The 57,671-nt window shown below is 44.6% G+C and carries 50 protein-coding genes and 1 tRNA gene (1 of these 51 running past the window's edge); 24 read left to right on the top strand and 27 right to left on the bottom strand.

Annotated features, from left to right (window positions below; translation table 11 throughout):
* Window positions 1-117: 117 nt before the first annotated feature.
* The 10 genes from HUU58_11130 (at window position 118) to HUU58_11175 (ending at window position 14,234) form a co-directional block, all read left to right on the top strand.
* Window positions 118-447, top strand: coding sequence for an AraC family transcriptional regulator (locus HUU58_11130; GenBank protein NUN46223.1), 330 nt, complete (start codon window positions 118-120; stop codon window positions 445-447).
* Window positions 448-635: 188 nt separating this feature from the next.
* Window positions 636-1,958: a hypothetical protein gene (locus HUU58_11135; GenBank protein ID NUN46224.1), complete on the top strand. Its 1,323-nt coding sequence runs from the start codon at window positions 636-638 to the stop codon at window positions 1,956-1,958.
* Between the two features lie 46 nt (window positions 1,959-2,004).
* Complete coding sequence (locus tag HUU58_11140) at window positions 2,005-2,148, top strand: hypothetical protein (GenBank protein ID NUN46225.1); 144 nt, start codon at window positions 2,005-2,007, stop codon at window positions 2,146-2,148.
* 50 nt (window positions 2,149-2,198) lie between these two features.
* Window positions 2,199-3,215 carry a grasp-with-spasm system ATP-grasp peptide maturase gene (gwsG, locus tag HUU58_11145; protein NUN46226.1) on the top strand — a complete coding sequence of 339 codons (1,017 nt, stop codon included), beginning with the start codon at window positions 2,199-2,201 and terminating at the stop codon, window positions 3,213-3,215.
* 212 nt (window positions 3,216-3,427) lie between these two features.
* On the top strand, window positions 3,428-4,423 hold the full coding sequence (gene gwsS / locus HUU58_11150; GenBank protein ID NUN46227.1) for a grasp-with-spasm system SPASM domain peptide maturase: 996 nt from the start codon (window positions 3,428-3,430) through the stop codon (window positions 4,421-4,423).
* A 29-nt stretch (window positions 4,424-4,452) separates the two neighbouring features.
* Complete coding sequence (locus tag HUU58_11155; protein NUN46228.1) at window positions 4,453-5,754, top strand: hypothetical protein; 1,302 nt, start codon at window positions 4,453-4,455, stop codon at window positions 5,752-5,754.
* A gap of 2 nt (window positions 5,755-5,756) precedes the next feature.
* Complete coding sequence (locus HUU58_11160) at window positions 5,757-7,958, top strand: peptidase domain-containing ABC transporter (GenBank protein ID NUN46229.1); 2,202 nt, start codon at window positions 5,757-5,759, stop codon at window positions 7,956-7,958.
* A 3-nt stretch (window positions 7,959-7,961) separates the two neighbouring features.
* Window positions 7,962-9,242, top strand: coding sequence for an HlyD family efflux transporter periplasmic adaptor subunit (locus HUU58_11165; GenBank protein NUN46230.1), 1,281 nt, complete (start codon window positions 7,962-7,964; stop codon window positions 9,240-9,242).
* 344 nt (window positions 9,243-9,586) lie between these two features.
* Complete coding sequence (gene nifJ / locus HUU58_11170; GenBank protein NUN46231.1) at window positions 9,587-13,168, top strand: pyruvate:ferredoxin (flavodoxin) oxidoreductase; 3,582 nt, start codon at window positions 9,587-9,589, stop codon at window positions 13,166-13,168.
* A 49-nt stretch (window positions 13,169-13,217) separates the two neighbouring features.
* Window positions 13,218-14,234 carry a dihydroorotate dehydrogenase-like protein gene (locus HUU58_11175; protein ID NUN46232.1) on the top strand — a complete coding sequence of 339 codons (1,017 nt, stop codon included), beginning with the start codon at window positions 13,218-13,220 and terminating at the stop codon, window positions 14,232-14,234.
* A 5-nt stretch (window positions 14,235-14,239) separates the two neighbouring features.
* Here HUU58_11175 and HUU58_11180 read toward each other — a convergent pair whose 3' ends face one another.
* The 3 genes from HUU58_11180 to HUU58_11190 are packed head-to-tail and all read right to left on the bottom strand — an operon-like array spanning window position 14,240 to window position 16,057.
* Complete coding sequence (locus HUU58_11180) at window positions 14,240-14,761, bottom strand: hypothetical protein (GenBank protein NUN46233.1); 522 nt, start codon at window positions 14,759-14,761, stop codon at window positions 14,240-14,242.
* Complete coding sequence (locus tag HUU58_11185) at window positions 14,761-15,456, bottom strand: hypothetical protein (protein ID NUN46234.1); 696 nt, start codon at window positions 15,454-15,456, stop codon at window positions 14,761-14,763. Before HUU58_11185 ends, HUU58_11180 begins: the two co-directional genes overlap by 1 nt.
* A gap of 19 nt (window positions 15,457-15,475) precedes the next feature.
* Complete coding sequence (locus tag HUU58_11190) at window positions 15,476-16,057, bottom strand: GNAT family N-acetyltransferase (protein NUN46235.1); 582 nt, start codon at window positions 16,055-16,057, stop codon at window positions 15,476-15,478.
* Between the two features lie 230 nt (window positions 16,058-16,287).
* On the opposite strand from HUU58_11190, the gene amrS reads away from it, so the two are divergent.
* From amrS to HUU58_11210, 4 genes are all read left to right on the top strand, one after another.
* A complete protein-coding gene (amrS, locus tag HUU58_11195; protein ID NUN46236.1) occupies window positions 16,288-17,271 on the top strand; it encodes an AmmeMemoRadiSam system radical SAM enzyme in 984 nt (327 codons plus the stop codon).
* Between the two features lie 299 nt (window positions 17,272-17,570).
* Window positions 17,571-18,650, top strand: a complete 1,080-nt coding sequence (locus HUU58_11200) for a DNRLRE domain-containing protein (GenBank protein ID NUN46237.1) — start codon at window positions 17,571-17,573, stop codon at window positions 18,648-18,650.
* Window positions 18,651-18,662: 12 nt separating this feature from the next.
* The gene (locus HUU58_11205) at window positions 18,663-19,880 is read left to right on the top strand and encodes a hypothetical protein (GenBank protein ID NUN46238.1); all 1,218 of its coding nucleotides are present in this window, start codon (window positions 18,663-18,665) and stop codon (window positions 19,878-19,880) included.
* A gap of 68 nt (window positions 19,881-19,948) precedes the next feature.
* Complete coding sequence (locus HUU58_11210; GenBank protein ID NUN46239.1) at window positions 19,949-20,719, top strand: hypothetical protein; 771 nt, start codon at window positions 19,949-19,951, stop codon at window positions 20,717-20,719.
* Window positions 20,720-20,807: 88 nt separating this feature from the next.
* Here the strand turns inward: HUU58_11210 and HUU58_11215 are convergent, their stop codons facing one another.
* On the bottom strand, window positions 20,808-21,254 hold the full coding sequence (locus tag HUU58_11215; protein NUN46240.1) for a DoxX family protein: 447 nt from the start codon (window positions 21,252-21,254) through the stop codon (window positions 20,808-20,810).
* Window positions 21,255-21,431: 177 nt separating this feature from the next.
* Between HUU58_11215 and purE the strand changes: the two genes are divergently transcribed.
* From purE to HUU58_11230, 3 genes are read left to right on the top strand one after another with little or no spacing between them, the layout of a single operon-like run.
* Entirely contained in the window at window positions 21,432-21,923 is a 492-nt protein-coding gene (gene purE, locus HUU58_11220) for a 5-(carboxyamino)imidazole ribonucleotide mutase (protein NUN46241.1), read from the top strand.
* Window positions 21,924-21,970: 47 nt separating this feature from the next.
* Window positions 21,971-23,107, top strand: coding sequence for a 5-(carboxyamino)imidazole ribonucleotide synthase (locus HUU58_11225; GenBank protein NUN46242.1), 1,137 nt, complete (start codon window positions 21,971-21,973; stop codon window positions 23,105-23,107).
* Complete coding sequence (locus HUU58_11230) at window positions 23,094-24,017, top strand: DUF1684 domain-containing protein (GenBank protein ID NUN46243.1); 924 nt, start codon at window positions 23,094-23,096, stop codon at window positions 24,015-24,017. Before HUU58_11225 ends, HUU58_11230 begins: the two co-directional genes overlap by 14 nt.
* Window positions 24,018-24,035: 18 nt before the next feature.
* Here the strand turns inward: HUU58_11230 and HUU58_11235 are convergent, their stop codons facing one another.
* Complete coding sequence (locus HUU58_11235) at window positions 24,036-24,737, bottom strand: GAF domain-containing protein (protein ID NUN46244.1); 702 nt, start codon at window positions 24,735-24,737, stop codon at window positions 24,036-24,038.
* A gap of 174 nt (window positions 24,738-24,911) precedes the next feature.
* Here HUU58_11235 and HUU58_11240 point away from each other — a divergent pair, with 174 nt between their 5' ends.
* Together HUU58_11240 and rfaD are read left to right on the top strand one after the other, a co-directional pair.
* Window positions 24,912-25,970 (top strand): 3-isopropylmalate dehydrogenase, encoded by a 1,059-nt coding sequence (locus HUU58_11240; GenBank protein ID NUN46245.1) that lies wholly within the window; start codon window positions 24,912-24,914, stop codon window positions 25,968-25,970.
* 271 nt (window positions 25,971-26,241) lie between these two features.
* Window positions 26,242-27,210: an ADP-glyceromanno-heptose 6-epimerase gene (gene rfaD / locus HUU58_11245; protein NUN46246.1), complete on the top strand. Its 969-nt coding sequence runs from the start codon at window positions 26,242-26,244 to the stop codon at window positions 27,208-27,210.
* Between the two features lie 30 nt (window positions 27,211-27,240).
* Here the strand turns inward: rfaD and HUU58_11250 are convergent, their stop codons facing one another.
* Window positions 27,241-27,621, bottom strand: coding sequence for a response regulator (locus HUU58_11250; protein NUN46247.1), 381 nt, complete (start codon window positions 27,619-27,621; stop codon window positions 27,241-27,243).
* Window positions 27,618-31,667: a response regulator gene (locus HUU58_11255; protein NUN46248.1), complete on the bottom strand. Its 4,050-nt coding sequence runs from the start codon at window positions 31,665-31,667 to the stop codon at window positions 27,618-27,620. The genes HUU58_11250 and HUU58_11255 overlap by 4 nt, the downstream gene beginning before the upstream one ends.
* 274 nt (window positions 31,668-31,941) lie before the next feature.
* Here HUU58_11255 and HUU58_11260 point away from each other — a divergent pair, with 274 nt between their 5' ends.
* Complete coding sequence (locus HUU58_11260) at window positions 31,942-32,808, top strand: TIGR02757 family protein (protein NUN46249.1); 867 nt, start codon at window positions 31,942-31,944, stop codon at window positions 32,806-32,808.
* Between the two features lie 65 nt (window positions 32,809-32,873).
* Here the strand turns inward: HUU58_11260 and HUU58_11265 are convergent, their stop codons facing one another.
* The 8 genes from HUU58_11265 to aroC all read right to left on the bottom strand — a co-directional run bounded on the left by HUU58_11265 (window position 32,874) and on the right by aroC (window position 41,193).
* Window positions 32,874-33,293: a hypothetical protein gene (locus tag HUU58_11265; protein ID NUN46250.1), complete on the bottom strand. Its 420-nt coding sequence runs from the start codon at window positions 33,291-33,293 to the stop codon at window positions 32,874-32,876.
* Between the two features lie 55 nt (window positions 33,294-33,348).
* Window positions 33,349-33,933 carry a pseudouridine synthase gene (locus HUU58_11270; protein ID NUN46251.1) on the bottom strand — a complete coding sequence of 195 codons (585 nt, stop codon included), beginning with the start codon at window positions 33,931-33,933 and terminating at the stop codon, window positions 33,349-33,351.
* 3 nt (window positions 33,934-33,936) lie between these two features.
* Window positions 33,937-35,388 carry a sigma-54-dependent Fis family transcriptional regulator gene (locus HUU58_11275; protein ID NUN46252.1) on the bottom strand — a complete coding sequence of 484 codons (1,452 nt, stop codon included), beginning with the start codon at window positions 35,386-35,388 and terminating at the stop codon, window positions 33,937-33,939.
* On the bottom strand, window positions 35,385-36,791 hold the full coding sequence (gene rlmD / locus HUU58_11280) for a 23S rRNA (uracil(1939)-C(5))-methyltransferase RlmD (GenBank protein NUN46253.1): 1,407 nt from the start codon (window positions 36,789-36,791) through the stop codon (window positions 35,385-35,387). Before rlmD ends, HUU58_11275 begins: the two co-directional genes overlap by 4 nt.
* Window positions 36,788-38,392 (bottom strand): serine/threonine protein kinase, encoded by a 1,605-nt coding sequence (locus HUU58_11285; GenBank protein NUN46254.1) that lies wholly within the window; start codon window positions 38,390-38,392, stop codon window positions 36,788-36,790. Before HUU58_11285 ends, rlmD begins: the two co-directional genes overlap by 4 nt.
* 113 nt (window positions 38,393-38,505) lie before the next feature.
* Window positions 38,506-38,841 (bottom strand): ribosome-associated translation inhibitor RaiA, encoded by a 336-nt coding sequence (gene raiA, locus HUU58_11290; protein ID NUN46255.1) that lies wholly within the window; start codon window positions 38,839-38,841, stop codon window positions 38,506-38,508.
* Window positions 38,842-38,934: 93 nt separating this feature from the next.
* Complete coding sequence (gene xerC / locus HUU58_11295; protein NUN46256.1) at window positions 38,935-39,831, bottom strand: tyrosine recombinase XerC; 897 nt, start codon at window positions 39,829-39,831, stop codon at window positions 38,935-38,937.
* Window positions 39,832-40,026: 195 nt separating this feature from the next.
* Complete coding sequence (aroC, locus tag HUU58_11300; GenBank protein ID NUN46257.1) at window positions 40,027-41,193, bottom strand: chorismate synthase; 1,167 nt, start codon at window positions 41,191-41,193, stop codon at window positions 40,027-40,029.
* Between the two features lie 120 nt (window positions 41,194-41,313).
* Between aroC and HUU58_11305 the strand changes: the two genes are divergently transcribed.
* The 3 genes from HUU58_11305 to HUU58_11315 all read left to right on the top strand — a co-directional run bounded on the left by HUU58_11305 (window position 41,314) and on the right by HUU58_11315 (window position 46,925).
* The gene (locus tag HUU58_11305; protein ID NUN46258.1) at window positions 41,314-44,472 is read left to right on the top strand and encodes a tetratricopeptide repeat protein; all 3,159 of its coding nucleotides are present in this window, start codon (window positions 41,314-41,316) and stop codon (window positions 44,470-44,472) included.
* A 303-nt stretch (window positions 44,473-44,775) separates the two neighbouring features.
* A complete protein-coding gene (locus tag HUU58_11310; protein ID NUN46259.1) occupies window positions 44,776-46,128 on the top strand; it encodes a DNA methyltransferase in 1,353 nt (450 codons plus the stop codon).
* Between the two features lie 2 nt (window positions 46,129-46,130).
* Window positions 46,131-46,925, top strand: coding sequence for an endonuclease (locus HUU58_11315; protein NUN46260.1), 795 nt, complete (start codon window positions 46,131-46,133; stop codon window positions 46,923-46,925).
* A gap of 171 nt (window positions 46,926-47,096) precedes the next feature.
* On the opposite strand, the gene HUU58_11320 is transcribed toward HUU58_11315, so the two are convergent.
* The 9 genes from HUU58_11320 to HUU58_11360 form a co-directional block, all read right to left on the bottom strand.
* A tRNA-Glu gene (locus tag HUU58_11320) sits at window positions 47,097-47,171 on the bottom strand.
* 76 nt (window positions 47,172-47,247) lie between these two features.
* The gene (locus HUU58_11325) at window positions 47,248-48,483 is read right to left on the bottom strand and encodes a class I SAM-dependent RNA methyltransferase (protein ID NUN46261.1); all 1,236 of its coding nucleotides are present in this window, start codon (window positions 48,481-48,483) and stop codon (window positions 47,248-47,250) included.
* A gap of 244 nt (window positions 48,484-48,727) precedes the next feature.
* Window positions 48,728-50,281, bottom strand: a complete 1,554-nt coding sequence (gene guaA, locus HUU58_11330; protein NUN46262.1) for a glutamine-hydrolyzing GMP synthase — start codon at window positions 50,279-50,281, stop codon at window positions 48,728-48,730.
* 28 nt (window positions 50,282-50,309) lie between these two features.
* The gene (locus tag HUU58_11335; GenBank protein NUN46263.1) at window positions 50,310-50,732 is read right to left on the bottom strand and encodes an NUDIX domain-containing protein; all 423 of its coding nucleotides are present in this window, start codon (window positions 50,730-50,732) and stop codon (window positions 50,310-50,312) included.
* Window positions 50,725-51,258 (bottom strand): inorganic diphosphatase, encoded by a 534-nt coding sequence (locus tag HUU58_11340; GenBank protein ID NUN46264.1) that lies wholly within the window; start codon window positions 51,256-51,258, stop codon window positions 50,725-50,727. The genes HUU58_11335 and HUU58_11340 overlap by 8 nt, the downstream gene beginning before the upstream one ends.
* The gene (locus HUU58_11345) at window positions 51,248-51,628 is read right to left on the bottom strand and encodes a YbaN family protein (GenBank protein NUN46265.1); all 381 of its coding nucleotides are present in this window, start codon (window positions 51,626-51,628) and stop codon (window positions 51,248-51,250) included. The genes HUU58_11340 and HUU58_11345 overlap by 11 nt, the downstream gene beginning before the upstream one ends.
* Before the next feature lie 71 nt (window positions 51,629-51,699).
* The gene (locus HUU58_11350; protein NUN46266.1) at window positions 51,700-53,061 is read right to left on the bottom strand and encodes an FAD-dependent oxidoreductase; all 1,362 of its coding nucleotides are present in this window, start codon (window positions 53,059-53,061) and stop codon (window positions 51,700-51,702) included.
* Entirely contained in the window at window positions 53,058-54,323 is a 1,266-nt protein-coding gene (locus HUU58_11355) for an asparagine synthetase B (GenBank protein ID NUN46267.1), read from the bottom strand. The genes HUU58_11350 and HUU58_11355 overlap by 4 nt, the downstream gene beginning before the upstream one ends.
* A complete protein-coding gene (locus tag HUU58_11360; GenBank protein NUN46268.1) occupies window positions 54,323-54,802 on the bottom strand; it encodes a PTS sugar transporter subunit IIA in 480 nt (159 codons plus the stop codon). Before HUU58_11360 ends, HUU58_11355 begins: the two co-directional genes overlap by 1 nt.
* 94 nt (window positions 54,803-54,896) lie before the next feature.
* Here HUU58_11360 and HUU58_11365 point away from each other — a divergent pair, with 94 nt between their 5' ends.
* Complete coding sequence (locus tag HUU58_11365) at window positions 54,897-55,892, top strand: ABC transporter ATP-binding protein (protein NUN46269.1); 996 nt, start codon at window positions 54,897-54,899, stop codon at window positions 55,890-55,892.
* Between the two features lie 58 nt (window positions 55,893-55,950).
* On the opposite strand, the gene HUU58_11370 is transcribed toward HUU58_11365, so the two are convergent.
* From HUU58_11370 to HUU58_11380, 3 genes are all read right to left on the bottom strand, one after another.
* A complete protein-coding gene (locus HUU58_11370; GenBank protein NUN46270.1) occupies window positions 55,951-56,706 on the bottom strand; it encodes a HEAT repeat domain-containing protein in 756 nt (251 codons plus the stop codon).
* 104 nt (window positions 56,707-56,810) lie between these two features.
* The gene (locus HUU58_11375; protein ID NUN46271.1) at window positions 56,811-57,410 is read right to left on the bottom strand and encodes a hypothetical protein; all 600 of its coding nucleotides are present in this window, start codon (window positions 57,408-57,410) and stop codon (window positions 56,811-56,813) included.
* Between the two features lie 18 nt (window positions 57,411-57,428).
* Window positions 57,429-57,671, bottom strand: the 3' end of a protein-coding gene (locus HUU58_11380; GenBank protein NUN46272.1) for a glucose 1-dehydrogenase. Its footprint extends 561 nt past the window's final position; 243 of the gene's 804 nt are visible here — the last part of the coding sequence; its start codon lies off the right edge, out of view; it ends in the stop codon at window positions 57,429-57,431.

Here is a 57,671-nt window from a genome sequence, read left to right on the forward strand (position 1 = left end):
TCTCGTCGAATGTTCTCGTCGAATGTTCTCGTCGAATGTTCTCGTCGAATGTTCTCGTCGAATGTTCTCGTCGAATGTTCTCGTCGAATGTTCTCGTCGTAACGGAGGAGGAAGGGATTGGAAAAAGAGGGAACGAGAGGTGTCACAGAATTGGCCGAGAGCGCATGTATGTGCGAACGCCACCTCCGCCGAAAAACGAAAGAAAAATTCGGCTTACCACCGCACCGGCTTTTAGAGAATATACGATTGGCCAAAGCTCTCGAAGCCATGCATGAACAACCTGAAGTCACGTTGCTTCAAATCAGTCAAATTGCCGGATATACATCATACAAAACATTTTATCAGGCTTTTACGCGGAGATTCAAAGTGGCACCGTCGGAAGCGATATGGCGTATAAAACAAAATCCAAGAATTATGGCAGATGCCTTTCAGAGAAAATTGATATAAGAAAGTCGACCAATTAATGAATGTCAAACAGGTTTTCATTTAAGGCAAAATAGCACATTTAGCGACTACCATTTAAATATATTGTTAAACAAAAATAAGCGATACAGCTTTAGCGAAAACAATTAAAAAACCATTTTTTTATTAATACAAAAGCTTATTTCAAATTCTATACTAAGGAAGGGGACAACATGAAAATGTTCAGCCTGTTACTAACATTGGTTTTTTTACTATTGAATTGTAAAGTTATAGCACAAAGTCAAACTATAGAACAAGGCGCCATGGTAGACCTGATAAATCCTAGATCATTGGATCATCCTATTTATTTATCGTTCAAAGATGGAGACTATCTTACATCAATTATTGAATGTGATAAATGGGATTCTGTTTATAGAGGCACAAATTCAGAAGATGCCTTTATGGAACAAGAAGCTTACTACAATTCTTTTGTAGGTAATTACAAAAAAGCACTTAACAATTTCGACAAAATTAATGCCAAATGGATTAAGCAGCTCGATACCACTAACTTTCTTGACAGATCTTTTTTGTCAGCAAAAAAGCTGGATGCTGTAAATGAGATTATAAGAGAAGCGCAAAACCGCCAAATTACGATTGTTAATGAAGCACATCATGTACCGCAGCATCGTGCCTTCATATCTTCACTACTTAAGCCTTTATATGAATCCGGCTATCGTTACTTTGCAACAGAAATGCTAACAGATAATATTGATACGGTAAAGAAGAACGGTTACGTCAGCTTTCAACAGAACGGATTTTATCCGAATGAACCCGTATATGCTAATTTAATTCGAAAGGCAATTGAAATTGGATATACTTTAGTCGGTTACGAAGATACTGTGAACTGTGATTTTGACCCAGTAAATCCATTTCGCTGTTTAAATCAGCGAGAACAAAACCAAGCTAAAAACATAGCCAATCTAATCTTAAAGAATAATTCAAATGCAAAAATCCTTATACATTGTGGATACCAACATGCAGATGAAGTTGAACATCAATCACCTAAGGTCAAAACAATGGCAGCGCATTTAAAAGAGTTAAGCAATACCGATCCCTTGACCATTGATCAAACGGTTATGAGTGAACACAGCTTAGTTAATTTTGAAAACTCATATTACAGATATGTTCAAGATAGTTTAAAAATAAATTCACCAGCAATATTTAAAACGATTAATGGTTATTGGGTTGATGACACTAAACGCGGGTTTGTCGACATGCAAGTTTTTCATCCAAGGACAAACTATATAAACGGTAGACCAAACTGGCTCATTAAAGAAAATTACATCCTCACTTTACCGGATTTTGATATTTCCTCTTTTCCTTTTTTGGTACAAGCATTTAAAAAGTCTGATAAAACTAATGCAATTCCAATGGATCAGTTTTTAGTTGATTCAAGGAAAGAAAAAATTGCCGTAGCAGTACCCAAAGGGTATTATCGAATACGCATGATTAACAGCAAAGGCACTATTCATGAATTCGAAGTGAAAAATCCTTAGATATTATCGCTTATTCTAAGTCTTCACAATTAAAACGGAGACAAACATGAAAAACGAAAAAAAAGAACAGAAATTAGAACAATTCGAAGACTATAAACTCCAAAAGGCAAACTCAATTTCTGGCGGAAAAGCAAACACACTCTTGACAACACACGTGTGCCAAGGCGGTTGGGATGATATTACCGACTAATTAACTTAATCATGTAAAACCAAACTCTCTTAGAATAAGCGATATTTTTTATGATTCTTATTTTCAGCATAGACGGAGGTGATGGGTCTACATCCCCAGTAATGGATTGGATAACTTATCTTGGCGCTGATAGAATTAGAGTGAACGTTGGAAATCTTAATAAAGATGTAAAATTTTCAATACATTTAGAACCAAACGGTATTACTACTGAATATCGAAATATGGATATAAATTTTTCATCCAAAGAAGTTAGTGCCGTATGGTTTAGACGAGAAGAGCGAATGTTCAGCGGGCTTGATACATCGTCAATATCCAACATTCGAATCAAAGAATCAGTTGATAGATTTTTGCAACGAGAAGTAGAGGTCATTAAACAAGCTCTCTACTTACAATTTGACGATAAAGTATGGCTGTGTGATCCATCGTCGGGCAACCTTAACAAGATTAATGCTCTACAAAAAGCATGTGACGCAGGCATACGAATCCCAACCACTTTAATTACCAATAAGAGAACTGAATTGGAACGTTTTAAAAATAAACATAGAAAAATTATATGCAAATGCTTTAGACAAGGAGGTGTTATTCAGTTAGACGGCTCAACATATGGAATGCATACTGAAATACTGTCTGATGATATTATCTCTAGTACCGATGATGTTTTGTTTCCTGCTTTTGTACAAGAATACATTCCTAAAAAATACGAATTGAGGATTTTTTTTATTGAAAGTAACTTTTTTCCCATGGCAATTTTTTCACAAAACGACCCTCAAACATCAGTTGATTTTAGAAAATATAATTATTTAAAACCCAATCGAAATACTCCTTACATCTTACCTCACGAGATCCAAGAAAAATTAAAAACTCTTATGTTAAGCCTGAAACTCAATACGGGTTCAATTGATATGATCAGGGCAACCGACGGAAGTTACGTGTTTCTAGAGGTCAATCCTGGTGGGCAGTTTGGGATGGTCTCTGAACCGTGTAACTATTATTTAGAGAAACGAGTCGCTGAATATTTAATAAATCAATCAAAAAAATATTATGAGTCAAAAGTTTTTAGAAATTGATAAATTCATCAATGAGCCAACACTCATTTCAAAACTTCCAATAACATTTAAGCTACTTGAACAATCTACTTATGATCAATTAAGTACTATCTCTCCGGTACGAAGTGATTTTCATCAAGAAAATAATTATGGAATAAAATTTTTTTATAAAACAATTTCAAAGCCATTTAACAATCCTTTTTAATTTTAAACTAATGAGCGTTTTTTTTAAAATGCATGGCAACTGTATTCCGGTCAAAGGGGCAGTTAAAAGCGTAATATGCGATCTACAGCGTCATGAGCTAAAACAAATTTCAAATGACGTTTTCGAATTATTGGAGTTACTAAAGAATCACCCTGTAGAATATCTAAAGAATATTTACACTACTGAATTTATAGATGAATCGTTAGAGTTTTGTGTTACAAACGAATTCGGCTTCTACACTGAAGAGCCTTGGCTATTTCCAGAAATAGATTTGTCGTGGGATTCACCGTATCAAATATCAAATGCAATTATTGATTCAAGCAAACAATCAAAACACAACTATAAAAAAATAATTGACGAGTTAGATGAACTTGGATGTGAAACAATACAGTTTAGATTTTACTTTTGCCCTCAATTATCTTTTCTAAACCACATACTTCTTCTTACGCAGGTAAGCAGGCTAAAGTCCATTCAACTTATATTAAAAGATGAAAATTTAATAACTCAAAAAGAACTCGAAGAAGTATGCAGAGCTAACCCAAGAATTGAAAGCATTTTCTTACATTCATCACATCTTTTTAGGATCATTGATAAAATTGAAGGAAGTCACGCCAACATAATCTATTTTACTGATAGAATTGAATCGCATGATTCATGCGGAAATATTAATAAAATGTATTTTTGTATTAATATCCCAATGTTTACTGAAGCTCACAAACTGAATACATGTCTGAATCGCAAAATATCAATTGACGTTAATGGCGACATAAAGAATTGTCCTTCTATGACGCGTCACTTTGGAAACATACACAACACTTCATTACATAGTGCAATTATTCAAAAAGAATTTAAAGATTTATGGCTTATAAATAAGGATCAAATTGAAGTTTGTAAGATTTGTGAATTTAGATATGTTTGCACCGATTGCCGTGCTTTCATTACAGAACCAAGCAACATTTATTCAAAACCTTCAAAATGCACTTACGACCCTACTATTGGAAAGTGGTTAGATGAGACCCAATAAATTTAAAATGGCTACATAAATGAGGAAAGATGAAATCGTTTGTATTACTTGTCTTGCTTTCATTAAACCAAATATATGCGCAGTATTATCTCCCACCGGCAATTATGGATTCGATTCGGGATATTGATAGGTCACTATCTTCTGATCGTAACTATATAGCCGCTTTGAATCGGTTAAACCGAATTCATGCAATGCCACAATATGCCGGGCAGCCTATATTGTTTAATCATTGGGGCTTGTATAATTCTTTAGTGTCCGATTATTCGACGGCAATTGCTTTTTTTGACTCCATTGAGCTTCTTCGTCAGAGTCAACGCCGTACCACATCATTGCCGCCAACCGGTTTAACCTTTGATACAAGCCAAATACGCCCTTATCCCGCGATGGAAACCATACTTCGCCTTGCAAAGAATAATTCCGTCGTAATGATCAATGAGCGTCATCACATGCCTATGCATCGGGCTTTTATTTTGGAACTTCTGATTCGCCTCAAAGCGCTCGGATATACCCACTATGCTGCCGAAGGATTGCAAAATCACGATACAATCACAAGCCCTACAACATACCCTGCGATAGGAAAGACAGGATATTATGTAAATGAGCCTGTTTTTGCTGAATTGATACGAACTGCCATTCTGTTGGGTTATAAGATAGTCGCCTATGAAACAACAAGCTCGGCATCTCCCGAATCCGATCCTATCAAAAACCAAAATAAAAGGGAAAAAGAACAGGCTGAAAATTTGTACAATAAAACTTTGCTCCAAGACCCTCATTGTAAAGTTTTAGTCCATGTCGGTTATGGTCACAACGATAAAATGGGAGTTGGCGGCTGGATACCTATGGCATCCTACTTCAAAACTATAAGCGGCGTCGAGCCTTTGTCCATTGATCAAATTGAAATGTTTGAACACCGTGTTTCGGATTTTGAAAACCCCTATTACCGGTTTATTTCCGGCATGATTTCGCAGCCTACAGTTTTTATTGAAAAATCTTCGAGCACATCTTGGGCGCACCTGCAACCCGGCAACTTCGATTTGGGAATATGCCACCCCAAAGAAACTTATGTTCATGGACGCCCGACATGGAGAAACATAGCTAACCGCTATCGGATGTATGATCTACCCAACGAAAAAAGAACAATTACAAAAGGTTTACTCCAGGCGTTTTATCATGATGAGCCTACGGATGCTGTTCCAGCAGATCAGATCGTTTTTAATACCGGCACTTGGCAGACGATCCCGTGTTTATTATTAAGACCGGGGAAATATCGCTTCCGATTAATAAGCGGGGAAAGCGATGCATCATCGGAATGGGTGGATACGGTCAAATAATCATGAGCCGCTTTCCGATATATCTTCAGCATGACAAAATGGACTGCGGCCCGGCTTGTATCCGTATGATAACAAGATTTTTTGGACGTACAGTCAGCCCGGAAAAATTACGCTGCATCACCTATGCCTCCAAGGGAGGCACCTCTCTTTTGAATTTGTCGGAGGCCGCAGAATCTTTGGGTTTTAGAACATTAGCGGTCAAGGTATCTCTTCAAAAGCTTCAGAAAGCGCCTCTGCCTTGTATTGTGTTTTGGCAGCAGCGTCACTTTATCGTAGTCTATAAGATCGGTCGAAGATATATCCATGTTGCCGATCCGGCGCACGGGATTCTAAAATACCGTCACGCAGACTTCGTATCCGGATGGTATAGTGACCGATCAAATGAAGGCGAGGGTCAGGGCATCGCCCTGCTCTTCGAACCAACGCCGGCATTTTACGAATCGGAGGATGATTTTGAAAAATCGTCGAATCCCAATAAAAAGGGCTTTGGCCTTTTATGGCCGTATTTGCGATCGCATCACAAGCTGATATTTCAGCTCGGTTTAGGTTTTTTATTGGGAAGCATATTACAGCTCATATTTCCGTTCCTCGCCCAATCTATGGTAGATATGGGTATTCACAATCAGAATATCGGCTTTGTATATACCATACTGTTAGCGCAACTGATGCTTTTTCTCAGCCGAATAACAGTCGAAAGTATCCGGCGCTGGATACTCCTACATATCAGCACACGACTACAGGTTTCCCTCATATCCGATTTTCTGAGGAAGCTGATGCGTCTGCCTGTGGCTTTTTTTGATGCCAAACAAACCGGCGACCTGATGCAGCGCATAAATGACAGCCATCGGATAGAAAACTTTCTCACGGTGACTTCGCTCAGTTTCGTTTTTTCTATATTCAATCTTTTTATCTTCGGTGCCATTATACTTTTATACAGCCCTTTCATATTTCTGATTTTTACAACTTTCAGCGCCGTTTCGATAACATGGATCATGTTTTTTATGAAAAAAAGGCGTGATCTGGACTACAAACGGTTTGACCGTATGTCCGAAAACCAGCAGGGCATACTTCAGATCATCATGGGTATGCAGGAAATCAAACTCAGCGGATCGGAAAAGCAGAAACGATGGAAATGGGAATCGCTACAGGCAAAACTTTTTACCATTAGCCGTAAAGCACTGGGTTTGGGGCAGGTGCAGGAGACCGGCACGCTTTTTATCAATGAATTTAAAAACATTATGATCACATTCATCGCGGCCAAAGAAACGATAGACGGACATATCACGCTCGGTGCGATGATGGCGATACAATATATGATCGGTCAACTGAATGCACCTATTGATCAGATGATCGTTTTTTTGCAACACGCCCAAGATGCCAAACTGAGTTTAGAACGGTTATCAGAAATACATACCCACGACGATGAAGATCATGAAAGTGATAACAGCGCTCAACTTCCTCAGGAAAGATCCATAATGCTGGATCAGGTTTCATTTCAGTATGAGGGCCCTCACTCGCCCTACGCGCTCAAAGATGTCCACCTCCCGATACACGAAGGAAAAATAACGGCTATTGTCGGTGAAAGCGGTAGCGGCAAAACAACTTTACTTAAACTTTTGCTCAAGTTTTATATCCCGACAGAGGGAAAAATAAGCGTCGGATCGGACGCACTATCGCAGATCAGCGCTTCTTTTTGGCGTCAGCAGTGCGGCGTCGTCATGCAAGACGGGTATATTTTTTCGGATACGATCGCTCACAATATCGCTCCTGCGGATGAAACCGTAGATCACCGAAGGTTGATACAAGCCGTCGAGGTTGCTAATATTCGGACATTCATTGAATCTTTACCTCTGCGATACAATACTAAAATCGGAAATGACGGACTCGGACTCAGTCAGGGTCAAAAGCAACGCATTCTCATCGCCCGCGCAGTTTATAAAAATCCGCAATATTTGTTTTTTGATGAAGCTACCAGTGCGCTGGACGCTACTAACGAACGGATCATTATGTACAATCTTCAGCGTGTCTTCCAAAACAAAACCGTCGTCATCATCGCGCACCGACTCAGTACCGTGCGTAACGCCGATCAGATCATCGTACTGGAAAAAGGGAGTGTGGTGGAATCCGGCTCACATATTGAACTGACCCAACAACGAGGCGTTTACTTCGAACTGGTACGCAACCAATTAGAACTCGGGAATTAGAAGATGCCCAACGATATTGAACCCCTTGAACGTATCCACAGCGACAGTTATGACGACGTGATGAATTACGAGCCCCATTGGTTGATACGGAGGGGTTCGTTCATATTGCTATTGGTCATTATTTTTTTGATTACCGTCAGCGGATATATACAATATCCGGATATATTACGCGGACAAATCACGCTGATCAGCGATCAGCCCACATTGGAGGTTGTCGCGCAATCCACAGGCCGCGTGAAATTGTTTGTCAAAGATCGCGACTCAGTCAAGGCCGGGCAACCTCTGGCTATGATCGAAAACCCTGCCGACTTTGCTTCCATTCAGAAATTGCGCTTATTTTTAGATTCTGCATCTTCTCAAAGCGATAGTTACGTAATGATAGATACAGCGTTACAACTCGGAGAACTGCAGACTTTTTATTCGGAAGTCATGCAGAATTATAAAGAATTAGCATCGTTTAAAGAGATCAATTATGAAGTAAAAAAAATCAACTCCATTCGGCAACAGATCAGCGCCTATTATAATTTGGGCGACCGACTGGATGATCAGATCAAACTTCTGAAATTAGATGTGATGAAAGCCGAAAAAGATTTTGAAGTTAATAAATCTTTACATGAACGCGGACTACTTTCGGATGTCGAGCTCTCCGGTTATCAGTTCCAGTTAAACCAGAAGAAACTTGCGATGGAAGAAGCGCAGAAAGAAACTATCCGTAATTCGATCGTAGTTTCTGAAAATCTCAAAAACATATTAGACATGGAATTTCAAAATCAGGACAAAACGGCCCGGTACCTGATTCGCATACAGGAGTCACTGAGCAAACTCAAGAGCGAATTTTCAGCATGGGAAAAAAAATACTGGATAACCAGTCCCATTAGCGGTGAAGCCATCTACAATGATGTATGGACAGACGACCGATTTGTAAAACTGGGCCAGGAGATCATGACGATCAATCCGAAAACAAATCGTATTCGCGGACGCATAAAATATGAAGGCCCCGGACTCGGAAAAGTTGTTCCCGGACAGGAAGTTAAAATCAAATTAGAAAATTATCCTTTTCAGGAATTCGGTATCGTATCGGGCGTCGTGGAAAATATTTCAGCCGTATCCAAAGATAAATCTGTAGTCATACAAATCACACTCCCTCAACAATTAAAAACATCTTTGGGTGCCTTATTGGAATACAAACAAGAAATGCAAGGAACATCCGAAATAATAACCGAAAACAGCACGTTGCTCGAAAGAGTTTTTCAACAACTGCGCCAAATCACCCAATATCAGTAAATTAATTTGTATTTACTCGTGGTTTTCCAATACATAACTTCTTAATCTTATAAATTTGAAAACTATTTGATCTCCCATTGGAAAATCTCTATGATAATATCATGCGTGGTTACTTGATATAATCTACTAATCTGAAAAACAATCACCCCCTCTTTTTTGTTATCCCTCGCTCGTCTTTCACCGATTCATAACGACATAACCCCAACGATTTCATCGTTTGATAACCGACAAAAGTCATTTTTTACGATGATACGAATCATTCCAAAGTATTCGGATTTATAATAGACTGCTCTTAGTCGGGTGCCTTGTGCACGGCCGGCTATTGTCCAACCAACGAGGCTGTTATGTCCAATACCAAACGTGCGATGGTTACGCTGGACGGCAATGAAGCCGCCGCTTACGTAGCCCACAAACTCAGCGAAGTCATAGCCATCTACCCCATCACGCCGTCTTCGGCGATGGGCGAATTTTCCGATGAATGGTCCAGTAAAGGAAAAACCAATCTTTGGGGAACCGTGCCGCTCGTCATGGAAATGCAGAGCGAAGGCGGTGCAGCGGGAACTGTGCACGGCGCATTGCAGACCGGCTCACTCACGACGACATTTACCTCATCGCAGGGACTTCTGCTAATGATTCCCAATATGTATAAAATCGCAGGCGAACTCACCGCGACAGTATTTCACGTCGCGGCGCGGGCAATAGCTTCACAAGCACTTTCGATATTCGGTGATCACTCCGACGTGATGTCCGTTCGCGCTACAGGGTGGGCCCAACTGAGTGCGCATTCCGTACAGGAAGTGATGGATATGGCGCTCATCGCGCATGCTGCCACGCTTCGTGCACGGGTACCGTTCATTCATTTTTTTGATGGATTTCGTACGTCGCACGAAGTCATGAAAGTAGAACAACTTACCGACGAAGACATGCTCGCCATGATCGATGATCATCTCATCCGTGCGCATCGCGAGCGCGGTCTTTCACCGGAACATCCCGTCATGCGGGGCACGGCGCAAAATCCGGACGTATTTTTTCAAGGGCGTGAAGCCGCCAATCCCTATTATCAAAAATGCCCCGCGATCGTTCAGGAAACTATGGATCGTTTTGCGAAACGCACGGGCCGCGCCTACAAATTATTTGATTATTTCGGCGCTCGGGATGCGGAACATATTATCGTCGCGATGGGTTCGGGCGCTTTGACGGCACAAGAAACTGCCGCATTCCTGATCGGACAAGGCCATAAAGTGGGCGTGGTCAAAGTTCACCTCTATCGCCCGTTTTCGATCGAACATCTTATCGCGGCTTTTCCCAAAACCGTTCGCACGATCGCCGTGCTGGATCGCACCAAAGAACCGGGCAGCGCGGGTGAACCGCTGTATCAGGATGTCATCACGGCGCTTACGGAAACTTTTATCGACGGCAAATTGCCCTTTGCTATGCCCCGTGTGATCGGTGGGCGCTACGGCTTATCATCCAAAGAGTTTACGCCGGCCATGGTCAAAGCCGTTTACGATGAATTGCAAAAAACTCTTCCTAAAAATCATTTTACCGTAGGCATTCATGATGACGTATCGCATTTGAGCCTGGATGTGAATCCCGATTTTTCGATTGAACCCCAAGATGTCGTGCGGGCATTATTTTACGGACTCGGCGCCGACGGCACTGTCGGTGCGAATAAGAACTCCATCAAAATCATCGGCGAGGATACCGATAATTTCGCCCAAGGTTATTTTGTGTACGATTCTAAAAAATCCGGTTCTATCACCGTTTCCCATTTGCGATTCGGCCCGAAACCTCTGTTTTCCTCGTATCTGGTGACCCGTGCTAATTTTATTGCGTGCCATCAGTTTAGTTTTCTTGAAAAATACGATATGCTCAAATATGCCGTCGAAGGCGGTACGTTTTTACTCAATAGCCCCTTTGACGAAAATGAAGTGTGGGATCAATTGCCGCTCATCGCACAAAAAGAAATTACGGAAAAAAAATTACGCTTTTTTGTGATCGACGGTTACCGCGTGGCCAAAGAAACCGGCATGGGTGGACGATTTAATACTATCATGCAAACTTGTTTTTTTGCCATATCCGGCATTCTCCCGCGCGATAAAGCGATCGAAGCGATCAAACACGCCATTCAAAAAACCTACGGTAAAAAAGGCGATGAAATCGTACGCATCAACTTTAACGCCGTAGATCAGACATTGGCCAATCTCAAAGAAGTCAACTATGCCGGAAGACCTTTAACCGATCGTGCGATGCGACCTCCGGTGGATCCTCTGGCGCCGGACTTCGTCAAAGACGTAACCGGACGTATAATACTAGGCGACGGCGACACATTGCCGGTAAGCGCCATGCCGGCCGACGGGACATTCCCGACCAATACCGCACGTTGGGAAAAAAGAAATATCGCCCTCGAAATCCCGGTCTGGGATCCCGCCGTGTGTATCCAATGCAACAAGTGTGCATTGGTATGCCCGCACGCAACGATCCGCGCCAAAGTGTTTCCAGAAGCTGCGCTCGATGGTAAGCCGGAACATTTCAAAGCCGTACCATATAAAGGCAAAGAATTTCCCAACAGTCTTTATACCATACAAGTGGCCCCCGAAGACTGCACCGGCTGTGGCTTGTGTGTTGATGTATGCCCGGCAAAAAACAAACAGGAAACCCGCCTCAAAGCGATCTATATGCAGCCGCAAAGCCCGATTCGCGATCAAGAACGCATCCATTGGGAATATTTTCTTCGCCTCCCGGAAGCCGACCGTACACAGGTGCCGCTCAATACCGTCAAAGGTTCTCAGTTTTTACAACCGCTATTCGAATTTTCCGGTGCATGCAGCGGCTGCGGCGAAACGCCATATCTCAAACTGATCAGTCAGCTTTTCGGCGATCGCGCAATGGTCGCCAATGCGACCGGCTGTTCCAGCATCTACGGCGGTAATCTGCCTACGACACCTTGGGCGCAAAATAAAGACGGGCGCGGCCCGGCGTGGAGCAATTCGCTTTTCGAAGATAATGCCGAATTTGGTCTCGGTTTCCGTCTCACGGTAGACAAACAAACAGCGTTTGCACAAGAACTGCTCTATCGCCTCGGCGATTCATTGGATAAAGAGCTTATCACATCATTGATCGCGTCACCCCAAAAAACCGAAGCCGATATGCAAGCGCAACGCGCACGCGTTCAAGTTCTTAAAAACCGTCTTACTTCATTATCACATCCCGATGCCAAACGCTTACTCGACGTTGCCGATTTTCTTGTCAAAAAAAGCGTCTGGATTGTCGGCGGCGACGGCTGGGCCTACGATATCGGTTACGGCGGTTTGGATCACGTACTCGCATCCGGACGCAATGTCAATATCATCGTACTGGACACCGAAGTTTATTCCAACACCGGCGGCCAGGCGTCTAAATCCACCAATCGCGGCGCGGTTGCTAAGTTTGCCGCCTCTGGAAAACGTTACTCCAAAAAAGATCTCGGCCTCATGGCGATGAGCACCGGTCATGTTTATGTCGCACAGATCGCGATGGGCGCCAACGACGCACAGACTGTCAAAGCGCTATTGGAAGCCGAAGCTTACGACGGACCTTCGCTCATCATCGCCTATAGCCACTGCATCGCGCACGGTATTAATATGGGTCAGGGTATGCGCCAGCAAAAATCTGCCGTCGATTGCGGTCATTGGTTATTGTACCGTTTCAATCCGGATCATGTGTCACTGGGTCAAAACCCTCTCACATTGGATTCCAAAGCACCTACGCTTGCATTCAAAGATTATGCCCTGAGCGAAACACGTTATAAAATGCTGGCCATGACGGATCCGTCGGCATCGGAGAGTTTGGTCAAACAAGCGCAACAGGACATACTTCAAAAATGGCACTTCTACGAACAAATGGCGAAACTGCATTACAACGGTCAAAACGAAGAGAAACATTAGAAGTGAATTCAGAGTTCCGCATTCTACAAAATTTTCTTGAGGACGCACTATGGACTTAACCACCAGTTATCTCGGAATGACGCTCAAAAATCCGATCGTTCCTTCCGCTTCGCCTTTCTCCAAAGACATCGTGCAAATCAAACGCATGGAAGAGGCCGGTGCCGCCGCGGTGGTTTTACATTCATTATTCGAAGAGCAAATCGCTCATGATGAAAGAGAAATGTTTTATCATCTGCACCACGGTTCGGAAAGTTCGCCCGAAGCGCAATCCTATTTTGTGGATATGGATCGCTACAACCGCGGACCCGAATGGTATCTGGAGCATATTCATCGCGCCAAAGCCGCCGTGGGCATTCCTATCATCGCCAGCCTCAACGGATCTTCGCATTCCGGCTGGCTGGATTATGCCAAAAAAATCGAACAAGCCGGAGCCGATGCGCTGGAACTCAATATGTACTACATTGCGGCCGATATTGCTGAATCGGCGACCTCTATCGAACATCGTTATCTGGAAATCGCGCGCACTTTACGCCAAAGTCTTCGCATACCCATCGCGATAAAACTCAGTCCGTTCTTCACTTCCTTTGCACATTTTGCTAAACACATGGATGATTGCAGCATCAACGGCCTTGTGCTTTTTAATCGGTTTTATCAACCGGATATCAATCTGGAAACGCTTGAAGTAATGCCGAATGTTATCCTGAGTCAATCATCGGAATTACGCTTAGCTCTGCGATGGATCGCCATTCTCCACGGGCGCGTTCGCGCCGACCTGGCGGCGACAGGCGGCATTCATACGCATGAAGACGTTATCAAAGCATTACTCGCCGGTGCGTCGGTCACCATGGTTTGTTCCACATTGCTCAAAAACGGAATCGCACGTATCACGGATATTGTAAAAGGCATGGAAACGTGGCTCATCGAAAGAGAATACGAGTCGGTCAAACAATTGCAAGGCAGCATGAGTCAAAAATCCGTTTCCGATCCCACAGCCTTTGAACGGGCTAACTACATGCGGGCATTAAGCGGCTATAATCTGCCCAACGATCTTTTGTATCACAATTGACCACATCAGATCGAATCGTTTTCCATCATGCGTTTGAAATTATAGAGGTATCTGCGCCATCGCAGCTTATCATCGGTATAACGCAAGGCCAATAGTGAACGCTGTATCCACGTGTAGCCGCGAGTGCGGTGACGCAACGTAACACGCGTCGAATCACCCATATATTCCAGTCTGTATTCTAATGACCCTTTTTTCTCGGCATCTTCATAACCATACGTAAGCAAAATGCCGGGCCACGCTATCCTGTCCGTAAGAACAAATTCGCTTTTTTCTTCATCGATGATTTCACGCATCACATGCGCAGAATCATTGATCGGGTCGCTTCCCGCCCAATCTGTCCACCAGCTTTTCAAACGAGACGAATCTTGTAAAGCTTCATATACAAATATAGAAGGTTTGTAAATCACGGCTTTTGCTTTGTAGTCATGGTTGGGTTGAAACCAACCGATCATCCAAAACGATAAGACACACAATCCTAAAAACAGAACCGATGAAATAATACGATCGGTCTTCGGCGAAAGAGGCATTATTTATCTAATCCTAATTTTTTGCGATGGCGAAGGATAGTTCTGCGGATAATCGCTTCTTGCTCGGCGTTAAAGCCGGTGTAATATTTCGCACGATATTTTTTTTGATCGGGGCATTCGCCGTTATGATGCATGATATTTTGCCCGCCGTCTTCCGTCAACGTCGAATCGCAAATATGACCTAAACCAAACGCATGTCCCATCTCATGCTCTTCCAGCGAACCTTTGTGGCCGAGCGCCTGATAATCAATAAACACTACCGGAACGCCGCCATAAGTTGCACCGCGGCTCCGTCGCGAACGCCAGCCTTGGGCATCCGTGTAAGAATCAAAAATAACAAAGTTAACCGCTCGCGGATCACGCAGTTTCGTATCGGCACATTCTTTATATAAATTGGCCCAGCGCCCGATATACATGCCTTCATTGGCGGAATCAACAAATGAGCACGCCGTGTTTTCGATGTCATCAAAAAAAGCCGCTGATTTAAAGCGAAAACGCACTAACGGACGTTTATCTTCGGTAACAAAATAAGTATTCAGTATCTCAATCTCGCGATGCATTTGCTCCAATGTTGCAACAGCGGCCACTTCTTCCGATCCGTCAATCACCACAAAATGAACAGGAAACTCCGGCAATGTATCTTGTGTTGCAGCAGGTTGAACTGCAAAAAAAATAAAAAAGAACAAAAATATCATATTCGTCATCTGTTTTATTTTATTTATTTGAGTCGGTCGTTTTTACAACGTAGCGCATGATAGGGCGCGTTTTGGACCGGCGTGCAACTTCCTTGAACCCGGCTTTGACAAAAGCCGAAGTCAACCCTGTCCATACAAATGGCGCGGGTACACCGGCATCATACGGATCACTGGGATACGCTTCTAAAATTTGAACCCCCATCTTTTTAGCCGATACGATGACTTGCCGGATGAGTTTTTCCGACAAACCTTGTTTACGATAATCTTTGTGAATAAAAAAACATGAAATTGACCACACGGGTTTTTCATCAACGGGTTTGAAAATGCGTGAAGCCGCAAGCCGTATATATTCCTCCCGCGGTGCAAATGCGCACCATCCCACCGGAATAACGTCTTTGTACATGATCAAACCGATTGGTAATTCTTTTTTAACCAATCGTTGCATGGCTTTGCGATTGCCTTCGCCTTTATTTTTTTGAAACTCCGCGTTAGACATGCGCCAAACCATACACCAGCATCCTCCGCATGCGCCGCGTTCACCAAACAGCGCGGCAAAATCATTCCATGTTTGTGGTGTGAGATGTTCGAATTTGTAGGACATAACCATCAACCGTTAACTTAAGTTTCCATGCATCAAGCGTTAGCTTGGAGGAAAAAATTGCGTTATTCGATTAAAATCAGGCATTAAACTTTTTTTTAGCGCAAACATCTAACCGTCGATACACGTACAAGCCTTATAAAAACAATAGGATTAAAAATTGCATTTTTAATTTAGTGTAAATATATTGTTTTTCAAAGTACTTACTTAATGGATTGAAGCGGAATTATACCATGATCGAAGCGAAATTTTACCGTAAAGAAGCCGATCATATCGTCTGTGAACTATGCCCTCGTATGTGTAAAATACAGGAGGGTGCGGAGGGCGACTGCTGGGGATATAAGAATATTGACGGTAAATTGTACTCTTTTAATTACGGTAAAATTGTTACAGCCGTTTACGATCCGATGGAGAAAAAACCATTTTTCCATTATTACCCCAATTCCACCATTTTATCGCTGGCACCTAACGGTTGCAACATGCGTTGCAAATTCTGCCAAAACCACGATGTGGCATTGAACAAAAAAGAAACAAAAGATATATCTCTGCAAACGATCTTGGATTATTCCGGAAAGAGTCATTCTATCGGCGTGGCTTATACGTTTACGGAACCTTTGATATGGTATGAATTTCTGATTGACTCCATGCGTAAGCTGAAAGGTATCGGACAGAAAAATATCTTGATTACCAACGGATATTTGAATCAAAAACCTATCGAAGACATTATTCCGTACATTGACGCGATGAACATCAGCGTCAAATCTATGAACCCGGAAACGCATGAACGATTAACGGAAAGTAAACTAGAAATTGTACTCAATTCCATCAAATCCGCATTCGGGAAAACGCATTTGGAATTGACGTACTTGTTGATCCCCGGTGAATCCGACAGCACGGAAGATGTCGGCAACTTTGTTGATTTCGTTGCGGGAATCAACAAAGACATACCTGTACATTTTAAACGTTTTTTTCCACACCACAAAATGACCTCACAACCCATGACGCCCAATGAAACGATGGTGCGAACATACAAACTGGCTACACAAAAGCTGAGTTACGTATATTTGACGGATACGGACATTGACGGTGTCTCGGATACATTCTGCCCCAACTGTAAACGTTTGATCATCAAGCGGCGCGATTACCAATCCAATCTCGGCGGTATGCGCGGTTCCAATTGTAAATTCTGCGGCCACCGCATTTTCATTAAATTTTAAAGTACGGGAGAAATTTCATTTTGCGCAGTTTCTTTATCGCTTCGTATTCAAAAAACATCTTTCATGGCTTCATAATTTTTCTTGTTTCACTTACATCATGCGATGACCATCTAAAAGATGTCGGCATGGAAGTTATTGACCGCGGTACCTCGACCGGTACTTTCAAAACGGATACATTATACGCCGATGACATAGAGCGAATCACTTCATTTGTTGATTCAATTCCCGTATCAGAAACCAATCGCCTATATCTTGGAACATACGGCTCATACGATTTTCGTATGCTAATGTATTTCGCTATGCCGTCCGAAGAAATTACTGATGAAAACGGCAATGTCATTCCGGTTGACAGCATGAATATTACCGAAAATTCACAGATCAGGCTTGTAGGTTCAAAATACTATGGATCTGCTGGAGCCATTACAGCACAACTCCATACTATTCAAAAAAACTGGTCATCCAGTGACTTGTATTGGAGTCGTTTTGAGAAAGGTACAGATTACAACACTACACCAGCTTCCACTCAAACATTCAGCGCTCTTAACGAATTTGACACCGTAAGAATTTCCGTACCCAAAGACACAGTTATTCAATGGCTTAAAACACGAAATGATACAAGTACTACCGTTCCTAAACGCAATCGTGGTGTTATCATTGATTTTGACGCCGCATCTAATTTTATTCAGCAATTTTACAGTGCACGCGTAACAACCGTTTCCGGAGGAATCGCAACTCTTGACTTCGAAAAAGCACCGAGATTGGAAATAAAATATTCATGGGCGATTGATCGAAATAAAAACGGAGTTTACGACGGCGACAACGAGTTCGGTTCTAGTGTTTTTTATGTTGCACCGGTTTTCATTAGCGGCGTATATAGTGGCGGTTATCATGGATTTGTATATAGAGATAGAAATCCTCAACCAGTTAACACAATTACCGTTGGCGGGGGGCTTCCTTATCACTCGGTTTTGAAGTTTAAGACGGATAGACTCCCTAAAAACTTAACCATAAATTCAGCTTTTCTTATTATGCACACCGATCCTGTTGGAAACTTATATCGTACTACAGGCGACTCGATTGTTATACGGAGTTATTTTTCGCTATCGGATACCAGTGATTGGAAAGCCGGTGAAATGAATGTTGATGAAGCTATATCTTCCAGCGATAATACCCGTGATGACACTTTACGGCTAAATATTTCTGATATGCTACAATCATGGGCGACTAACCCAAAAAGTAATTTGGGGCTTATGCTTACAAATCAATTCTCGTTGAACGGTAACTTTAATCCGTTATATCGCGTCCGTTTTTATAATAATCCGTCCGATCGCGATAATTCTCCAAAAATAATCATTTACTATACTCAGTCACCGCAATAAAAGAAATCCCTTATGCGATATACCGCTATTCTAGCATTAATGATTCTTGTAAATTTGGCGCCTCCGGCTGCTTATCCAGGTGGTTCTTCATATTCTGCGACCACTTATGGGCTTTACGAATACAAACCAAACCCCAGATCGCTCGGTATGGGCGGAGCGGGTTTAGCCATTCCAAGCTACTATACGCTTAATATGCAAAACCCGGCCACATTACTCGGGATTCCGATGACACGTTTTGAGCTAAACATGTTTGCCGAATGGAATCAAGCCAGTAACGGCGCTGCCAAAAATTTTTCCAATCGCGCTACCATCAACCATGTAGCATTTGCGTTTCCCTTTGGGAAAACTTTAGTCGCAGCGATTAATCTCTCGCGTGTAACAAATGTCAATTACGAATTTTCCACACCGAATTTGATCTTTGAAGGTGAAAAATATACCGAAACTTTAATCGGAACAGGTGGGCTTCAACAACTTGCCTTTACCGGAGCAGGCAAAATAAATCCCAAGTGGACCATTGGCGCATCGTTGCAGTATCTCTTCGGCACCATAAAAAGAGAATGGGGCATTAACTATAACTCGGATGAATTAGTTGATACGCGCGACGTAAGACATCAAAACATGAGCGGCGGTCGTTTGGTCATCGGAGGCCTTTATCAACATAATGAGCAATGGAATTTTGGCGGATTCCTGTCAATGGCCGGAAAAATATCCAGCGATGTACGTGTGGTCGGTACTTACCGCGATACGACTGTATCCTATGAACAAAGCTTGAATTACCCTACAGAAATCGGATTTGGCGCGTCTTATCGGTGGACGAAGCGCTATTTATTGGCGACTGATATTGTTTACGGAACATGGGGATCGGTTAAAGAATTTAGTCCCACGCAAAAAAACAGAAACACCGTTCGTTGGTCCGGCGGCGTCGAAAGACAACCATCGAATGCTTTTTCAGCTCCATGGTGGGATAAGAATTATTACCGCTTCGGCCTTATGATCAACAATTTGTATGCAACCAATACAACAGGAAACCACGCCAGCGAAATAATGTTTACTTTGGGTATTGGAATGCCGTTTAACCGCGAACGCAGCAGTTTTGATTTGAGTTTAGAAGCGGGACAGCGCGGACAAATCGCGGATAATAAAGTCCGTGACCGCGTTTATCGCCTGACATTATCTTTTACCGGTGGTGAGCGTTGGTTTTTGAATCGCCAAAAACGAAAACGTGATTAAAACTTTTTTGTACATTTACGTATAAACATTTGCACGAATGTACACAAAACAGAAACGGAGGAACTCACTTGAAAAAAATTATTTTGATCTTCATATGTGCTGCATCCGCTGCTTTTGCTCAAGAATCAAGCCCGGCTACGCCTTATCAGCATCGTCAGCTTGTTAACGTACCGACCGCAGGCATGCTCAACAAAGGTAATTACGAAATCGGAATGCGCCTTTTCGCTAATGGCGGCGTGCTTTCTAATATTGGTGTCGGTATAACGGATCGTTTTATGATCGGTATTTCGTATGGCGGAGAAAAAATTATCGGCTCCGGCAAAGTTAATTTTAACCCACTCCCGGGTGTCGATGTACGCTACCGTGCCGTTGACGAATCAACAGCCGGCCCCGCGGTAACACTTGGCTTTAACAACCAAGGTTTCGGTCCGTATTACAAATCGGTAGATACGGTCAAAGTAAACCGTTACACGCAAAAATCACGTGGTCTTTTTATCACGGCCAGTAAAAATTATGCCTTTGCCGGAAACTTAGGAATTCACGGAGGCATTTCGTGGTCGGTCACTGAAAAGAAAGATAAAGACAATCAACCGGCTTTTTTTGTCGGTGTTGATAAAAGTATCAATGACGAATTAACAGCCGTTTGGGAATACGACCTCGCGCTCAATGACAATAAAGACATCATAGGGCACGGACGCGGTTATATGAATGTTGGTGCAAAACTCAATTTTGGTCAAAAAGTAATGGTCGAATTTATAATGACCGACATTCTCAACAACAGTAAAGATATCGGTAAGTTCTCCCGTGAGTTACGATTATCGCTCATTCACGCATTCTAAAACTGTACTGGATAACAACTCTTCTATAAAAGCAGAGCTAATGGCTCTGCTTTTTTTATTGAAAAAAGATTAATTCTTGTTTTTTACTTTAGAGTTTTTTCATCAACCACCGATCTACCGACCATAAACCACCACCCCTCATAATGAGAACGATCATTATAACAATGACCAACAAGTGAAATTCAAATCCTTCCCCCCGCTTTTCACTATACCAATTCATATAAAACCCCCAACGACCGTGCACCAGTAGGATAGCTCCGATCATTACCGATAAAATGGACGCCGCCATGAAGCGTGTTGCAGCGCCGGCAATAAGGCATATCGCTCCTAACGAATCAGACAAAATAACCAACAAAGTTACGACGTACGGCATACCAAACCATGCTTCAAAAGCTTGCATTGTTGCTGTCACACCGTGCCCGCCAAACCAACCCAAAAGTTTTTGTAGGCCGTGCATCAGAATAACCGACCCGGAAACTATGCGCAAAACCGTCAGCGCCAAATCATCTGATGTTTCAATCATTTTTTTAAACATAATACGAGTCTTTCCGAATTAAAATGTATTGTCTTACGTAATTAATTTTACGAGATTTTGTTAAATGAGTTTCCTGTGCATTGACACATCACAATCATCAGAATTTGCTTTAAAACTTGAGGGTTATGCGCGAAACTCGTATCATCAGCACAAGTTTAATATCAGAAACTCAATATTATGGCTCAAAAAATTCTTATCGGCGTGGTTATGGGAAGTGATAGCGACTGGGAAGTGATGAAATATGCGGTAGAACAACTCAAGGCATTCAAAATCCCATATGAAGCGCGCGTGGTTTCAGCTCATCGTACACCGGAACTTCTCTTTTCTTATGCGACTTCCGCTCAAGAGCGTGGATTGCGTTGTATTATTGCCGGAGCCGGTGGAGCTGCCCATTTACCGGGCATGTTAGCTTCCAAAACTATTGTCCCGGTTTTAGGTGTGCCTGTACCTTCGCGATATTTAAAAGGCCTGGATTCGCTTCTTTCGATTGTACAGATGCCCAAAGGTATCCCCGTGGCTACGTTTGCGATCGGTGAATCCGGCGCCGCAAATGCGGCTTTACAGGCCATAGCCATCTTGGCAACGACGGACGACGCTTTAGCAAAAAAACTTTCTGCTTTTCGCGAATCCCAGACCCGAAAAGTTTTACAACTCAAGTTGCCAAAATAATTGTATAACACACATCCATTAAAAAAACTTCTCAAGATTCATAATACATGATTAAACCCGGCTCTACTCTTGGTATGCTCGGCGGCGGCCAGCTTGGACGCATGTTTACCATGGCCGCTCATGCGATGGGATATCGCGTCATCGTGCTTGACCCGGATCCGCAGAGTCCTGCGGGACATATCGCTGATCGCCATCTCACGGCCGATTATCACGAGGCTGAAGCCCTTCATATCTTACGTACGGAGTGCTCTGCCATTACTACGGAGTTTGAAAACGTACCGGCCGACACGCTTGAAATATTATCACATCATTGCTTTATCCGCCCATCCGCTAAAGCCGTTTCCGTTACACAAGACCGATTGCACGAGAAATCATTTTTACGTATTCATCAAATCCCGACGAACAAATTTGCTGCGATACGCACAGAGTCAGATATAGATGAAGCCGTACACTTTGTCGGTCTACCCGCAATTCTCAAACGTAATCGTTACGGTTATGACGGCAAAGGGCAATACCGTGTTCGTACGATCCAAGATGTCCGGGATGCTTTTCGTGCCATGCATGATGCACCGTGCATTCTTGAGGAAATGCTCAATTTTGAAAAAGAAGTATCCGTTGTACTTGCCCGCGCGGTAGATGGAAGCATCACAGAATATCCAACCGGCGAAAACATACACGAAAACGGGATATTAGATATGACGATCGTGCCGGCACGTATCACGGAGGCAACGGATACTCAGGCACGCACCATCGCGCGACAGGTCGCTGAAAAATTGGATTATCATGGCGTACTTGCCGTTGAAATGTTTGTCATGCCGGATGGACGCGTATTGGTCAACGAAATGGCACCCCGCCCTCATAATAGCGCGCACTATACGCTGGATGCATGCATTACGGATCAATTCGAACAGCAAGTACGCGTACTTTGCGGTTTACCGGCAGGTGATCCTACTTTATTAACTCCTGTTGTGATGGTGAACCTTCTCGGTGACCTTTGGGGAAGCCAACAACCGCACTGGGAAAAACTTTTTTCACATACACACGTAAAACTTCATTTGTACGGAAAATCCGAAGCCCGGCCAGGGCGAAAAATGGGGCACTTTAACATACTGGATCGCAACATCGAAAATGCCATCGCACTTGGACGCCAACTCAAAAAGGATATCGCTTATGAAACGAGGTAAGTTTTTTCTCTTTACCGGATTGTCCATACTGCTTCTCTTCATAAGCGCCTGTCAAAAAAAGAATGCACCGATCATAACCGATGCCGCTTACGTACAGGAGATCAACGCATGGCACGCGCTACGGGAAGCCAATCTGAAAAAAGAAAAAGGATGGCTCAATTTAGTCGGATTGCATTGGCTCAAAGAGGGCGATAACACGTTCGGAAGCGATTCCTCCAATCAGCTTATTTTTCCTCCGCAGGCACCTCCATTTGCCGGAATTTTTACTCTTCAAAAAGGAGTCATCACATTAACTGTAAAAAAAGATGTCATCATAACCGCTGACGGCAAAACAATTTCTTCTTCCGTTTTGAAAGATGACTCTGACTCACTAATGACGCGCCTGGCGATGGGTTCCTTTCGTTTTTATGTGATCAAACGAAACGGCGAATACGCCATTCGTCTCAAAGATTTAGAAAGCCCTTTGCTAAAATCGTTTCAAGGCATTGATCGTTACACCGTTGATAAGAACTGGCAAACGCATGCCACAATTAAAAAATACGATCCGATGAAAATAATCCTAATACCTACCATTTTGGGAACCGTGGATTCGATGAAATGCCCCGGGCTTTTGACGTTTACGATAGATGATCAAACCTATACACTCGAACCGGTATTGGAAGATGGTTCGGATGACTTATTCATTATTTTTGGTGACCGCACCAACGGATCGGAAACTTACGGCGGCGGTCGTTTTCTTTACTCCAAAATGCCGGCTCATGGCGATTCGGTCATCGTAGATTTTAATAAAGCCTATAACCCGCCCTGCGTATTTACGGATTATGCCACCTGCCCGTTGCCGCCTCTACAAAACAAACTGCCGATACCGATAAAAGCCGGCGAAAAAATGTGGGGCCATAAAAAACATTAAATATGCCACATACATTCGTTAAAGGTCAGGGTAGAGTTTGACCGAACATTCTGGGCAAATGCCGTGTGTAAATTGCGCACCCGAATGCCGCTCTACATATTCTTCGATCCTATTCCAGTAACCTTTATCATCGCGAATTTTTTTGCACGACGCACAAATCGGTAACATGCCTCGAAGAGTTTGAACAAGTTCGAGGCTTTCCTGCAATTCGTGAATCAATCGCTCTCTTTCACGTTTATCCTGTAAGCGTTCTAATTCGGCTTCGGCACGTGATGCAAAAATTTTCAAAATACTGGCTTTAATTTCCGCATCTAAAATAGGACGCGTATCCAAAAGCGCCAGATGGCCGACTATTTCTCCGTTTGATTTTTTCAAAGGAATGCCGATATAACTCGTCGCTCGTATTTCAGAAAGCTCTTTTTCGAGAGGAAATTGAGCCGGCAAATCCTCCGTATAACACTGCAATCCGCCATGAATGACCATCTGACAAGGTGTATGGGTAATATCATATTCGAAATTTTTTCCGTAATCCATCCCGATCCAATGTGCAATGGTACGCAGTCTGCTTTTTTCTGAGTTTGCGCATTCCGTAACCATCGCAAACTCCATTTGTAAAACGGAACTGAGGTTGCGAACCAACGATTTAAAAAAATCATCACCGATCTTTCCGTAAGTAGCTTCAGCGATGGCATGAAAATATTCCTGCAGCGATATAGACATGTTAAATTCCTATATTTGCTTGGTTGTTGATTGCTCTCTTCCAAAAATAACTTCCCATTGAGCAATTGGCAAGCAACTATATCGGTAGAATTAGATATAGGCCTTTGCTTGCTATTTTTGGGTCTATTGCTTATTTTTGCGCGCTAAAAAAATATCAATATTTGGATTAACAAAATGAAGCGCATAGCCGTAATTCCCGGAGATGGGATAGGAACTGATGTAATAAATGAAGCACTAAAAGTCATTGAAGCGGTCCAAACGCGTAAGCCGATGGATATCAAGTTGACCACGATGGATTATGGCGCCGAAAAGTATCTGAAAACCAAGGTAACGATGCCGGAAGAGCAATACGATGATTTCCGGAATAACTACCACGCCATTCTCATGGGCGCGTTCGGTGACCCGCGTGTTCCCGGTAACGAGCATGCAAAAGATATTCTTCTAGGTACGCGCTTTAAACTGGATCTCTATGTCAATTTCCGTCCTGTCAAATTGTTGGATGAGCGGTTTTGCCCTCTGAAAAATAAAACCGTTCACGATGTCAATTTTACGGTTTTCCGTGAGAATACGGAAGGTCTCTATGTCAGTGTTGGCGGTATTTTCAAGAAAAACACTCCCGATGAAATCGCCATTCAAGAGGAAGTCAATACACGCAAAGGCGTGGAGCGCATTATCCGTTATGCGTTTGAATTTGCCTCCAAAAACGGACATAAAAAAGTCGCCATGGCGGACAAAAGCAATGCGATGACATATGGTCATAACCTTTGGTATCGTTGCTTCTTTGAAGTGGCCAAAGAATATCCGCAAATCCAGGCCAAACATTTTTATATTGATGCCCTCGCCATGATGATGATCCGTGAACCGGAAATGTTTGAAGTCATTGTTACCAATAATTTATTTGGCGACATCATTACGGATATCGGAGCACAGCTTCAAGGCGGTATGGGCCTTGCAGCTTCAGGTAATATCAATCCGAATGGCGTTTCCATGTTCGAACCGGTACATGGTAGCGCACCGGACATTGCCGGTAAAGATATCGCCAACCCTGTGGCTTCTATTCTGACAGCCGAAATGATGCTTCGTCATCTCGGATTTACTACTCAGGCCGATATGATCGACCGCGCTGTACGCGTCGCCATACAAAAAAACAAGTTAACCAAAGAACTGGGCGGCACCGAAGGAACAAAAGCCTGCGGTAATTTTATTGCTGAAGTGATTCGCGCTGAAAATTAGAAGATTTACTTTCTCTTTCAATCGTGTATGTATCGTACACTTATGTAAAGTAATTAGGGGCAGTATGAAAAAGGAATTCAGGGAATTAATCCTGTGGTTACTCATCCTCGTGGTGGTAACCGGAGGATTTTACGCTTGCGGTTAACCCGCACTTACAAATTTTCATCAAAAAACAGGCTTCTCGTCCGGTAATAATCTGTTATAGTATTACCGTTGATAATGCATTGCTAATTTTAGATATTCCTCTGAAAATTTTCAGAGGAATTTTTTTATGATCCTTCTCACCGGCGGCGCGGGTTTTATCGGCAGCGCCATGTTACGTAAGCTCAACGATCTGGGACATGATAAAATCATCGTGGTGGATAATCTGGGAACCAGCGATAAATGGAAAAATCTTATCGGTAAACGCTTTACCGATTATCTTCACAAAGATGAATTCCTGCGATTGCTAGACAATAAAGCCTACTTTGATGATACGACAGCGGTTATCCATATGGGTGCCTGCTCGGCCACGACGGAACAAGATGCCGATTATCTTATGCGAAATAATTATCACTACTCCAAACGCGTAGCACGTTGGGCATTGGCACGCAACGTACGTTTTATTTATGCCAGCAGCGCGGCTACCTACGGCGGCGGCGAATTAGGCTTTACCGATAACGATGCGCAAATGCCCTCGCTCAAACCTCTGAATAAATATGGTTATTCCAAGCACATTTTTGATCTTTGGATTTTACAGGAGCGATTACAATCCCGGGTAGCCGGTTTAAAATTTTTTAACGTGTTCGGCCCAAACGAATATCACAAAGGCGATATGCGAAGCCTCGTAAACAAAGCCTTTTATCAAGTTTTAGAAAGCGAAAAAATTCGACTCTTTAAATCTCATCGACCGGATTACGCGGATGGCGCTCAAGTCCGCGATTTTGTATACATCAAAGACACGGTAGATATCATAGCTTGGCTCTTAGAATACCGCGATGTAGGTGGGATTTTTAATCTCGGGACAGGAAAGGCTCGTTCGTGGAATGATCTCGCAAAGGCTGTGTTTCATGCAATGAACAAACCCGTGTTAATCGAGTATTTTGATATGCCGGAGATGATTCGCAATGCATATCAATACCATACGGAAGCAACCATGAAAAAACTACAAGATGCCAGTTGTCCGATTCGATTTCGAACACTTGAGGAGTCGGTGAAAGACTACGTACAGAATTATCTTTCTAGCAATGCTTATTTATAGTATTTAATTTTATAGTATCCAATAAAATCATTACGATTTATCGGACAAGAGATCGTTGATTTTTTCGCGAAATTTCGACACCTCGATAGGTTTGCTGACGTAGCTGTCACACCCTGCTGCTAAAATTTTTTCCTCATCCCCTTTCATCGCGTGCGCCGTCAATGCAATAATGGGAATATGCTTCAACGCCGGATCCGCTTTGAGAGTTCGCGCGACCGCATAACCGTCCATTTTAGGAATTTGAATATCCAAAATAATCAAATCCGGTTTGTACTGTGCAGCGCGTTCCAAGGCTTCTTCACCGTTACCGGCGCTTACGATCGTATAAGCCGGATTTTTGATCGTACGTTCCACAAGCCGCATATTGACTTCATTGTCTTCCACCAGCAGTATTGTTTTTTGCTTTATCATGAATTACTCAGCGCTCCTGTTTTCGGGTGGATTCGTCGAATTTCTTCTATTAAATCTTCCGTTTTGTATGTTGCTTTTTGCATCAATGCACGTACATGCATACGCAGCCGTTCGCGTTCTTCGGCCGTCAGGTCTTTAGCCGTCAAAATAATGATGGGTATTTCACGCAGCGTTTCTTCATTACGCATAGCTTCTACTACTTCAAAACCGGACATTTCCGGCATCATCAGATCCAGCAGCACCAGATCAATCGCCGCGCCGTGCATCATAACAAGCGCCTCTCTGCCGCCATGCGCACGCAAAACACGGAACCCGTTTTTATACAAAAAACTTTCAAGTATGCTCAGCGCATTCGGATCGTCATCCACGATGAGTATCTGACGAATTTCGCCTGTGATACGGCGCATGCGCAACTGGCCTATACGATGGATCAAGCGCTCACGATCAATCGGCTTGGTAAAATAATCTTCCGCTTTAAGACTGTAGGCCAACTCTTTATTCTCTGCTACCGACACGATAAATACCGGAATATCCGACGTATCGGCATCATTTTTTAATTCCTGCAGTATCTGCCAGCCGTCTTTGCCGGGTAACATAATGTCCAGTGTAATGGCCATCGGCTTGAGTCGCCGCGCTTCTTCCAGAGCTTCTGAGCCGTTGCGCACATGCGCAACACGATAACCGGCTATTTCAAGATAGCGTCGGAGCAGGCTGGCCGACTGTGGATCATCTTCGATCATCAAAATCAATGATTGATGCGTAAGATCCACCGGCATTTCCGACATAACTTCTTGCGAGGATCCTGCAACGGCGCGCGGGATGGTAAAACGAAATGTGCTACCGTGATGGATTTCACTTTCGACGCTGATTTTGCCGCCATGCATTTCGATCAATCGCCGACACAACGCCAAACCAAGCCCCGTGCCCTGCTCCGCACGGGCATGGCTTCCATCAATCTGCCGAAACTCTTCAAAAATCAAATCCAGATTTTCCGGCGCAATTCCTTTTCCATGATCATGTACGGCGATCTCTACCATATCAATCTCATCGGTATTCAACGCTTTTGATGTGACGATGATCGCACTGTCGTGCGGAGAAAACTTGATCGCATTGGACAATAAATTAATCAGAACCTGTTTGATCTTGTTTTGATCGGCGTACACAGCCGGCGCATTGGTATCTAACTGCCATGACAGCGTTTGATTTTTTCTATTCAAAAGCGGAGCCATCGTATGGTGAACCGATTCCAACAACTCCTCCATAATAAACTGTTGTGGAAAAAGCTCCATTTTCCCGGCTTCGATTTTGGATAAATCAAGTATATCATTGATTAACATCAACAAGTGGCGACCGCTGTCATGAATGTCACTGAGATTTTGAAGTTGATCCGCATTTGCCGTATGCCGCATTTCGTCAATAAGCAATTCTGAAAATCCAATAATAGCATTCAACGGCGTTCGCAATTCATGACTCATATTGGCCAAAAATTCTGATTTCAGGCGATCGGTTTCCATGATTTTGGCATTCATCTCGCTGAGATCTTTTGTACGCTCGGCCACTTTTCTTTCGAGCAACTCTTTGATTCGATTTACGCGATTGAGGCGTGAACGGTAGAACGAATACGCCACAAGAACAATGACCAATGATGCAAGAATGCGAAACCATACCGTTTTATAAAAAACAGGAACCACCGTAACCTGCACGGCGATACCTTCATTGTTCCAAATCCCATCGTTATTGGACGCTTTGACCCGAAATGTGTATGTGCCACCATCCAAATTAGTATAACCCGCATACCGGCGCGTGCCGCAGTAAATCCAGTCTTCATCAAACCCTTCCATTTTGTACGCGTATTGATTTTTTGTAGGCGCCGTAAAATCCAAAGCGGCAAATTCGAACGAAAATGCATTTTCTTTTTGACCCAAGGTCACTTGATCCATCGCGGCTATCGCACCTTGAAGGCGAAGCGGTTTATCAAAAATTTTAAACGCCGTCAGTACGACCGACGGTACATGCGTATTATCTTTGATTTCTTCAGGAAAAAACGCATTGAATCCGTTGACACCACCAAAAAACAATTCGCCGCTTTTACTTTTATGAAACGAAGAACCGTTAAATTCGTCGGCCTGTAATCCGTCATTCGGGTTATAGTTTCTGAATTTTTGGCCGCGTGGGGCAAGCGGATCAAACCGTGCAAGTCCGCGATTCGTCGAAAGCCAAAGGAAGCCTTTATTATCTTCTAAAACTCCCAATATGACTTCGTTGGGTAAACCATCTTTAGGTGTGTATCTTTCAAAACTGTTTCTTTGATGGTTCAAACGGTTCAATCCTTCAGTTGTACCGATCCACAATGCGCCATTACGATCTAAACACAACGAAGAAATTTTATTGGAACTAATCGAAGACGGATTACGAGGATCGTGCGTATAACGCGTAAACGTCATCGTTCGCAGGTTAAGACTATTCAGTCCATTGTCAAACGTACCGATCCATAAAATACTATCCTGTACAAGCAGCGCATAGGTGTCATTGGAACTGATACTTTTTCCGTCCGGGCCATCGTATTGATATGACGTAAAAACATTTTTTTTACGATCAAATCGGTTGAGTCCACCACCGCGTGTAGCGACCCACAGAATGCCATCATGATCTTCCACGATACTACGCACACGATTGTTATTAATTGAAGTTGGGTTTTTTGGATCATGACGGAAGTGCGTAAAACGGTCCGTCGCGAAATCATAACGCGACAAACCGCCGCCGGACATACCAAGCCAAATTTCGCCGTCACGCGTTTCGTAAATTGTCCAAACGCGTTCAGCGCTTAATCCGGATGCATGTAATTTATTATAACGCCAGTTTTTCCAGTTACCGGTTTTTCTATCCAAACGATTGAGACCGTCATTAGTACCTACCCATAAATAACCCATTCGATCTTCCAAAATGTCCCAAACATGATTGTGGCTTAACGTATTTTGCGAAGTCAACGAGCGACGATACACGCGAAATTTATTCGCTCTGGCATTCCAAATACTTGTTCCGCCGCCCGTTCCTATCCAAACATTGCCCGCATCATCTTCAAGAACTGAATAAACTCGATTTTCGCTTAAACTGCGCGGATTGAGTTGATCGTTTACAAAACGAACAGCTTCCGATCGTGTCGTATCAAATATTCCGAAAAGGCCGAAGTTATCTGTGCCGATCCAAACGCGTCCGGCACGATCCGTGGATACTTGGTTTATCGGACCATCCGTCAGAACTTTATTATCCAACTTCGTTGAAGTGTATTTGGTCATTGTCCCGTTGTCCCAATTGAACAATCCTTTATCCGTACCGATCCAAACTTGACCAGTGATATCTTCGGTTAACGAGGTAACGACCACTTCATCACTTTGCGGACGACCGGCGATTTGCATCGAAATGCGAAACCACTGGCCTTGACGATCGCGTACAAATAAACCTCCCAGTTGTGTTCCTGCCCATACGGTGCCCGAGCGTTCTACACACAATGCCTTTATTTGCCCATACTTTAATTCCGGAACTTCAGAGGCAGGGCGAAAAGTTTCTTTTTCACGATCCATATACACGATGCCCCGGCCGGTAGCAATCATAAAATTGCCGATATGATCTTCTAGTATCGCATAAACGTCATTAGACGGCAACGAACCGGCCTGGCCGTCAGCGATAAAATTACGAAACTGTTCCGTGGTTTGGTTCATGCGTGATAGCCCGCCGCCTTGCGTACCGATCCATAACACATGATGTTTATCTTCGTAAATCGTATTGATCCAATTCATAGATATCGAACTACTATCATCCACATCATGTTTGAAAACACTAAACTGATAGCCGTCGTAACGGTTGAGACCATCCTGCGTCCCAAACCAAATAAATCCGCGATAGTCTTGTACAATGGCATACACATTACTTTGCGACAGGCCGTTTTCTACGGTTAGTCGTTTAAATTCAAATTCACGGGATTGTGAAAAAAGAAAGGTAGTTCCGATAAAAAACAACCAAGCGACCAAAATTCGTTTTTTGATCATAGTCATTACTTTCATATCCATCGGCATGGCATTGCCATGCACGAACCGTCGAGAACATTAAGAAGTGAGAACATCAGGCAAGCGTTTAAAACTTAACTAATCTCAAGAGCCTGTGCAAGAAAATTAAAAAACTGGTATTCCAAACCTTTCAAATCATAGTTGAGAATAAGTCTTTTTTTTAATACTAAATACCATTTGGCATGATGGATGTTTTTCGTTTTATACATCGGAAAACAACATTAGACAACCTATCTCCTTCGCAAAGGACATCTCTGTGATTCGACCCCGCAACGCCACACTGCGTAAACGAAAACAGCTTTTGGATAACCTTTATAACGCATTTGATGCGTCCTATATCGCCAGCGATCCGATCCAAATGGTTCACCGTTTTGAGCAACCGTGTGATCAGGAAATTACAGCCGTACTGGCATCCGCCATGGCGTTCGGTCAGGTAGCACAAATCAACAAGGCATTATCTTCTGTGCTAACACTTATGAATAATCAGCCGCATTATTACGTTACCCATTTTGATCCCGAGCGTGAATTACCACGCTGGCAAAAATGGTACTATCGCATGATCCGGCCGGAAGACGTTTTACGTGTCCTATACGCTTTGAAAATCATTTTACAAAAACATCAAACACTTGGAAAATGGATTGAGTCACACTATCGAAATGAAGATGTACATCTAGGTATCACATGGAGCCGATGTGTGGATGAATTGAAAGACACCGATAAAAAACATTGGCAATGGCGGCGTGCACTCGGCGTAGGATTTACTTTTCTTTTGGCTGATCCGTCCAAAAAAAGCGCCTGTAAACGTGCATTTTTGATGTTGCGATGGATGGTGCGCAAGGATAGTATTGATTTAGGATTATGGAATCTACCGACGTCGAAATTACTTATTCCCGTAGATACCCATATTCAGCGGATTGCACTTTATATCGGCTTAACCAAACGTACGGATACTTCCCAAAAAACGGCGATAGAGATTACCGACACGTTAAAAAAATTAGACGCGATAGATCCTGTAAAATACGACTTTGCGATTTGTCGTCTCGGCATTCTCAAAATGTGTCCGCGCAAACGACGGATCGTTCAATGCCATGCCTGTCCTATCTATGATATCTGTTTGCTGTGAGAAAAAATGAGGTATGAAACGTGCCGTGGAAGAGAATGAAACAATGCAGATTTTTGAGAATTTTTTTATTTATTCGACGGTTGTGCGGATTCGGTATCCGGTTCAAATTTTTCACATTGATCATCCAATGCCACCGTGGCGCGGGTCAACTGGCAAGCGTAGGTAAAATCCATTTCCGGGCGATCCAAACTGACATACGATAATCTGTATTTACACGCCAGACACGAAACGCCGTGCGAGGGGTTGGAGCGAATGGCTTTATTTCGCAACTGCCGCATCACATCCTGATTGTTCACCGCCAATGATGCGCTTTTGGAGTGCGTTTTGGAAATCTCTTTAAAAAACACATTCATGAGCTGAATGAATTGGCTCGCTTGTGTAAGCGAACGACGCACACGATACAGGATGTATGACTGAATGGCCAATACGATGATAAAAAGCAAAAAAAGAATATTGATAAGCAGTTCGGATTGCGAAAAATGCATAGAGTTTCCTTTCTTTGCTAAGATAATTCACGTGGCGCGTAAAAGCAATCCGGGTTTATTTTTTTACAACCGCCACACATGAGCGAAACTCTTCAGTCGTCATCGCTCGCCACGAACCGGGTTGTAATCCCTCCAATGACAAGCTCATGATGCCCACACGCAATAAACGAAGCGTCGGGAAACCAGCTGCCGCTGTCATCCGCCGCACTTGGCGGTTTCGACCTTCGGTGAGTACCAACTCAACCCACGTCGTCGGAATATTTTTTCTGTAGCGGATAGGCGGATTGCGAATCGGATGATCCGGTGGCGGTTCCAATACCGTCACCCGTGCCGGCAATGTGGGTTTACCGTCCAATAGAATTCCGTGCCGCATTTTATCCAACGCTCCGTCATTAGGAATTCCCTCCACCTGCGCATGATAGGTGCGCGCATGGCCGTAACGCGGTTCGATCAAGCGATGTTGAAAATCACCGTCATCGGTGAGGATCAACAGCCCCTCGCTGTCCGTGTCCAAACGACCGACCGGATATACGTTTTTTGGAAATTTGAACTCTGCTAAGGAAGGATGTTTTTCATGCGGTGAAAACTGGCAAATAACACCGTACGGTTTATAAAAAAGTATGTATTGAAACCGCGTCAAAGGTTATGCTAAAAGTCCAAGTTTTTTCATACGCATGACAAGTGTCGTGCGTTTCATACCGAGTAATTTAGACGCTTCGGCTTTATTTTCGCCCGTTTGATGCAGCACAAACCGTATATACTCCCGTTCCATATCTTCGATCGGAAGCAGCGCACTCACACCGAAAACCGTACCCCCTTCGGGCAAAACAGGCACCACCGCCGACCGCTTGACTTTGAGCAATTCGTCAGGAATGTCGCCCATCTCCAAATGGCTACCCTCCGCGAACACCATCATGCGATGAATGATGTTTTTTAATTCGCGGATATTGCCTTTCCATTCCAAAGACGACAAATGATCCATCGCCTCGCGGGAAATCGAAACAATGGATTTGGCCGATTTTTTATTGTACTCATTGATAAAATAATTGATTAATAACGGAATATCGTCGCGGCGATCACGTAAGGGCGGCAAAGCGATCGGAAGCACATTGAGACGGTAAAACAAATCGCTGCGAAAACGTTCTGTTTTGCATTCTTCGACGAGTTCCCGATTACTGGCGGCAATAACGCGCACATTGACCGGGCGTGATTTGGTATCGCCGATGCGCCGAATCTCACGCTCCTGCAAAACCCGCAACAGACGCGCCTGCAACGGCAAACTGGTGTTTGATATTTCATCCAAAAAAATCGTTCCGCCGTCGGCTTCTTCAAAAAGTCCTTTACGATCCGCTACGGCGCCCGTAAAAGCGCCTTTGACGTGACCGAACAGTTCACTCTCCAACAGCGATTCGGACAACGCACCGCAATCCACCGCTACCATCGGAAAATTCTGACGTTGACTGTTATGATGAATGGCCCGCGCAACAAGCTCTTTGCCCGTACCGCTTTCGCCGGTAATCAGCACGGTCTCATCGGCAAGTGATGCAGCCTTGATGATGCGCCGAATCTGATTCATACTCGGACTGACGCTGACGATATTGTCCAGAGCATATTCTTTTTCGATCTCGGACTTGAGAAGAATGATTTCTTTCTGAAGTTTTTCTTTTTCCAGCTGAAGCCGGGTGATGTCATCAATACGCTGCGCGTTGGCAAGATTTTCTTCGTATTTTTCGATCGCCGCATGCACATCCCACATGAGCGCTTCACTATCCCACGGCTTGGTGATGTAACGGAAAATTTCACCCTCATTGATCGAAGCGACCAAATCGGAAATGTCCGTGTACGCCGTAAGTACGATGCGCACAATGGTGGGGTATTGCTCCTTGATTCGTTTGAGCAACTCGACACCGGTGATTTTGGGCATTTTCTGATCAACGATAGCGACCGCCACGCTGTGTTGCTGCAGCAGCTCCAAAGCCTCCAGCGCACCTTTAGCGGTATACACCTGATACTTTTCTTCGAAAAGTTTCGACAGGATATTTAATATGACCGGTTCGTCATCAACGCAGAGGATACTGTGGCGTTTGGACGTCATACGTTTTTTCTCATTTGTACGATATTCTCTATATGGTATGTGTGCGGAAACATATCTACCGGTTGTACACGTTCGATGGTATAATGCGCTTGCATCAGAGCAAGGTCGCGCGCTTGCGTAGAAGGATTGCAACTAACGTACACTATTTTATCCGGCGCCAAACGCATCACACTTCGAATGACATCTTCGTGTAACCCGGAACGCGGCGGATCGAGTATCACCACATCCGCTTTGGTTTGCAACGTATCCAGTGTCGTACGCATATCACCGTTAATAAACCGGCAATTGTCGGCGCGGTTTCGTGTGGCGTTTTTTTCCGCATTGCGGGTTGCACTTTCGATTAACTCTATACCGATCACTTCACGCGCCCGGTCGGCAATATATATCGCGATACTGCCGGTACCGCAATACAAATCCAAAACTACTTCATGACCTTTCAGATCCGCCATTTCACGGATGGTGCGATATAGCACCTCTGCGCCCAATGTATTGGTCTGAAAGAACGAACTGGATGATATTTCAAATTCAAGACCGTCTAATTTTTCCGTGATCACGCTTTGTCCATGCAAAAGATTTTCGCGTTCGGCGAACGCTACTTGCGATTTACGGTCGGTGATCCCGTTGATCAGGCTGGTAATTTGCGGAAACTTATTTATGATCGCCTGTTTAAATTCCTTCATAATCTCCGGCTGATCCGAATACGTCATAACATTGACCATCAAATGGCCGGTATGTACGGTTTCGCGAATAATCAAGAAACGCCAGAAGCCTTCGTTGGTCTGCACGGAGTACGGCGGTAATCCGCTACGCTGTGCAAAATCGCGCACAAAGGCGAGAATATCGTTAGCCAAAGGCGATTGCAAATAGCACTGATCAATGTGAAGAATTTTATCGAACCGTTGAGGAACGTGCATACCGAGCATAAACGAACGCGGCGGCCCTTCCGATGTTTTATCTACAACCCACTCCGTATCGCCGAAAGTAAACTCCATTTTGTTACGGTAATGAAAAATGCGCGGCGATCCGAGCGGTGCGGGTATATCAAGTCCTTTAAAACCGCCGATGCGTTCAAAAACATCAATCACGTTACGGCGTTTAAATTCCAACTGTGCATCATAATCCACATCCTGCCATTTGCATCCGCCGCATATTCCGTAATGCGTGCAGGCGTGATCTACGCGAAAACGCGAAGGTTCGATAATTTGCAGCGATCGGGCTTCGGCAAAATTTTTCTTCTTTTTCATTACCCGGGCTTGTACGCGATCGCCGGTAATGGCACCCTCCACAAACACGACAAAATCATGATAACGCGCCACGCCTTGACCGCCAAACGTGACCGTTTCGATATCAAGCGTCACATCGTCGCCTTTGCGCAGGATCGGTATGTCCGTCGTTTCGATCATTTTTTCTTGGCCGGTTCCAGTTCGTATTGCAATGTATAATTTTGATCCGGTGTAAAGTTACGTTCAATGGCACTCGTCACATAACCTTCTTTTTGCAGGAATATTTTATGCAAACCCGTTTTTACTGAAGGAAAAATCAAACCCGTCGGAGATTTGCCGAGCGGTTTGGACTTGAGGTCATCCAAATGCACCGATACGCCGGCCGGTTCAGAAATAACGGCAAATCCGTAACGACGCGACTCCGGACGAACACCGTCCAACGAAGCTGCAATTTTGGTCAGATCCAAATTGAGAGCTTTGGATTCGTCCGCACCGTCGAGTGTAAAATTATATTCATAGGTGTGGTACAAAAGCGGAAAACGAATTTTAATCGCGTTGCGTCCGGGTTGTAAATTATCAATAATCAACGATCCGCCAAAATTATCATCCAATGGAAATTCCGAATCATTGACATAGACACGTGTATCTTTGATCGTCTGACGATCGGAGCGTACACTCAGCGCTAAACGGCCATACGGATCATAATTACCCAGCGGATGATCACTGGGCCAAAAAAGATATGCCAGAACACACAAGATAACCAGTGCGGCGCTGCCCAAGACGAGGTGACGCTTATTCAGAACAAAATTATTGTTTTTTTCCGTATCGACCGGGCGTGTTGAGGTTTCCGCTGTTTCCACAGACACCGGAGCCGGCAAAACAAATACATTCATGTCCACAATTTTATCTTTGGTGGTTGCCGCTTCGTAATAACGAACCAACCAATCACGAATTTCTATTTGCGACATGGATTGAAGATATTTGTTGAGATCTTTGATAATCTCACTCGTCGTCGCATATCGTTGTCGGAGACTTTTGACCATAGCCCGGTGCACAATATCGACCAATGCGGGCGGCAAGTGCGGATGTGTCTCGGATAGCGGCGTAAATTTCCCCTGCGCGATCAGCGAAATCAGAGTCATGTTGGTATCGGCCGTGTACGGCTTTTTACCGGTCAGCATTTCATACATCATAATACCGAGACTGTACACATCGCTTTGCGGTGTGAGCTGATCGCCCGAGGCCTGTTCCGGCGACATATATGACGGTGTGCCAACGATCACGCCGGTCGCGGTCAGGTGACTTTTTCCGGCATCTTCTTCATGTTTGGCGATACCAAAATCCATCAGTTTGACTTGCCCGTTTTTTCCGAGACGGACATTGCTGGGTTTGATATCGCGATGAATAATTCCGTTTTCGTGCATGTGTTCCAGGCCACGGCACACTTCGCGAGCGATCATGGCGACAATCATCGGAGGAATCGTCGTTTTGGATTTGATGATCGGGCTGATATCAACGCCGTCAACGTACTCCATCACCAGATAATGATTATTCTGATCATCGGTAAAATAATCAAAGATCGCCGGGAGGTTTTCTTGTTTGAGTGTCGCCGACAACCGGGCTTCGCGTTCAAAGCGGCGCACTTTATCTTTTTGTTCGCCCTTCACGACTTTGATAGCGACGAGACGTTCCAACGCAGGATGCCGTCCAAGAAAAACGGTCGCCATACCGCCAACGCCGATTTGTTTGATGAAGTCGTAACTTTGATTGAGATTTGCCATAGTACTCGTCTGCCGCACCGCCGGATGCGTTATGTTTGATAGATTACGTTATAAAAAAAGGGGCTGTTTTTGTGAACAGCCCCAATGTAATGGATTCTTAAGGGATTTCAAAATTATTCTTCGTCTTCATCGATGATCGGCATTTTTTTAACGGACTTCTTTTTCTTGTCTTTGATCTTATCATTAAACTTTTTGATCTGCGACTCGAGTTTGTCCATAGCCAAATCGGTAGCTTTGGTCACATCGGCATCTTTGGCTTTGACGTTGATCACTTTGCCGAAAACTTTCACGTTGACTTCGACGACCTCTTTGAGCTTTTCTTTGTCCACGATGACTTCGCAGTCAATGATATGATCATGATACCGATCCAGCTTCTCCAGTTTTTCTTCGATGTAGGCTTTCACTTTAGGGCTCATTTTCTGGTGCCGTGCCGTGATACGGATTTTCATAACAGACTCCTTCAAATTAGATAATTAACCGACGGGAAACAGAAGCCCGGGCACAATCGAAGATCATGCCCGTTATAACAAAACATTTTCATTTCATTTTGCGCGCGGATGTGCTTTTTCATAGACTTTTTTCAAACGATCAACCGTAACGTGCGTATATACCTGTGTGGTTGAGAGATTTTCGTGACCCAGCAAATCTTTCACGGCACGCAGATCCGCGCCATTGTCCAGTAAATGCGTAGCAAACGAATGCCGCAAAATATGCGGACTCAGTTTTTTGGCATCGGATACTTTTTCGAGTGCGCGCTTGACCAAACGCTGAACGGCAAGCGGGGTAATCCGTTTACCGTTTTTTCCGAGAAATACGGCGTTTTTATCGGCGGACGAAACGGACCGTCGGTAATCAATGTAACCTTGCAACGCCGCTCCGGCATGTTTTCCCATAGGAATAATTCGCTGTTTGGCGCCCTTACCGAAAACCGAAAGCGTACCACCGGTAAAATTGATATCGGAAAAATTGAGACCCGTCAATTCGCTAAGACGGATACCGCAGCCATAAAACAATTCGAGGATTGCGCGATCGCGTAAGCCTTCCGGGGTACCGGCATCGACATAATCAAATACATCACGCACCTGTTCCTGACCAAGGAATGCCGGCATTTTTCTTTCAAATTTGGGTGTAGCAATGAGTTTGGCCGGATTGGCCGTAATGATTTGCTGTTTGGTCAGATATTTAAAAAAGGATTTTACGGCGGATAATTTGCGTGCGATACTTTTTTTCTGCAACCGATCACGGCTGAGTTGACCAAGATAAGCACGAATTTCGTTTTTGGAAATATCGGATGCATCAAACGATGAACTGTCGAAACGCGTCTCGACAAACGAAATAAATGCTGCGACATCCGTATGGTATGCGCCCACCGTTTTATCGGAAAAATTACGTTCGGCGTCGAGATATTTGAGGAAATCGTGTAGGTGTTGTCTGATCATTAAAAATCAATCAATTCGATTGATCGGCCGGTATATTATGTGCACCGATAAAAGTTAAGCAACAAAACGAGAGCTGTCAAGGACGGAACGGTGTTTTTTGATAAAATATTCAATTTTTTTTCAAAGTTTCGTTCATCGGCAAAGGATCATCGTAATTTAAGAACCTCTTAACTGTTTCTAATTTAACGATATAAGCTACCGCCCCATCGCCGTACGGATATCTTTCATACTGTCGCCGCCGTACTTTTCCAGCAAGGGATTGATCAAAGCCAAGGCCAACATGGATTCCGCCACGACACTGCATGCGGGCACCGATACCGTATCGGTGCGTTCTTTATGCGCACTGGCGGCTTCATGCGTACGGATATCAACCGACATCAACGGCCGCGCCAATGTCGGTATCGGTTTCATCGCACAGCGCACGATGATCCGTTCACCGGTCGTCATTCCGCCTTCCAATCCTCCGCTGCGATTGGTTTTACGGTAATACCCCCGAACATCATCATAAAAAATCGCATCGTGCACTTCCGAACCCCATTGCAAGGCGTTATCAAATGCGCTTCCGATTTCCACGCCTTTAACCGCCGGTATCGAAGCCATATGCTGCGCAATCACACCGTCCAATTTTTTATCCCAATGCGTATAACTGCCGATTCCCGCAGGCAAACCATCCGCATACACTTCAAAAATTCCGCCGAGTGAGTCGCCTTGTTTTTGCGCTTCTTTGATGACGGCGATCATACGTTGTTCGGCTTCCGCATCCAAAACACGTACGGAGGATTGATCGGCTTTTTCATTGATCGCCTCCGCCGTCATCGCATCCACACGAAGCTTCTCCGATTCAGCCGCGGTCAGAGATGCGCGCCCGATATGCGTCACGTGCGACGCAATACGAATACCGCACGATAATAAAACTTCACGCGCCACGGTCCCCAGCGCCACGCGCATCGCCGTTTCACGGGCACTGGATCGTTCGATCACAGGGCGTATATCATCAAAATCAAATTTTAGTGCCCCGGCCAAATCGGCATGCCCCGGTCTAGGAAGAGTTACCGGCTTGATGGTTTTCAAAATCTCCGGCGATGGGGTTCCCGTCATCATTTTGTCTGTCCAATTTTCCCAGTCGTTATTGCGAATGCGCAATCCTATCGGTGCACCGATGGTTTCACCGAAACGAACGCCGGAAATAATTTCCGCCTGATCGGTCTCGATTTTCATTCGACCGCCGCGTCCATAACCCTGTTGGCGGCGCCAAAGTTGATGATTGATGGCATCAACCGACAATTTCAGATGCGCGGGCACACCCTCTATAATGCCTACCAATCCCGAACCATGCGATTCGCCTGACGTCAACCAACGTATCATATAAGGATTCCCTAAAAAATTAAACTCGCAAACATGTGTTATGAATTGCAATTATAGGCCAAAAAAGGTATAATTAAAACAGCTAAAAAACGAATTCTTATGAGGAAAATACAGTCTATGAAGAGGATTATTGCATTAGTTTTATCGCTGTGTGCTGCGGTATCGGCCTCCGCCCAGTGGCCGCGTTTATCGGTTAAAACAGCTGTCACCGCTATTGCCGTGGAAGATACGGTAACCTGGATCGGCACCAACGATGGTATTCGCGGCGTCGTTAACGGAACAGAGAAATTTTATTTTGACAAAGGCAACGGTCTGACGTCCAATATCATCCGCGCTATCACGATCGACAACCAAAACCGAAAATGGATCGCGACGGAAGAAGGCCTTAACGTACTTGACGGAAAGAAAGTCAAACAATACCTCAAGAGTCCGGAAACTTTGCCGACCAACGAAATCAACAGTGTCCACGCCGATGAAGAAGGCAATGTGTGGATCGGTACGGAAAAAGGATTGGTACGTATCAGCGGCAACAGTTGGACGCTTTTAGATCGTAAAACGACCTTGGACGGCCTTCCATCAAACACCATTCGCGGGATCAGTTCGGTTTGGAATGGCCCGGTTTGGATCGCAACAGATGACGGCTTGGTTTCATACCACAACAAAAAATGGGCGCTCTATACACGCAAACTAAATAACCTTCCGTCCGATGACGTATTTGACGTGGTCGCGGATCCCTCCACCGGCAACGTATGGATCGGAACTTCGCGCGGCGTCGCTTTATTTGACGGAAAATTGATGACGCAATTTCTTTCCGATATACCGGTGCGCGCCCTGACTTTGGATAAGATCGGACGCTGCTGGGTCGCCACCAAAAACGAAGGCGTGCATCTGATCGACGGTGCGCGTGTCGTGAAGTACTCGACTAAAGAAGGAATGCTCGTATCCGACGAAGGATATGCTGTCACGTGCGACGCGTTCAATACGATATGGGCAGGTCATCAGCTCGGTGTTCAAATTTTTTTAGATGAATCCATAGGGAATCGCATCGCTCCTTATTTTCTTACCGAGGCGCAAAAAGCATTTTGGTCCAACGACAATACGCGTGCCCGTTTATACTACAACCATATTGTCAACCGGTCGTACTTATCCGCAACACCGGAAGCCGCGACCGCAATGATCGGGTTGGGTGAACTCTACGAACGCGAAGCTATGACCGAACGCGCTGCCGATACCTACCTTCGTTTTACGGAGCGCTTTCCGAACGATGCACGTACAAAAAATTTGCTTTTGAAATCGGCACAACTGCAGTCACAGATAAAAAAATATGCTGAATCCGCTGCTACGTATCAGAAATTTATCACACTCTACAAGGACGATGCGGACGCTTTTACCATAGCGTGGATGCGTTATAATCTCTTAGAACTCGCCGGTGATTCGGTGAATGCGCTTCAGACGCTGCAAAATCTTAACACACAATTCCCGTCCAATCCGCGTGCCGACGAAATTCGCTGGCGGGTACTCTCTGCCGGAAATTCTGCCGGGACAGCATCTAAAGAACTTAGTGCCTTAGCTAATTCGACACGTGACTTTGAAGTACAATACCAGCTCGCGTCCCTTTATGATGCCCAGCACCGCAAAGATATACTCGAAGGCATGCAAGGCAGCATCACATGGCAAACGCTGTCATCACCTTCCGCCGTCACCTCCATACTCGAAGACGGCGACATTGCCTGGGCGTCTACATCCGGCAACGGTGTTGTCAAATGGGACATCAAACTCAACGCTCTTACCTCCTACAGCGACGGACTGAAAACACCGATGGTAAAATCGTTTTATATGGATGCAGATCGTGATCTGTGGGCCATGATCGAAGGCGTACCCGAGAGTAATTTGTATAACATGAATTACAGCAAGAATCGCTACAAGTGGATTATACAACCCGCGCCCTTCGCGAAAAAGACAGTAAATCAGGTACTCTATCGTGCTAAAACTAAAACTACGATTTGCGCTACCGATCAGGGATTGCAGATCGTCGGTAAAGGCGGTCGCCTTGTAACAGCCAAAAACGGTTTGCCGTCCGATAAAGTAAAATTTATCGCCGACGACAGTCAGGGTATTTTGTGGCTGATCTCCGACAACAAGTTGGTACAGTTTGACAAAGAACCCAAAATGATCTTATACACCGGCGAAACCAATTTTACAGAGGTGCGCGGCTTTTTTATTGATGCCAAGGACAATAAATGGCTGGCGACCGATCGCGGTTTAGTACGCTATGACGGCACATGGAAATCGTACACACAAAAAGACGGACTTATCAGTGACAATGTCACTTGCGCGGCCGTTTCGCCGTCCGGTAAAATTTTGACCGGCACGTCATCCGGTGTCAGTTACTTCAATGGTACGTATTGGATCAGTTATACCACGGAAACCGGATTACCATCCAATGATGTCAAAGCCGTACTTTTTACCAAAGATGAGACCGTGTGGGTAGGAACCGATAAAGGCATACATATTCGCAAGGCCGAAGGTGACGGCGATCGTGTATTACTGATTCGCAAGGTACTTGCCGAAGAAGATTCGCTTTTGAATATACGCGCATATGACAAACTCCGTACCGTCTATGCATCGGTAAATATCTTCGGCGATCTGACGGAATGGGTAGCCTACAAAACGGCTAATACATATGAAATGGAAAAACGCTGGGATGATGCATTCCAATTGTACACAAAAATCCGTACCGATAATCCGGTCACGACCTTGGCGACGGATGCGCGTATGTACCGTGTCGCCCGTGCCTTTGAAAATGCGGGCGAATCAGCCAAAGCTATGCCGATTTATTTTGACCTTGCCGAACGGTATAAAACATATACGGACGGCAACTATCGCGTCGAAGAAGCGCTGGTTCGCATTATCCGCAACTACCAAAAAGAAAACAACATTCAACGCGCGTTGGAACAGGCCCGGCAAATAATGGCCATGTACCCCCGTTCACCGTGGCTTCGTGAAGTGCGATTCATATTCACGCAGATCACTGAAAATGCTCCTCCCAAAGAAACGTCCACGATGGCGCTTCTGCAGGAATGGCTTAACCGCTTTCCGGATCACAGCGACGTTCTGCGGTTGAAGTACAAATTGGCTTCGATGTATTGGGAAGAGCAGCAGTTTGAATACGCCGAAAAATTATATGCGGAAATCAATTCAGCGGCCGGCACACCCAAGGGACTTCAATCTTTATTAGAGCGCCGTATGGCCAAACGTCAGCTGACCAAAAAATAAAACGACGGATCACGATAAAACAAAAAAACCTGCTTACGATAAGCAGGTTTTTTTATTGGTGGGAAGTCGCAAAATCACGATTACACAACTTTTTTCAAAATATTCGATTTTAGTGAACAGACAAATGTCGTGTCATATATATTCCTCGCTGTGACTGTTATAAAATTACGATTGAACTATGCACTCTGAATCAATGGAAAAATGATGCTTCGGCATCCAATACATGCATTAAAATTTCTGTGGAACAACGAAGTCGGTTTAACTATCTTGGCAAGCGTCCGCTATACTCTATAAAGGAAACCGATGCCATCGAATCAGTTTGCGTATAACTCGTTTGTTGAGTTGGATAACCAAATAAACGGTAAGCGAAGCCCGTTTAGCCCACTCAATAACAAGCTCAACTTTGATGATAAGCGATTTCATGATTGGTATCGATTTGTATTGTCTTATCCCGCGCATCTGGTAAGAACCTATCTCCAAGAGTTTTGTAGCAGCCAAAACGATATTGTACTTGATCCTTTTTGCGGTACCGGAACGACTCTGGTAGAAGCAAAACTAAATGGAGTTAACTCTGTAGGCATAGAAGCTAATCCGTTCGCTCATTTTGCATCGACCACTAAAATCAATTGGGAAATATCTGCTGATCAATTTTTAAAATGCGCACTTGAAATAGCTGATCTTGTCAGATCAGAATTTGAAAAAAGTGGAATTGATGATGATGACACTAATATGCCAGAACATACATTTCCTCTAAGAACACTTGATTCCGAATTAGAAAAAATCATTTTAACAAATTCTATAAGCCCAATTCCACTACACAAAACGTTAGTGTTGTTAGAAAACATTAAGAATCATGCCCAAAAACAATATTATCCTCACTTACTTTTAGGGCTAGCCAAGGCTACAGTGTTTAAAACAAGTAACTTAAAATTTGGCCCGGAAGTCGGTCTTGGAAAAATAAAGGATAATGTATCTGTCATTGCACCATGGCTATTTGAAATAAATGCAATTGCGAATGACCTCCGAACAATCCAAATCGGCACGCATAAAGAATCCATTGCGCATTTGGGAGATTCCCGCCAGGCGAGTGCATTGATTAAACCTCAATCGATCACTGCGGTTATCACCTCACCGCCATATCCAAACGAAAAAGATTACACTCGAACCACTCGTTTAGAATCCGTTTTGTTGGGCTTCATACGAAGCAAAGAAGAATTGCGTCAATTTAAAAAGACTTTGATTAGATCGAATACCAGAGGCGTTTACAAAGACGATGACGATCACCAATGGATTGCCAATCACCCCGAAATTAAGCGTATTGCTGATCAAATTGAGGCGCGTCGAATTGAGCTTAATAAGACATCTGGATTTGAGCGTTTATACAGTAGAGTGACGTTATTATATTTTGGAGGAATGGCAAAACATCTAAAAGAATTACAACCGGTATTAAAACCCGGCGCTCGATTAGCTTATGTTGTTGGAGATCAAGCCTCTTATTTGAGGATAATGATCCGAACCGGTGAAATTCTTGCTGATATTGCAAAAAAGTTAGGTTACAGAGTTGATCGAATTGATTTGTTTAGAACAAGGTTTGCTACTGCAACGGGCGAACAATTACGCGAAGAGGTAGTTGTTTTGACATGGCCGGGAAATTAATCATGAAATCAGACAACCGATATAAACAAATCATCGAAAAAATATTCTTTAACCATTATAAAAATGGGATGAAAGAAGTACCATTTGAAAGAGATGAAATTGAACGTGTTGCAAAAAATCTAAAGATCAAACTACCTAAGAACATTGGCGATATTATTTACACTTTTCGGTATCGAGTGGCACTGCCTAATTCGATTGTTTCCAAGGCACCTAAAGGGATGGAATGGATAATCAGACCTGCCGGTCAGTCTAAGTACAAATTTGTAACTACAAAATTTGCAAACATCCATCCTTCTGAGATACTAAGTCAGACCAAAATCCCTAATGCCACCCCCGGTATTATAGAGTCATATGCTTTCTCTGATGAGCAAGCACTGTTAGCAAAAATCAGATATAACCGACTAATCGACATTTTTACCGGAATAGCATGTTATTCATTACAAAGCCACTTACGATCAAATGTTTCGAACCTCGGCCAAATAGAAACAGATGAAATCTATGTTGGCATTGACAAGAAAGGGGTGCATTACATTATTCCAGTGCAAGCAAAAGGTTCTACTGATAAACTTGGAATTGTGCAAATAGAACAAGATATCGCATTGTGTAAAAACAAATTCCCTAACTTAGTCGCCAAACCAATTGGTGCGCAATCCATTACTGACGATCTGATCGCGTTGTTCGAGTTTGAAATATCGGATAATGGAATTACAGTTGTTTCTGAAAAACACTATCGTTTGGTCAATCCTGAAAATCTATCGCCTCAAGAATTACTAAGTTACCGTAATCGAACCGAGTAGACTTGTACGGACAACTTTAATGCGCATAGGAATCGGCATAACACATAATATGTTGCCTATTTTTGAAGTAAAATAATATCTGGAGCAAGAAGATTTGGTTCTTGAATCATAGCGGTCACATTTGATTAAAGCAAAAAAACCTGCTTACGATAAGCAGGTTTTTTTATTGGCTGGTGACCCCAAGGGGATTCGAACCCCTATTACCGCCGTGAAAGGGCGATGTCCTAACCATTAGACGATGGGGCCATATTTTCTAAGAACATCAAAAGTGCGCCTAATATAAGCGACGACCTTCGGTTGTGCAAGTTTTTTTTTATTTATTTCACGGCTCTAAAAGTACAGCGACTTCCACATTCCCCGTCGCCGGAAACATATCTACGGGTATCACATGTGCCGCGCGATACCCGCCTTGACGCCAGCGTTTTAATTCATACGGAAGACGTTCGATATCGCAAAATACATGCACGACGCGATCCGGTTTGGCCATAGCCAGCGTCTCGATAACGCCCGGTGCCGTTCCCGAACGCGGGGGATCCAATACCGCAATGAACGGCGTTTTCTGTTTTTTGAGCATGGGCTCCAGCGTAAGACCGGACAGGTCGCCGATATGAAACCGTGCGTTGGTGATTTTCATTCGAAGCGCATTGGTACGCGCTGAATCCACCGAATGACGCGACATTTCTACACCGATTACTTTTTCGACATTGGGCGCCAAACTCAGACCAAACAAACCATAGCCGCAGTATAAATCGTACAACGTATGATGCGGTTGCGGCGAAATCAGATCGTGTACCGTCGCGATAAAATCCGGAAGTACGGACGGATTGGTCTGAGAAAATCCCAAAACCGAATGCGTGAACTGTTGCTCCCCCACATCTTGGACAACATCCCGTTCTCCAAATATTTTTTGCAACGCTGTCGGATCGCTCACGGCTTTGTCGGACATATAATATTTTGAATATTCATCCTTGATCAGAAGGAAACCGACAACCATCGGAAATTCACGCGACAGCGATTTGGATAACAACGTACAATCACGTTTGATCCGATTATCTTCATCGCGCACACTGAGGAGAACGGTGATCCGGCGATCATCACCTCGCAAAATGACATAATTCAACGCACGGGCGAACATATACGAAGCTTCGGAGGACAACCATTGCTGCACGTAGGCGTAAATGCCGCTATGCAAAAGCCGCTCAATACCGCATTGGCGCACATCCAAAGGTTTGATTTTTCCTTCGTCATCCATCCCGGTCAATCCCAGCAACACGCGATTATCCGTAACAAAAGCGCGGCGTTTAGAATTGGTACGGTACCGACGCGAAAGCGGAGAAGCGATGATAGACTCCGGTTTTCCGTCTAATCTGTGCATGCGCCAAAATTCTCGGATCGCCTCGTTTTTGATTCGCAATTCGTCATTATAATTAGACTGAATGAGTGGACATATTGTACAAACCGATCCGCGGTACGTCGTACATTCATTTTTCGGTAAAGTCGCCGGCTTGGATTTAGATTGCCTACGTAGATTTAAAAGAATATCAGAAAATGTGGTCATGGCTCCGGTGGTATATTATTGGCCTAAGGCACGCGCAGCATGTACAAAATTCACATGCCGACAAACTATAGTCTTACTGATCTAATGTTATTGCGTCTCGCCCGTAATTAAAATTGCTTTTTTAGTCGATCAATCGAATCAAAATACAAACGTTCATTTTGCGAATAAACACGCAGTGCCACTGAGTGCATCACACCGATCAAAAAAAATAAGACTTGGCTAACGGCGTCATTTCGTACATTCATTACTCCCATTCAATCGTAGCCGGAGGTTTGGAGCTGATATCGTACGTTACGCGATTGATACCGCGAACCTCATTAATAATCCGGTTGGAAATGCGACCCAATAAGTCGTACGGCAGATGCGCCCAATCGGCGGTCATGCCATCCTGACTTGTGACGGCACGTATAGCGACGGCATTTTGGTAAGTACGTTCATCCCCCATCACACCGACCGACTTGACAGGAAGCAAAACGGTAAAGGCTTGCCAAACATTGGAATACTCGCCTGATTTTTTCAATTCTTCCATAAAGATCGCATCGGCTTCGCGCAATAAATCACAGCGTTCTTTCGTTACCTCGCCGAGCACACGTACGGCCAGACCGGGACCCGGGAACGGGTGACGCATAAGCAGATCATCGGGCAAACCTAACTGGCGACCGACGGCGCGCACTTCATCTTTGAAAAGTTCGCGCAGGGGTTCGATTAATTGCAGTTTCATTTTTTCCGGTAATCCGCCGACATTGTGATGTGTTTTGATCGTAGCCGAGGGCCCTTTGATGGATACACTTTCGATCACATCCGGATAGAGCGTACCTTGCGCTAAAAAGTCAATGTGGCCCGTTGTGGCACGCAACTTTTCAACTTCCGTTTCAAACACATCGATAAACGTTGCGCCGATGATTTTTCTTTTTTTCTCCGGATCGGTCACATCTTTGAGTCGCGTCAAAAAAAGTTCGGACGCATCCGCCACAATCAGATTATTGTTAAAAAACGAACGAAACGCCGCTTCGACTTGCCCGCGTTCGTTTTTTCGAAGCAGTCCATTATCTACAAAAATAGCCGAAAAACGATCCGGTATGGCCTGATGCAATAGCATCGCTACTACGGACGAATCCACGCCACCGGAGAGCGCACAAATCACATAACCGTCACCGACCTTTGCACGAATAGCATCCGTCGTTTCTTTGACAAAGGAAGAAGGTGTCCATTGACCCGTACACGCGCAAATGGTGCGAACGAAATTTTTGAGAAGATTGATACCCAGCGGTGTATGCGCCACTTCCGGGTGAAACTGAACGCCCCAAAAACGACGCGCTTTATTTCGCATTGCCGTGATCGGCGCATTGTCCGTACCGGCGATGATTTCAAATCCATCGGGAATTTTTTCCAAACGATCTCCGTGGCTCTGCCATACCGTCGTTTGTTCAGGAAAGCCGCTGAACAAATCCGTGTGATCGGTAATGCGAATTTCAGCCCGACCGAACTCCCGATGTGCCGCTTTATCTACAGCACCGCCGAGAAAATAAGCCATAACCTGCATCCCGTAACACACCCCCAATACGGGAATTCCCAAATCGAAGATGGCACGATCCGGATGCGGCGCTCCGTTTTCATACACACTGCTTGGTCCGCCCGAGAGGATAATTCCTTTAGGTTGCAGCGCGCGAATTTTGTCCGGCGTCATATTGTACGGATGTATTTCGCAATACACCTGCAGTTCGCGAACACGCCGTGCGATCAATTGGGTAAATTGTGATCCGAAATCCAGTATTAAAATAGTTTCACCGTGACTCACGTTGCGATTCCTTTATTACAATTATAATTTATAATAGTTTTTGATACAGTTCCCATGCCCGTTGAAAATCATGGATCGTAAAGGCCGGTGCCGCACTGCCCAAGGAGGGTTGCCCGTTACGTAACGCATTCATATCCGACCATATATAATCACTATGTTCGTCTGAAAGTGATACTTCGCTCGACGGCGAAATGGCTAAATAATCTACCGACACATAGATCCCGCGCCCGAAATCACCGTACCAGATGTCCACCGGATGAAGTATTTTTACCGTGAGACCGCACTCTTCAAATACTTCCCGCAACACCCCTTCATTTGGGTTTTCATCCGGATTGAGTCTTCCGCCCGGCGGTCCCCAAATCACCGGAGGATTGGTTCTTTTCAACAAAAGAAATTTTCCATCGTGAACGATGTATGCCGTCACCGCCATACGATGCGTACGTTCAGGCATGCGACGATTTCCGTTCCAGATATTTCTGATGACCACGCATAATAGCCGATTTGGCAAACGCCTCCGGTTCCCAACCAAAACTGCGTACGTCTTTACCTTCGAGATGTTTATACGTGGTAAAAAAATGTTCAATTTCGACAAGCAAATGATGCGGCAGTTGCTCCACCCGGTGAATATCGCGAAACTGTTCGTCACGTATCGCCACACCCAGAATTTTATCATCCGGACCTTTATCGTCCCGCATGCGTAAAACACCGACCGGACGCGCTTCGACCAATACTCCGACATGAAGCGGTTGCGATGCCACGATCAAAATATCAAGCGGATCACCGTCATCATAAAATGTACTCGGAATAAAACCATAGGCCGTAGGATAATGCACGGCCGAATACAACGTGCGGTCGAGTTTAAATATTTCAAGTTCTACGTCGTATTCGTATTTATTACGACTGCCGCTCGGAATCTCGACGATCGCGTGCACTTCGTCGGGTGATTTTTTTCCGATCGGGAGATCTTTAAGACTCATGCGATGATTCTTTTTTTAATGTTTTTAATCGCGCAAGATGGACGGTAACGGCGGATGCAATACCAATCAATATCCACGGCACAAACCACGGCATGGTCGTCGTCCAAATACTGATACCGATAGAAATCCACAATACGGAGATCGAACCGATTTTGACAGACAATGGTGTGCCGCGATTTTCTTTATAATTGCGAAGATATGTCCCGAAGAATTTATTGGTATACAGCCAGCAATGAAATCGCTCAGAGCTTCGCGCATAACACCATCCGGCGAGAATGAGAAAAATCGTCGTCGGCATCAGCGGTAAAATAGCACCGATCACACCCAAGGCTACGAAAATGTGGCCTGCTATGACAAGCAAAATACGCATCGGACGACTGAGCGGTTTTGTCGCGATCTGTTTGACAGTTATTGATGATTCGTCAGAAGCGTGCGGATTCATCATAATCCCTTCATCATTTTATTGGCGGCAACAAGAATCGGATCCCATACCGGTGCAAACGGAGGCGTGTACATCATTTGCATATCCGCGATTTGACGCAGCGTCATTTTTTGTTGGATCGCTAGCGCCAATACATTGGCGCGCAGAGCGGCGCCTTCTTCGGCGATGAGATTGGCCCCGATCAGACGTTTGGAATGTTTATCGGCGAGAAGTGTGATCATAACCGGTTTAGCGCCGGGATACGCTCCAACGCGGGAGCGCGCCATGATTGTTTCTTCGATAACGGATAGACCGTGCGCGGATGCCGAAGCCGCATCGAGACCTACCGAAGCTACTTCGAGGTCGAAAATTTTGACCGCTGTATTACGCACTACCGGAGGAAACTCGGCAAACCCGCCCGCTGCATTTTCTCCGGCGATCCAACCCATTTTGTTGGCGATATTAGCCAATGGCAGATACATCGGTTTATTAATAAGTGCATTTTTAAATTCAGTACAAGCCCCGGCCGCCCATATACGATCTGCATTTGTTTTGAGGTGATGATCTACGATGATACCGCCGGAAGCACCGCACCGTATCTTGGCTTCCCGCGCAAGATCCGTGTTAGGTTCAAAACCTGTCGCTATTATGACCACATCGGCATCAAAACGGGCGTTACCGGAAATCACCGCACGCACTGTTTGGCCGTCCGCCACCACTTCTGGTGAAGTAATATTACCTTCAAATTTTACACCCTGACGCTTTAATTCATCCGCCACCACGCGCCGACCGGACAATTCCAGTGAGTCCATTGGCCATTCCGATTTATGCAGGACGGTGACGTGCATGGCATGACGGCGTAACGCCTCAGCCATCTCCATACCGATAAAGCCACCGCCGATAATGACGGCTGTCGAAGGACGTCGTGATGCGAGGTAATTTTTGATACGCATGCTATCAGACAGTGAACGTACGGCAAACACATTATCATATCGAAACCAAGCCGGATCGGGTACACGGGCTCGCGCGCCCGTCGCAATAATCAATGCATCGTAAGTGTATTCCGCGATCTGATCGGTTTGCAGATTGCGCATGACGACACGACGGCGATGCGGCCATATCGCTTCCGCACGATGAAAAATTCGTACGGCACACCCTTTTTCTTTTTCAAACGAGGCCGGTGTAAAATGAATTAGTTTTTCCGCTTCCGGTATCACATCACCGATAAAATACGGCATCGCACATGAGCCATAGGAAATATGTTCGCCTTGCTCAAACAAAACGACTTCGGCGCGGGGATTGATCCGTTTGGCTTTGGCCGCTGCCGCCGGTCCCGCCGCTACGCCGCCGATGATAATGATTTTAGGCGATGAGGATTTCATGTTTTTTGCGGTTTCTTTTTGGCCGCAGGAAAAAGAATGTTATTAAGAATCAGCCTATAACCGGGCGAATTTTTGTGCAGTGCAAGATCCGTAGGCGGATCCCCTACGGCGTGGGTATAGTCTTCCGGGTCATGACCACCGTAAAACGTAAATGTTCCTTTGCCAAAATTACCATGCAAATATTTGACCGAGCCGATGGAAGCGTCTTCGCCCATCACTACGATATTCTCTTTGAGTAATTCACGACGGTAACCCGTCGTTTGACCCATAAATCCTTTGACAACGTTGACATGATTTTGCGTTAACATAGTCGGTACAGGGTCGTATTTGGCTGAAAAATCAAACAACGTAAAATAATCCTCTTCCGGTGTTTTAAGCCGCAAGCCGTTACTGCTGGGGTGATCAATACTGGAAAACTCATACTGGTACGGATCCAGTTCGACACGAAAATTTTGAAATGCCAGACAATGACCGTAGTCTAATTTCTCATTAGCACGCATATCCACCGGATCACCATCGTAAACCACATCGCAGATATCGGTTTTTTGCGCGGCCAAAGCCACATCAAAACTATCCGTCGCCCCGCACATGGCAAACATAAAACCGCCTTTAGCGATAAATTCTTTCATGGCCTGCACGACACCAAGTTTTTCCTTGGAGACTTTACTATATCCCATCTGCTGTGCAAATGTTTCATAATCACGTTGTTGCTGTTGGTACCAGGCCGCACGCCCGTACGCTGAGTAAAATTTGCCGTATTGTCCTGTAAAATCTTCGTGATGAAGGTGCAACCAATCGTATTCGGCAAGTTTTCCTTGCAAAACATCAAGATCAAAAATCTTATCGTATTTTATTTCAGCGTATTCCAGCGCCATAGTGACCGCGTCGTCCCAAGGTTTTTTATCCGGGGGCGTGTAAACGGCAATATGGGGCGCCTTTTCGAGATAGACGATTTCCATGTTTTCATTTTCGATCGTCGCATACACCTCGGCAACCTGTGCCGCTGATAAATTCTCCGTTTTGACGCCGCGCGCTAAACAGTAGTTGACCATCGTTTCCGTGTAGGCGATCATAAAAGATCCGCCGCGATAGTTGAGAAGCCATTCGACGGGTACTTTATTTTCCAACGCCGTATATGCGACGCCATAAGCTTTGAGATGATCGGATTGGCGCAGATCCATGGGAATGAGTAATTTTTGAGCGGTAAGCTCAGGCGTAAGAATACATATAAAACATGCCGCAGCAATAATGAGCTTTTGCATCATACGGCGGGTTTTCCCAAAAGCACCAAGACTTCATCCGTTGTCGCGGCTTGCAAAAGGCGCTCACGATTTTTTTCGATGCGTAAAAAACGAGCAATACCGGAAAGGGCTTTGATGTGCGGTCCTGTAACGGTTACCGGAGAAACGAGTAGAAAAAATATTCTTGCCGGGGCACCGTCAGCCGAATCAAAATGAATCCCGTCGCGTTTTATTCCAAAAGCGCCGACGAGTTTATCAACCCCGCTTGTTTTTCCATGCGGAATAGCGATACCGTGTCCAAGTCCGGTACTGAGCTTGCGTTCGCGGTCGATTACAGCTTGCCGAACCGCCGACTTATCCCGCACCAGACCGGCCTCCGATATCAATTCGATTAATTCGTCAATCACACTTTGTTTGGTTTTGCCCTGCAAATCAAGACGAATCGTGGCGGGTAAAATCAAATCCGCCAATGAAATCGGCGATGTATTCACTTCTGTCATCAAATCTCCTTTATGCGCGCGAAAGATACTCACAGCGCCGTTGATTTTCAAAGGATATTTGGCTTTATTTCTTTCAAATTTAACCTCCATCCATATGCCTTCACTACTTTCGGTTCGCCACTTATCGGCTCATTTTCATGTCGAAGACCAACTCTATAAAGCCGTAGATGATGTCAGTTTTGACATCGCACCGGAAGAAACATTATGTTTGGTCGGGGAATCCGGCAGCGGTAAGAGTATTACGGCATTATCGGTTTTGGATCTACTGCCCTACCCGGGAACCATCGCCGGCGGAGCAATATATTGGCAAGGCAAAAAACTCTATGACTCCGGCATAGATCACCGGAAAAGCTTGCGCGGTCGGGAAGTAGCCATGATCTTTCAGGAGCCTTTGACGGCGCTCAATCCCGTTTTGACATGCGGCGAACAAATCACCGAAGTTCTCCGCCTTCAACCAAAAACCGACAGCCGTACGATACGTCATCAATGTTTAGATTTATTGGAGCGCGTGGGATTAAACGAATCTGAAAAAGTGTATTCGGGATATCCGCATACGTTATCCGGCGGTATGCGTCAGCGGGTCATGATAGCTATAACCCTGGCATGCAAACCAAAACTTCTGATCGCCGATGAACCGACAACCGCGCTGGATGTTACGGTGCAGGCGCAAATTTTGGATGTACTGCGCGATCAGCAAAAACGCGACGGTATGGCACTGCTTCTTATTACGCATAATTTCGGAATTGTGGCCGGTATGGCCGATCGTGTGGCCGTGATGTATGCATCGAAACTTGTCGAAAGCGGGCCGGTAAGATCTATTTTTAAAAAACCCGCCCATCCTTATACTTCGGGTTTACTTCGCGCCATCCCCAGCCTGGTTTCCGATGAAAAGAAACTGTATGGCATTCCCGGGCAAGTCCCGCGGGCCAATCAATATCCTGCCGGCTGCCATTTTCACCCGCGCTGCATGCATGCCGACCACACGTGCCGCAACACAAAACCGGAACTCATCCATGTGGACGATACGCATCAAGCCGCATGTTTTCATCCCTATGCCGAAACATCAAGCACGGCAACTGATAAAATTTAGCCAATAAAAAAGCCTTTGTTTTTCACAAAGGCTTTTTTAAAAAAACTATTTCGTCAGATTACAATTTATCGGCCGCTTGTTTAGCCACATTGCGAACATCGCCATCCGCGTCAGACTGCGCTAACTGCATGAGTTTATCCTTAGCGGGTTTGTGTTTGATATTACCGAGAGCATCGGCGGCATAACGTCGCACAAACGAAACGCTATCGTCCAGCGCTTCCATCAGCACATCTTCGCAACCCGGCGCACTAATATCATCCAAAGCACGAATGATTGCATGCTTAAGATCGGGATCGCTGATTTTCTTGTATAACTTGACCAACGGTACCACGGCCTGCGCATCGTGCAAATCACCCAAAACACGAACCGCCGCAACTTGCTGACGGGGACGTTTTGTTTCCACAATGTGGATCAATGGTAACACGGCACGACGATCGTGAAGTTTGGCCAAAGCGTGTGCAGCACTCGACACCACACTGTGATCCGAATCTTTCAGCAGAAAAAATAGCGCATCCGCTGCACGTTTATCACCCAATTTTCCAAGCGCGTAGGCCGCTGCACTGCGCACCATGTACTCACCCGACTTCAGGCATTCCATCAAAGCATCAAACGCTTCGACTTTACCAAGGCGACCCAAAGACTCTGCTGCCGCCGCACGCACACCGACTTCTTCGTGCTGAGATTTCAGAACACCCATCAGCGCCGAAACAACTTTAGCGTCGTCGTAACCGCCCAATTCAAACGCGGCCTCTTCTTTGACTTCGACCTTGTTGCTTTGTAAATCTTTTAAAAGCTCGTCAATCGACTTGCTCATACCATCACTCCTCTAAAAACAAAACAGTTTATAAAAAAATTAGAATTACGTGCAAATTGCGCCCAACATACGTAAACGCTTTAAAATTTCCAATTCTTTTTTGGTCAGTGCACGATCTTGGCTATGACATAGCCCGTGACGATCCCGCACAAAAAAATAATGACCAACAACCGGTAATTGAGTACGGCTTTACCGTGGCCGGCGCGGATAGCGACCACGGAGACAAAATAACCGAGTCCATTGATGATCCATAAGAGCGATGAACTGAGAATCGCCACAAGAACCGGTCCGATAAACGGGATCAAACCGATCCCACCCAAGATCACCGCAGCAAGCCATGAAAACGCGCTTGAAATCAATCCAAAAAAAACGACGGCGCCGCCGACCATTTCACGATCCCAACCGAAATACGAGCCGATCGCCACCAATGCCATGATGATGATCCAGACCACCACCATTTTTTTCGTATCTTTGAAAAAATCGGCGGTTCGTGAAACAAATATCCTGCGGCGAACATGAAACCGACGCCAAAAACCTTGTTCGCGAATGGACTCCGGAACCACTTTTTGCTCAAACGCCGACTCCGGAGCCTGCGTCTCTTCGATCTGAAAGTGGATATAATCCGAAATCTCACGCTCGTATTTTCGCGTGGTCTCAGGGGTTTCCGACGGGTTATTGCGCGATGTCTCTTTGGAATCTTCCATACTCGGTAGTTCTCGCTATCAACCGCCGAAACGGAATTCCGGATAGAGGCACATACCGCCGTCCACATACAATGTCGTACCGGTAATATAGTCCGCTTCATCAGAGCAAAGGAACGCAACGGCCGCGGCGACATCATCCACTTCACCCATACGTCCGTACGGCATCTTGGTCATAAGATCAGCCATGCCTTTGGGATCGCTCCATACATTTTGATTGATCGGTGTTTTGATCGCACCGGGCGCCACTTGATTGATTCGAAT

This window comes from bacterium (assembly GCA_013360215.1).
GTDB lineage: Bacteria > CLD3 > CLD3 > SB21 > SB21 > JABWCP01.

Excerpts from the sequence above, each read along its gene's own strand:
- HUU58_11180 (NUN46233.1), bottom strand. The coding sequence starts at position 14,761 with ATGCCTCTTTCGCCGAAGACCGATCGTATTATTTCATCGGTTCTGTTT.
- xerC (NUN46256.1), bottom strand. The coding sequence starts at position 39,831 with ATGATCAGACAACACCTACACGATTTCCTCAAATATCTCGACGCCGAA.
- rfaD (NUN46246.1), top strand. The coding sequence starts at position 26,242 with ATGATCCTTCTCACCGGCGGCGCGGGTTTTATCGGCAGCGCCATGTTA.
- HUU58_11375 (NUN46271.1), bottom strand. The coding sequence starts at position 57,410 with ATGGAAGATTCCAAAGAGACATCGCGCAATAACCCGTCGGAAACCCCT.
- HUU58_11175 (NUN46232.1), top strand. The coding sequence starts at position 13,218 with ATGGACTTAACCACCAGTTATCTCGGAATGACGCTCAAAAATCCGATC.
- amrS (NUN46236.1), top strand. The coding sequence starts at position 16,288 with ATGATCGAAGCGAAATTTTACCGTAAAGAAGCCGATCATATCGTCTGT.
- HUU58_11315 (NUN46260.1), top strand. The coding sequence starts at position 46,131 with ATGAAATCAGACAACCGATATAAACAAATCATCGAAAAAATATTCTTT.
- HUU58_11365 (NUN46269.1), top strand. The coding sequence starts at position 54,897 with ATGCCTTCACTACTTTCGGTTCGCCACTTATCGGCTCATTTTCATGTC.
- HUU58_11305 (NUN46258.1), top strand. The coding sequence starts at position 41,314 with ATGAAGAGGATTATTGCATTAGTTTTATCGCTGTGTGCTGCGGTATCG.
- HUU58_11240 (NUN46245.1), top strand. The coding sequence starts at position 24,912 with ATGAAGCGCATAGCCGTAATTCCCGGAGATGGGATAGGAACTGATGTA.
- HUU58_11190 (NUN46235.1), bottom strand. The coding sequence starts at position 16,057 with ATGTCCTACAAATTCGAACATCTCACACCACAAACATGGAATGATTTT.
- HUU58_11345 (NUN46265.1), bottom strand. The coding sequence starts at position 51,628 with ATGCGTATTTTGCTTGTCATAGCAGGCCACATTTTCGTAGCCTTGGGT.
- HUU58_11325 (NUN46261.1), bottom strand. The coding sequence starts at position 48,483 with ATGACCACATTTTCTGATATTCTTTTAAATCTACGTAGGCAATCTAAA.
- HUU58_11200 (NUN46237.1), top strand. The coding sequence starts at position 17,571 with ATGCCGTCCGAAGAAATTACTGATGAAAACGGCAATGTCATTCCGGTT.
- HUU58_11250 (NUN46247.1), bottom strand. The coding sequence starts at position 27,621 with ATGATAAAGCAAAAAACAATACTGCTGGTGGAAGACAATGAAGTCAAT.
- raiA (NUN46255.1), bottom strand. The coding sequence starts at position 38,841 with ATGAAAATCCGTATCACGGCACGGCACCAGAAAATGAGCCCTAAAGTG.
- HUU58_11355 (NUN46267.1), bottom strand. The coding sequence starts at position 54,323 with ATGCAAAAGCTCATTATTGCTGCGGCATGTTTTATATGTATTCTTACG.
- HUU58_11335 (NUN46263.1), bottom strand. The coding sequence starts at position 50,732 with ATGCCTGAACGTACGCATCGTATGGCGGTGACGGCATACATCGTTCAC.
- HUU58_11135 (NUN46224.1), top strand. The coding sequence starts at position 636 with ATGAAAATGTTCAGCCTGTTACTAACATTGGTTTTTTTACTATTGAAT.
- HUU58_11185 (NUN46234.1), bottom strand. The coding sequence starts at position 15,456 with ATGATATTTTTGTTCTTTTTTATTTTTTTTGCAGTTCAACCTGCTGCA.
- rlmD (NUN46253.1), bottom strand. The coding sequence starts at position 36,791 with ATGATCGAAACGACGGACATACCGATCCTGCGCAAAGGCGACGATGTG.
- HUU58_11265 (NUN46250.1), bottom strand. The coding sequence starts at position 33,293 with ATGCATTTTTCGCAATCCGAACTGCTTATCAATATTCTTTTTTTGCTT.
- HUU58_11340 (NUN46264.1), bottom strand. The coding sequence starts at position 51,258 with ATGAGTCTTAAAGATCTCCCGATCGGAAAAAAATCACCCGACGAAGTG.
- HUU58_11230 (NUN46243.1), top strand. The coding sequence starts at position 23,094 with ATGAAACGAGGTAAGTTTTTTCTCTTTACCGGATTGTCCATACTGCTT.
- HUU58_11255 (NUN46248.1), bottom strand. The coding sequence starts at position 31,667 with ATGATCAAAAAACGAATTTTGGTCGCTTGGTTGTTTTTTATCGGAACT.
- HUU58_11155 (NUN46228.1), top strand. The coding sequence starts at position 4,453 with ATGAAATCGTTTGTATTACTTGTCTTGCTTTCATTAAACCAAATATAT.
- HUU58_11360 (NUN46268.1), bottom strand. The coding sequence starts at position 54,802 with ATGACAGAAGTGAATACATCGCCGATTTCATTGGCGGATTTGATTTTA.
- HUU58_11165 (NUN46230.1), top strand. The coding sequence starts at position 7,962 with ATGCCCAACGATATTGAACCCCTTGAACGTATCCACAGCGACAGTTAT.
- HUU58_11285 (NUN46254.1), bottom strand. The coding sequence starts at position 38,392 with ATGGCAAATCTCAATCAAAGTTACGACTTCATCAAACAAATCGGCGTT.
- HUU58_11235 (NUN46244.1), bottom strand. The coding sequence starts at position 24,737 with ATGTCTATATCGCTGCAGGAATATTTTCATGCCATCGCTGAAGCTACT.
- purE (NUN46241.1), top strand. The coding sequence starts at position 21,432 with ATGGCTCAAAAAATTCTTATCGGCGTGGTTATGGGAAGTGATAGCGAC.
- HUU58_11215 (NUN46240.1), bottom strand. The coding sequence starts at position 21,254 with ATGTTTAAAAAAATGATTGAAACATCAGATGATTTGGCGCTGACGGTT.
- gwsG (NUN46226.1), top strand. The coding sequence starts at position 2,199 with ATGATTCTTATTTTCAGCATAGACGGAGGTGATGGGTCTACATCCCCA.
- HUU58_11205 (NUN46238.1), top strand. The coding sequence starts at position 18,663 with ATGCGATATACCGCTATTCTAGCATTAATGATTCTTGTAAATTTGGCG.
- HUU58_11275 (NUN46252.1), bottom strand. The coding sequence starts at position 35,388 with ATGACGTCCAAACGCCACAGTATCCTCTGCGTTGATGACGAACCGGTC.
- HUU58_11310 (NUN46259.1), top strand. The coding sequence starts at position 44,776 with ATGCCATCGAATCAGTTTGCGTATAACTCGTTTGTTGAGTTGGATAAC.
- HUU58_11140 (NUN46225.1), top strand. The coding sequence starts at position 2,005 with ATGAAAAACGAAAAAAAAGAACAGAAATTAGAACAATTCGAAGACTAT.
- HUU58_11225 (NUN46242.1), top strand. The coding sequence starts at position 21,971 with ATGATTAAACCCGGCTCTACTCTTGGTATGCTCGGCGGCGGCCAGCTT.
- HUU58_11370 (NUN46270.1), bottom strand. The coding sequence starts at position 56,706 with ATGAGCAAGTCGATTGACGAGCTTTTAAAAGATTTACAAAGCAACAAG.
- HUU58_11350 (NUN46266.1), bottom strand. The coding sequence starts at position 53,061 with ATGAAATCCTCATCGCCTAAAATCATTATCATCGGCGGCGTAGCGGCG.
- HUU58_11160 (NUN46229.1), top strand. The coding sequence starts at position 5,757 with ATGAGCCGCTTTCCGATATATCTTCAGCATGACAAAATGGACTGCGGC.
- nifJ (NUN46231.1), top strand. The coding sequence starts at position 9,587 with ATGTCCAATACCAAACGTGCGATGGTTACGCTGGACGGCAATGAAGCC.
- gwsS (NUN46227.1), top strand. The coding sequence starts at position 3,428 with ATGCATGGCAACTGTATTCCGGTCAAAGGGGCAGTTAAAAGCGTAATA.